The organism is Citroniella saccharovorans (assembly GCF_035481615.1).
GTDB classification, from domain to species: domain Bacteria; phylum Bacillota; class Clostridia; order Tissierellales; family Peptoniphilaceae; genus Citroniella; species Citroniella saccharovorans.
On sequence record NZ_JAYKOT010000003.1, the window covers coordinates 461,370 to 519,040 of the forward strand.

Annotated in this window: 47 protein-coding genes, 1 pseudogene and 1 riboswitch (2 of these 49 cut by a window edge); of the genes and pseudogenes, 41 read left to right on the forward strand and 7 right to left on the reverse strand. The window is 29.4% G+C overall.

The genetic code is table 11. The features are described 5' to 3' along the window. Nucleotides 1-391: the final stretch of a DUF2254 family protein gene (locus tag VLK81_RS04760; RefSeq protein ID WP_324619530.1), read on the forward strand. The gene continues 923 nt to the left of window position 1, outside the view; only the last 391 of its 1,314 coding nucleotides appear in the window; its start codon lies beyond the left edge, outside the window; the stop codon is at nt 389-391. A 695-nt stretch (nt 392-1,086) separates the two neighbouring features. On the opposite strand, the gene VLK81_RS04765 is transcribed toward VLK81_RS04760, so the two are convergent. Beyond that, on the reverse strand, nt 1,087-2,376 hold the full coding sequence (locus VLK81_RS04765; protein ID WP_324619531.1) for a metallopeptidase TldD-related protein: 1,290 nt from the start codon (nt 2,374-2,376) through the stop codon (nt 1,087-1,089). Then, nucleotides 2,376-3,791, reverse strand: coding sequence for a TldD/PmbA family protein (locus VLK81_RS04770; protein WP_324619532.1), 1,416 nt, complete (start codon nt 3,789-3,791; stop codon nt 2,376-2,378). Before VLK81_RS04770 ends, VLK81_RS04765 begins: the two co-directional genes overlap by 1 nt. A gap of 333 nt (nt 3,792-4,124) precedes the next feature. On the opposite strand from VLK81_RS04770, the gene VLK81_RS04775 reads away from it, so the two are divergent. The 11 genes from VLK81_RS04775 (at nt 4,125) to VLK81_RS04825 (ending at nt 22,900) form a co-directional block, all read left to right on the forward strand. Beyond that, nucleotides 4,125-5,576: an alpha-amylase gene (locus tag VLK81_RS04775; protein WP_324619533.1), complete on the forward strand. Its 1,452-nt coding sequence runs from the start codon at nt 4,125-4,127 to the stop codon at nt 5,574-5,576. 296 nt (nt 5,577-5,872) lie between these two features. Next, nucleotides 5,873-8,881 carry a cell wall-binding repeat-containing protein gene (locus tag VLK81_RS04780; protein ID WP_324619534.1) on the forward strand — a complete coding sequence of 1,003 codons (3,009 nt, stop codon included), beginning with the start codon at nt 5,873-5,875 and terminating at the stop codon, nt 8,879-8,881. 466 nt (nt 8,882-9,347) lie between these two features. After that, a complete protein-coding gene (locus VLK81_RS04785) occupies nt 9,348-13,580 on the forward strand; it encodes a leucine-rich repeat protein (RefSeq protein ID WP_324619535.1) in 4,233 nt (1,410 codons plus the stop codon). A gap of 176 nt (nt 13,581-13,756) precedes the next feature. Then, on the forward strand, nt 13,757-17,110 hold the full coding sequence (locus VLK81_RS04790) for a leucine-rich repeat protein (RefSeq protein WP_324619536.1): 3,354 nt from the start codon (nt 13,757-13,759) through the stop codon (nt 17,108-17,110). After that, the gene (locus tag VLK81_RS04795) at nt 17,091-17,870 is read left to right on the forward strand and encodes a cell wall-binding repeat-containing protein (protein ID WP_324620464.1); all 780 of its coding nucleotides are present in this window, start codon (nt 17,091-17,093) and stop codon (nt 17,868-17,870) included. The genes VLK81_RS04790 and VLK81_RS04795 overlap by 20 nt, the downstream gene beginning before the upstream one ends. Before the next feature lie 182 nt (nt 17,871-18,052). Beyond that, a complete protein-coding gene (locus VLK81_RS04800) occupies nt 18,053-18,472 on the forward strand; it encodes a hypothetical protein (protein WP_324619537.1) in 420 nt (139 codons plus the stop codon). Beyond that, the gene (locus VLK81_RS04805) at nt 18,465-19,037 is read left to right on the forward strand and encodes a TetR family transcriptional regulator (RefSeq protein WP_324619538.1); all 573 of its coding nucleotides are present in this window, start codon (nt 18,465-18,467) and stop codon (nt 19,035-19,037) included. Before VLK81_RS04800 ends, VLK81_RS04805 begins: the two co-directional genes overlap by 8 nt. After that, nucleotides 19,024-20,085: a DUF2871 domain-containing protein gene (locus VLK81_RS04810; protein WP_324619539.1), complete on the forward strand. Its 1,062-nt coding sequence runs from the start codon at nt 19,024-19,026 to the stop codon at nt 20,083-20,085. The genes VLK81_RS04805 and VLK81_RS04810 overlap by 14 nt, the downstream gene beginning before the upstream one ends. A 115-nt stretch (nt 20,086-20,200) precedes the next feature. Then, nucleotides 20,201-21,142: an alpha/beta hydrolase gene (locus VLK81_RS04815; protein ID WP_324619540.1), complete on the forward strand. Its 942-nt coding sequence runs from the start codon at nt 20,201-20,203 to the stop codon at nt 21,140-21,142. Nucleotides 21,143-21,467: 325 nt separating this feature from the next. Beyond that, nucleotides 21,468-22,433, forward strand: a complete 966-nt coding sequence (locus VLK81_RS04820; protein ID WP_324619541.1) for a 3-hydroxyacyl-CoA dehydrogenase — start codon at nt 21,468-21,470, stop codon at nt 22,431-22,433. Between the two features lie 188 nt (nt 22,434-22,621). Next, the gene (locus VLK81_RS04825) at nt 22,622-22,900 is read left to right on the forward strand and encodes a DUF1294 domain-containing protein (RefSeq protein ID WP_324619542.1); all 279 of its coding nucleotides are present in this window, start codon (nt 22,622-22,624) and stop codon (nt 22,898-22,900) included. 157 nt (nt 22,901-23,057) lie between these two features. Here VLK81_RS04825 and VLK81_RS04830 read toward each other — a convergent pair whose 3' ends face one another. Then, nucleotides 23,058-23,561: a dihydrofolate reductase gene (locus VLK81_RS04830; protein WP_324619543.1), complete on the reverse strand. Its 504-nt coding sequence runs from the start codon at nt 23,559-23,561 to the stop codon at nt 23,058-23,060. Between the two features lie 111 nt (nt 23,562-23,672). Between VLK81_RS04830 and aroB the strand changes: the two genes are divergently transcribed. The 15 genes and pseudogenes from aroB (at nt 23,673) to VLK81_RS04905 (ending at nt 37,040) form a co-directional block, all read left to right on the forward strand. Then, complete coding sequence (gene aroB / locus VLK81_RS04835; protein WP_324619544.1) at nt 23,673-24,707, forward strand: 3-dehydroquinate synthase; 1,035 nt, start codon at nt 23,673-23,675, stop codon at nt 24,705-24,707. Nucleotide 24,708: 1 nt separating this feature from the next. Then, nucleotides 24,709-25,548: a 3-phosphoshikimate 1-carboxyvinyltransferase gene (locus VLK81_RS04840; RefSeq protein WP_324619545.1), complete on the forward strand. Its 840-nt coding sequence runs from the start codon at nt 24,709-24,711 to the stop codon at nt 25,546-25,548. Between the two features lie 31 nt (nt 25,549-25,579). Further along, nucleotides 25,580-25,945: a 3-phosphoshikimate 1-carboxyvinyltransferase gene (locus VLK81_RS04845; RefSeq protein ID WP_324619546.1), complete on the forward strand. Its 366-nt coding sequence runs from the start codon at nt 25,580-25,582 to the stop codon at nt 25,943-25,945. After that, nucleotides 25,935-27,020 carry a chorismate synthase gene (gene aroC, locus VLK81_RS04850; protein ID WP_324619547.1) on the forward strand — a complete coding sequence of 362 codons (1,086 nt, stop codon included), beginning with the start codon at nt 25,935-25,937 and terminating at the stop codon, nt 27,018-27,020. Before VLK81_RS04845 ends, aroC begins: the two co-directional genes overlap by 11 nt. After that, complete coding sequence (locus tag VLK81_RS04855; protein WP_324619548.1) at nt 27,017-28,513, forward strand: shikimate kinase; 1,497 nt, start codon at nt 27,017-27,019, stop codon at nt 28,511-28,513. The genes aroC and VLK81_RS04855 overlap by 4 nt, the downstream gene beginning before the upstream one ends. Then, nucleotides 28,510-28,932, forward strand: a pseudogene (aroQ, locus tag VLK81_RS04860) (type II 3-dehydroquinate dehydratase); the annotation flags it as partial. The gene VLK81_RS04855 and the pseudogene aroQ, both read left to right, overlap by 4 nt. A 27-nt stretch (nt 28,933-28,959) precedes the next feature. Beyond that, entirely contained in the window at nt 28,960-30,957 is a 1,998-nt protein-coding gene (gene pabB, locus VLK81_RS04865) for an aminodeoxychorismate synthase component I (protein ID WP_324620466.1), read from the forward strand. A gap of 8 nt (nt 30,958-30,965) precedes the next feature. Beyond that, complete coding sequence (gene aroF, locus VLK81_RS04870) at nt 30,966-31,751, forward strand: 3-deoxy-7-phosphoheptulonate synthase (protein WP_324619549.1); 786 nt, start codon at nt 30,966-30,968, stop codon at nt 31,749-31,751. Further along, complete coding sequence (locus VLK81_RS04875; RefSeq protein ID WP_324619550.1) at nt 31,735-32,070, forward strand: aminotransferase class IV; 336 nt, start codon at nt 31,735-31,737, stop codon at nt 32,068-32,070. Before aroF ends, VLK81_RS04875 begins: the two co-directional genes overlap by 17 nt. A 22-nt stretch (nt 32,071-32,092) precedes the next feature. Beyond that, nucleotides 32,093-32,449, forward strand: a complete 357-nt coding sequence (locus VLK81_RS04880) for an aminotransferase class IV (RefSeq protein ID WP_324620467.1) — start codon at nt 32,093-32,095, stop codon at nt 32,447-32,449. A gap of 227 nt (nt 32,450-32,676) precedes the next feature. Next, nucleotides 32,677-33,150, forward strand: a complete 474-nt coding sequence (gene tnpA / locus VLK81_RS04885) for an IS200/IS605 family transposase (protein ID WP_324618628.1) — start codon at nt 32,677-32,679, stop codon at nt 33,148-33,150. Nucleotides 33,151-33,432: 282 nt separating this feature from the next. Further along, nucleotides 33,433-34,749 (forward strand): ABC transporter substrate-binding protein, encoded by a 1,317-nt coding sequence (locus tag VLK81_RS04890; protein WP_324619551.1) that lies wholly within the window; start codon nt 33,433-33,435, stop codon nt 34,747-34,749. Between the two features lie 125 nt (nt 34,750-34,874). Further along, nucleotides 34,875-35,618, forward strand: coding sequence for an ABC transporter permease (locus VLK81_RS04895; RefSeq protein WP_324619552.1), 744 nt, complete (start codon nt 34,875-34,877; stop codon nt 35,616-35,618). Then, the gene (locus VLK81_RS04900) at nt 35,611-36,381 is read left to right on the forward strand and encodes an ABC transporter permease (protein ID WP_324619553.1); all 771 of its coding nucleotides are present in this window, start codon (nt 35,611-35,613) and stop codon (nt 36,379-36,381) included. Before VLK81_RS04895 ends, VLK81_RS04900 begins: the two co-directional genes overlap by 8 nt. Continuing rightward, complete coding sequence (locus tag VLK81_RS04905; protein ID WP_324619554.1) at nt 36,381-37,040, forward strand: ABC transporter ATP-binding protein; 660 nt, start codon at nt 36,381-36,383, stop codon at nt 37,038-37,040. The genes VLK81_RS04900 and VLK81_RS04905 overlap by 1 nt, the downstream gene beginning before the upstream one ends. A gap of 114 nt (nt 37,041-37,154) precedes the next feature. Here VLK81_RS04905 and VLK81_RS04910 read toward each other — a convergent pair whose 3' ends face one another. Continuing rightward, nucleotides 37,155-37,745, reverse strand: a complete 591-nt coding sequence (locus VLK81_RS04910; RefSeq protein WP_324619555.1) for a phosphatase PAP2 family protein — start codon at nt 37,743-37,745, stop codon at nt 37,155-37,157. 268 nt (nt 37,746-38,013) lie between these two features. Between VLK81_RS04910 and VLK81_RS04915 the strand changes: the two genes are divergently transcribed. From VLK81_RS04915 to VLK81_RS04940, 6 genes are all read left to right on the forward strand, one after another. Then, the gene (locus VLK81_RS04915; protein WP_324619556.1) at nt 38,014-39,186 is read left to right on the forward strand and encodes an iron-containing alcohol dehydrogenase; all 1,173 of its coding nucleotides are present in this window, start codon (nt 38,014-38,016) and stop codon (nt 39,184-39,186) included. Nucleotides 39,187-39,682: 496 nt separating this feature from the next. After that, nucleotides 39,683-41,173 carry a hypothetical protein gene (locus VLK81_RS04920; protein WP_324619557.1) on the forward strand — a complete coding sequence of 497 codons (1,491 nt, stop codon included), beginning with the start codon at nt 39,683-39,685 and terminating at the stop codon, nt 41,171-41,173. Nucleotides 41,174-41,301: 128 nt separating this feature from the next. Beyond that, nucleotides 41,302-41,589, forward strand: coding sequence for a rhodanese-like domain-containing protein (locus tag VLK81_RS04925; protein WP_324619558.1), 288 nt, complete (start codon nt 41,302-41,304; stop codon nt 41,587-41,589). A 14-nt stretch (nt 41,590-41,603) separates the two neighbouring features. Further along, the gene (locus VLK81_RS04930) at nt 41,604-42,392 is read left to right on the forward strand and encodes an ADP-ribosylglycohydrolase family protein (protein WP_324619559.1); all 789 of its coding nucleotides are present in this window, start codon (nt 41,604-41,606) and stop codon (nt 42,390-42,392) included. Between the two features lie 81 nt (nt 42,393-42,473). Then, nucleotides 42,474-44,198: a cell wall-binding repeat-containing protein gene (locus tag VLK81_RS04935; RefSeq protein WP_324619560.1), complete on the forward strand. Its 1,725-nt coding sequence runs from the start codon at nt 42,474-42,476 to the stop codon at nt 44,196-44,198. A 63-nt stretch (nt 44,199-44,261) separates the two neighbouring features. Further along, nucleotides 44,262-44,333: riboswitch (Fluoride riboswitch) on the forward strand. 127 nt (nt 44,334-44,460) lie between these two features. Further along, nucleotides 44,461-45,552, forward strand: coding sequence for a cation:proton antiporter domain-containing protein (locus tag VLK81_RS04940; protein ID WP_324619561.1), 1,092 nt, complete (start codon nt 44,461-44,463; stop codon nt 45,550-45,552). Nucleotides 45,553-45,653: 101 nt separating this feature from the next. On the opposite strand, the gene hutH is transcribed toward VLK81_RS04940, so the two are convergent. After that, entirely contained in the window at nt 45,654-47,192 is a 1,539-nt protein-coding gene (gene hutH / locus VLK81_RS04945; protein WP_324619562.1) for a histidine ammonia-lyase, read from the reverse strand. A 63-nt stretch (nt 47,193-47,255) separates the two neighbouring features. After that, nucleotides 47,256-47,534: a Na+/H+ antiporter NhaC family protein gene (locus tag VLK81_RS04950; protein ID WP_324620468.1), complete on the reverse strand. Its 279-nt coding sequence runs from the start codon at nt 47,532-47,534 to the stop codon at nt 47,256-47,258. Between VLK81_RS04950 and VLK81_RS04955 the strand changes: the two genes are divergently transcribed. From VLK81_RS04955 to fusA, 8 genes are all read left to right on the forward strand, one after another. Next, entirely contained in the window at nt 47,457-48,503 is a 1,047-nt protein-coding gene (locus VLK81_RS04955) for a hypothetical protein (RefSeq protein ID WP_324619563.1), read from the forward strand. The two genes, VLK81_RS04950 and VLK81_RS04955, sit on opposite strands and share 78 nt — an antisense overlap. A gap of 13 nt (nt 48,504-48,516) precedes the next feature. Continuing rightward, nucleotides 48,517-49,023: a hypothetical protein gene (locus tag VLK81_RS04960; protein WP_324619564.1), complete on the forward strand. Its 507-nt coding sequence runs from the start codon at nt 48,517-48,519 to the stop codon at nt 49,021-49,023. Between the two features lie 262 nt (nt 49,024-49,285). Further along, nucleotides 49,286-49,996, forward strand: coding sequence for a C39 family peptidase (locus tag VLK81_RS04965; RefSeq protein WP_324619565.1), 711 nt, complete (start codon nt 49,286-49,288; stop codon nt 49,994-49,996). Nucleotides 49,997-50,083: 87 nt separating this feature from the next. Next, the gene (locus VLK81_RS04970; RefSeq protein ID WP_324619566.1) at nt 50,084-51,202 is read left to right on the forward strand and encodes a hypothetical protein; all 1,119 of its coding nucleotides are present in this window, start codon (nt 50,084-50,086) and stop codon (nt 51,200-51,202) included. A 14-nt stretch (nt 51,203-51,216) separates the two neighbouring features. After that, nucleotides 51,217-52,236 carry a C39 family peptidase gene (locus VLK81_RS04975; protein ID WP_324619567.1) on the forward strand — a complete coding sequence of 340 codons (1,020 nt, stop codon included), beginning with the start codon at nt 51,217-51,219 and terminating at the stop codon, nt 52,234-52,236. 287 nt (nt 52,237-52,523) lie between these two features. After that, a complete protein-coding gene (locus tag VLK81_RS04980; RefSeq protein ID WP_324619568.1) occupies nt 52,524-53,471 on the forward strand; it encodes an NAD-dependent epimerase/dehydratase family protein in 948 nt (315 codons plus the stop codon). A 21-nt stretch (nt 53,472-53,492) separates the two neighbouring features. Next, complete coding sequence (locus VLK81_RS04985; protein ID WP_324619569.1) at nt 53,493-54,677, forward strand: glycine C-acetyltransferase; 1,185 nt, start codon at nt 53,493-53,495, stop codon at nt 54,675-54,677. A 209-nt stretch (nt 54,678-54,886) separates the two neighbouring features. Beyond that, on the forward strand, nt 54,887-56,947 hold the full coding sequence (gene fusA, locus VLK81_RS04990; protein WP_324619570.1) for an elongation factor G: 2,061 nt from the start codon (nt 54,887-54,889) through the stop codon (nt 56,945-56,947). A 211-nt stretch (nt 56,948-57,158) separates the two neighbouring features. Here fusA and VLK81_RS04995 read toward each other — a convergent pair whose 3' ends face one another. Further along, on the reverse strand, nt 57,159-57,671 hold the final stretch of the coding sequence (locus tag VLK81_RS04995; RefSeq protein WP_324619571.1) for a nicotinate phosphoribosyltransferase. It continues 948 nt past the right edge of the window; 513 of the gene's 1,461 nt are visible here — the last part of the coding sequence; its start codon lies beyond the right edge, outside the window; the stop codon is at nt 57,159-57,161.

Genomic DNA, 57,671 nt, shown 5'->3' on the forward strand with positions numbered 1-57,671 from the left:
TACAGCAATTACTTGTATTAATAAAATTTCATCTCTATTAGGAAAATTACTTTCCACTGCAAATCAATTTATAGTTTTAAAAGAAGATGAGAGTGCAAAGATAATCTACGAGGCTTATTCTGTTGAAGATGAATTATATCTAGTATTTAGCCAAATCATTTCCTATTCATCAGGGGATCCAATGGTAACTAAAGCAATTTTACAAGGAATTTATATGATTTATATGATGGCTGGAATGAGTGCTAAAAAGGGCGTAAAAAACTATTTTAATTCAGCTTATGATATTTTGATGGAAAATTTTAGCCAAGAAATTTACTTAAGCAAATTTAGTAAAATTAGAGACGATATTGATAAACATCTTAGCTTAAAAGAGGAGAGTGAGCTTAATTAATTTTTAGCTAAAATTCAAATTATGAATATATATTTTTTTAATAAGTATATATTTAAATCAAATATTTAATAAGCTTTAAAAGCCAATAGCAAAAATTAAAAAATAAAGTATATCTAAAAATAGATATACTCAGAGTGTAGACAAAATCCAAAAACGCTTATCCAACTGCAGAAACCCCGAAATTCTAAATCTCATAATCCTGTAAATCGCAAACTCGCTAACGCTCAAACAGTGCGATTTACGGGCGGATTATTTCAATTTAAATTTCTTACAATTTCTTTCGTATGGAACGCTACATTTTGGATTTTGCTACTTTGTCAACAACCTGAGTACATATAAAAATAGATATACTTTTATTCTGATTGAAATATTTTTTAAAATACTAATCTATATTTTTGTATACTAATTTTTAAAATTTGAAGATTTAGCATTAAAAAGCTTTCTAATATAAAATAAATAACTTTTTCGCAAATAATAAAAGTAAAAAAAATTACTCATATTAAGGACTTTATTGATAAAAAAATTTATTAAATTTATTCAAAATAAAATAAATTTATAAATTAAGAATTAAATTTTAATAAAGTTCCCTTACTTTGATTTGAGTATTAAATAATAGTATGATCCTTGACCTTTACTCTCTTTACTATATTTTAAGGAAAGTAAAGGTCATTTTTAAAAGGAAAGCATACAATTTTTTATTTTTCTATTCCACCAACAGTTAGGTTTTTAAATATTACTGCTTTTGGTGCTTTTGATTTAAGCCTATTTTCTGTTTCTTTGCTTATATAAAAATCATTTCTTAAATTCATAATATTTTCAGATATAGATCCGCCAGTTACAAAAGAAACTTTTCCATCTTGAACTAGCTTTGCTAGTCTAAATTCTCCTCCAAAATCTCCTGTAAATGGATCTAGGTTAAAAGATGAGAAATGTAAAATTTCTAGGTAATCTCCCTTTTTGAAATCTTCTATAGGCTTTTCTCCACCGCCTACAGTAAATGTTTGTATATCTCCCGTAGCTTTGATATCTAAATAAGAAGCATATCTTTGAGTCGCTGAAAGATTAAGAATTTTTCCATTTTCCATTATATTAACTTCATTTAATAGAGTTCCATCGCTGTCTACTGGTCTTCTATAAGGTGAGTGACTTAGATTTGGATCCAATTTAATATTAAGTTTAGTTTTAGCATTGTCATCTAGCATCTTATCTCCGATTTTTACATCTGATAATTTTTCATATATTGATGAAGCGGATGTTTTTGTTAGGAAAAAGCTGAAAAAATCTTCTACATCATCGCCAGATAATATTACATCTATACCAGATATTTTATTATTTCTTACTGCTATAGCTCTTGCATCAGTTTCTTCAAGTTGATTTTTAGTTATCTCTTCTATTCTTTTTAGATCTATGTCTAAAATTTCATAACCTCTAAAAATTTCTACTGGTTCACTTCCAAGATTGTTTTCTGTTACTAGCTCAAAAACAAGTTTAGAAGAAGAATATTTTACATCAACTCCAGATTTATTTAAAACTCTATTATCCTTATTATATAAAAATATTTCTATAGAGTTAACTTTAGACTTTGTCTTGTAATCCTTGTAAATAACATCATAAATATCCCTAAAAGAATCTCTTAACTTTTTAAGCTCATTTTTAGGAAAAGTTTTTTGAACTGGGTCGAATGAGAAAGTATAGGCTTCATTTTTTACAAAATTTAAAGAATATATTAATTCATCTATCTTTTTTTCGATTTCTTCCTTGCTTTCAGATATACCTATTGTAACAGTTCCACTTGAAGTTGTTTTATTTCCATTATCTTCAAAATCTTTATATACATTTACTTCGAATTCATGGACATCGGTTATCCTAGAAAGATCAGTTTTATTTTTTATTAAAAAAACTTCTTCTGATTTAGAAATAGATTCATTTATTGTCCAAAAAGAAATATCTTTTTTATCTAAAATCTCTTTTATAGTATCTAGCATTAGCTTAACCTACCTTTCGCTTTAATATAAGAGCCTCCAGTCGATGTCTTAACCCATTCTTTCCAGCCCTTTCCACAGTATCCACTTCCTGAAAGTTTAAGTCCTTTTGAGATTTTACTAATTGAAGTTAAAAGATCTGGGACATAGCCAGTTAGGTAGACTGGACTGAAGATTTTTCCAGTTAATTTTCCATCTTTAATTTCTCTAGCTTTAGAGGCAACACATTGAATACCCCAGTTTTTAGGATCTTCCATACCTGAAGTAAAGCCTTCAATTAAAAAACCATAATCCATATCTGCCATCATTTCTTCTAGGCTAGAATCGCCCTCATCAAAGAAAGTGTTTGTCATTCTTGTATATGCTTTTCTTTTGTAAGATTCTCTTTTACCATTTCCAGTAGGTTTAACTCCAAGATTAAGTGATGATATTTCATCGGCCATTCCATTTTCTAAAAATCCATTGACTATAATATGTGTATCTGAACCTAGATTACCCTCATCATCAAATAGGTAAGAAGAAACTTCAGTATAGCTTTTAGCTCCATCTCTCATATTTAAAATATCAGATCCAACTCTTTTACCCATATATTCTTTGCCTTTTGCACGATCCTTTACAAACATATCCATCTCTGCTCCATGTCCAAAAGCTTCATGGGCGATAAGACCAGTAAAGTCAGGATCGCAAATAATATCATAGTCTCCTGGAATAATTTTTTCTGCTCCAAGTAGTTCAATTGCCTTTTCACAGGATACTTTACATTTATTGTCTAGGGATTCAATTATTTCTGATCCAGCAAGACCTGAAATTGCTGAAAACTCAGTTTTTACGGATTTTTCATCTTTTGCAACTGCAACAGCATAAGCAGTAGTGTAAGCATAGGACTGTTCAAGATCTCTATTAAAAGAGATAAAAACCTTATTTACTTCAGTAACAAAAAGATTTAAAATTATATTTATTATCTTATCATAGTCTTTTATATATTTTTTTACAATTGAATCCATATCTTTTAATATAGCTTCAGGATTATCATTTTCAGGTAAGTTTTTAACTTCTGAGAAAAATGATTCCTTAATTGGCTCATCTAATGGTTTTGATTTATAAGTCATTTTTTCAACTATATATTTTTCTCTATTTTTTACAAGTTCTTCATCAATTGTTTTTAAAACTTCTGCTTCATTTAGTTTGTTAAAAGAAAATTCTTGGAAAATCCCCTTATCAAAAATTCTAATTACGAAGCCTCTTTCTTCATCTGGTGAAGGTCCAAGATTTAATCCAGTAACTGTAGCCCTATATGATCTACCCTTAACATCAGTTCCTAAAATAGAAGCGTATTCATATTTTTCTTTAAGCTTTTCAATTATACTTTTCATTTCTTTTTTACTATCTCTTAAATAGTTTGATAGCTGCAATTTCATTTTATCACTTCCTTTACTTTTTTATTATACATGTTTAGGAAAAGATTTTCAAATATACATAGAGTAAAGAATAATTGAATGAAATTAACAATAATTATTTTGATTTTTAATTTTGACATTTTGAAAATATTTTAAAATAAAGGTTAAATTCCTGTTAAATACCTAAAATAGAAGATTTATTATTTGAAACTTGGACTAATAAAATATAAAATATATAGTGTGTAATAATTTTTTTATTATTTTAAAAATAGGATGTTAATTATTTTCAAAATAAAATAAATTTCTATTAATTCAAAAGATTTTAATAAATTTAAATTTTTATTGGAGGAGAATATGGGAAACGAGGTAATGTACCAATCATTTGAATGGTATTTAGAAGATGATGGAAAATTTTTTAGTAAATTAAAGGATGAGATTAAAGATTTAAAAAATTCTGGCATAGATGCAATATGGCTACCTCCTGTTTTTAAAGCTACATCCACTAATGATGTTGGTTATGGGGTTTATGATCTTTACGACCTCGGAGAATTTGACCAAAAAGGATCAGTTAGAAGCAAATATGGCAAGGTGAATGAACTCAAAAGCTTAATTGAGGAAATCCACAAAAATGGGATGAAAGTATATATGGATGTAGTTATGAACCATAAGGCTGGAGCAGATAAAACAGAAGTTTTTAGGGCAGTAGAAGTTGATAAAAATGATAGAAATAATATTATTTCAGAAGAACATGATATTAAAGCTTGGACTTATTTTGACTTTCCAGGAAGATGCGGTAAATATTCACAGTTTATATGGAATTTTCAGCATTTTACTGGTGTCGACTATGATGAAGAAACTGGTAAAAATGGAATTTTTAAAATATGCGGTGATGGAAAAAATTGGTCAGAAAATGTAGCTAGCGAAAATGGTAATTTTGATTATTTGATGTTTGCTGATATTGATTTAAATAATAGTGATGTAAGGGATGAACTTTTTAGATGGGCAGACTGGTTTACAGATTACCTACAAATAGATGGGATGAGATTTGATGCTTTAAAGCATATGGATGCAAGCTTTGTTAGAGATTTTATAAAACATTTATGCGAAAATGGAAAAGATCATTTATATTATTTTGGAGAATATTGGGAAAATAATTTAAATCATGATGATAGATTTCTCTTTGAAACAAAGTACAAGCTAGATATTTTTGATGTAACTTTACATTTTAACTTAAGTGAAGCTTCAAAAAAAGGTAAAGATTATGATTTAAGAAAAATATTTGATGGCAGTATTGTAAAAAATCATCCTCTTATGGCTGTTACCTTTGTCGATAATCATGACTCGGAGCCAGGCCAGTCACTTGAATCTTTTGTAGATCCTTGGTTTAAAAAAATTGCTTACGGTCTTATTCTTTTAAGAAAAGATGGTTATCCTTGCGTTTTTTATGGAGATTATAAAGGGATAAAGGCGAAGAATATTAGTGGACAAAAAGATATGATTGATAACCTAATAGATATTAGAAAAAAGTATGCCTATGGGGATGAAGATAACTATTTTGAAAGTCAAAACCTAATAGGATGGGTAAGAAGGGGGAGTGAAGATCACCCAGGAAGGCTAGCGGTTCTTATATCAAATGAAGATGCAGCTAGTTTAAGAATGTTTGTAGGCAAGGATCAGGAAGGCAAAAAATATGTAGAGCTTACTGGAGAAAATGATAGGGAGATAGAAATTGATAAAGATGGTTTCGGAGTTTTTGAAGTAGGGCCAGGTAGCCTTTGTGCTTGGGCTGATAAAGATTCTTTATAAATATAATCACTTTATGAACTGACCTTTAAAAGATAGACCTAAGAACTAGCTTTTATAGGTCAGTTTTTATATAAAAATAAAAGAGGACATTTAAATTTTCTGCATAAATTTGATTTTAATAAAAATTAAAACATAAAATTTTACTCGCAATTTACAAAAAAGAAAGCTATGTAAAATGTATGAAAAATGCTTTTAAAACTTAGGTTAAATGGCTTTAAATAGCCATTTAATTCTTTGCCTTTTAAAGCTAGGCTTGATAAAATGATTTTGAAATTAATATTTTATTGGAGGTAATTATGAACAAAATTTTTAAAAGATTTTTATCAGCTCTTTTAGTTCTATCTTTTATTTTTGGCCCAATTATTTCAGTAGAAAATGTATTTGCTGATAGCTTGGGATATGATGGATCAATAAGAGAAGTAAACGTAACTCCTGGAGAAGATGCAAGCTCTGAAGCTATAGTTTCATTTTCATCTAGAGAAAAATCAGTACAAGAAAACTCAGCTCTATCTTTTTATGGCGAAAATGCTGATGATGCGAAAATTAGTGAAGATGTAGTAAGAATTAGTGACGATTTCTATAATAATAACGACAGCAACAATGCCGATACTACAATTTATCACACTATATTTAATGTAAATGGTTTAAAAGAAAATACTAGATATAGCTACAAAATAACTTCTGGAGAAGAAATAGTTAGTGGATCATTTAAAACTGCTCCAAGTAAAGATCAAAAAGATTCAGTTATTAGATTTGGTTATATTGGCGATCCTCAAGTTCAAACATACGATAATGGAGAAGCAACTGGAGCCTTAATGAATCTAGCATCAAATATTTCTAAAGCAAAACCTCTTAATTTCTTTTATATTGCTGGAGACCATACCAATTGGAATGGAGTTTATGGACAATGGGATGACTTATTCCATAATGGTGGAAAATTTCCAAACTCAACACAAAAATTTCTTTTAAATAACTATTTAGTATCTACACCAGGGAACCATGATGATGGCGGTTTAGATAGTATAATAAATAATAAATCAATAGGAAATGGAGAATTTACTTCAGGTACATTTGCTAGAGATTTTGGATTATTAAAAGTAATAGTTTTAAATAATCAATCATATAATACTGATGACCTAGAAAACAATGAGGACTACCAAAAGATGATAAGCTTTTTAAAAGAAGAAGCTAAAAAAGCTAAAGAAAATGATCAGTGGGTAGCAGTAATGTTCCATAAGCCACTTTATACTGGCGCTAGTCATGTTGATGATGGAGATGTCATGGAATATAGAAAATCTCTAAATAAAGAACTAGCAGATCTTGATGTTGATATGGTTTTAGCAGGACATGATCACGTATTTTCAAGAGGATTCGTAAATGCAAATGGAGAAAAAGCGTCTGTTTTAAAAGAAGTAAGAAAAGAAAATATCTTAGGAAATGAAGTTCAAAATTATATTTATAATTCTTCAAAAAATGCTCCACTTCATATGGTTTCAGAGCATGGTGGATCACTAAAATGGTATAAGGCAGTAGATTATACTGTAAAAGAGGGAGATCCTATAACACCTAATTATGAATTTTTGGATAGAAATTCTGCCTTAGAAGATCCTAGTTCAAGCTACAAGAGAGAACAAACCTATGTAGAGGTAGAAGTTTCTAAAAACAAAGCTGTATTTACAACATATAAACAAAAATATGATTCAGCTAGTGATGAAATTATAACTAAGCCTTATGTATATGACAAGTTTACAATTGTAAAAAATGAAGAAGAGATCAATCAAAAAGATATAGAAGTAAGATTTGATCCAAATGGCGGAAGATTAGGTTCAGGTTTAGATTTTACTACAGTTATTACAATCTCTAAAGATGCTCATCCACAAGTTTTACCAGAAGATTCTTTCATAGAAGGAATAACTAGAGCAGAAAAAGAGGTTAATGGTAAAGATGTTAAGTTTTTAGGTTGGAAGATAGAAAATTCAAATACAATTCTTACAGAAGAAGAATTAAAATATTATGAATTCAAAGAAGATACTAATTTTATAGCTGTGTGGGATGAAGAAGCTAGCAAATATCCTCCAACTTCCCATGAAATAAATAAATATGTTGGAGAAAAAGTAAGTGAAAATGAAGTTTTGGATGCTGTAAGTGTTTTAGGATATCCTGAAGGAGATAAACAGCCTACAAAGAAACTTAAGTATGATGCTTCAAATTTACCAGATGGAAGTGAAGAGACTAATTTTATAGCTTATGTAATAGTAACATATCCTGATGGATCAAGTGCTGAAGCTAGAGTTATGATTAATATCTTGAAAAAAGGAGAAGATCCAACACCAGAAGATCCAACACCAGAAGATCCAACACCAGGAGAAGTACCAGGCACAGATCCAATCCCAGGAGAAAAACCAGGAACAAGACCAGATCCAAAACCTGAAGTTAAACCAGAACCAAAACCAGAAAAGAACATCTTTGAAGGAATCGAACTAGAAAGACAAGCTGGAGACAATAGATACAAGACAGCAGTAGAAATCTCAAAGAAAAACTTTGAAAGTGCAGAGACCGTAATCCTAGCAAATGGAGAAAAAGAAGCAGACGCACTAGCAGCAAGCGTACTAGCAAAAGAAAAGAACGCTCCAATCCTACTAATAAAGATAGACCAAGTTCCAGACGAAGTAGCGAAAGAAATAGAAAGACTAGGAGCCAAAAACATAATCCTAATAGGCGGCTTAAACTCAGTAACACAAAAAGCAGTAGAAAATCTAAAACTAAACATTACAAGAATAGCAGGAAAAGATAGATTTGAAACAGCAGTAGAAATAGCAAAAGCCGCAGGAAAAACAGAAAAACTAATCCTAGCAAACGGACAAAGCCTAGTAGATGCCCTAACAGCATCAAGCCTAGCACAAGTAGAAGACAGAGCAGTAATACTAGTAAACAAAGAAGAAATACCAAAAGTAGCAAAAGAACTAGTAGAAAAAGCCAAAGACATCCTAATAGTAGGCGGAGAAAACTCAGTAAAACTAGGAGTAAAAGCGGACAGAATCTCAGGAAAAGATAGATTCGAAACAGCAGTAAAAATAGCAGAAAGAGCATTTAAAGAACCAAAACAAATAGCTCTAGCAAATAGCACAGCTTATGCAGACGCACTAGTATTTGGAGGGGTAACAGGAAAAGTAGAAGCCCCAATATTACTAACAAATAAAGATAAATTACCACAAGTAGTAAAAGAATATCTAGAAAGAAACCAAATAGAAAAAATCTTTGTACTTGGAGGAGAAAATAGCGTAAGCGAAAATCTTTTCAAATAGAGATAAACTAAGAGAGTGGACATAAGTCCACTCTCTTTTTACATATTTTAAAAAATCATGACGAGCTGAACCTTAAAAACTTATCTTAGGTTGATATCATTTCAGCTAGTCTTTTAGCTTTTTATTATAATACTTTATAAATTTAAATTTTGGAAAATGAATTTTAATATTGAATAATTTGAAATTTATAGTTATTTATATCGTAAGAAAAAAATTAATATTGTTGAGAGTGTAAATAATAGTATTTTTTTAATTTTATCCATAAAGAAATCTTATCAATAATGAAAATCAATTAATATTTTTTATAATTATAGCGTAAATATTAAAACAGCTATATAATTGTATTGAAATAGTTTTTATATTTGTATCATAATAAAAATTATTTTATGAACTTTTTAAAAATATAATTGTATAGAAAATACAAATTTATAAGTAATTCTATACAACAAATCTTATGGAGGTAAAAATGAAGAATAAAAGAATATTGGCAATGCTTCTAGCATTTGTAATGGTATTTACTGCTCTTCCAACGACTCTTTTGGCAGCAGCAAATCCACCAACTTTAAATGAAGCACTTACAGCAGAAAGTGACTTTGTTTTCGATGAAGCAACTGGAACAATTAAGAAGTACAAGGGTACAGACTCAGAAGTAGTTATCCCAAGTGAAATTAAGGGAACAAAAGTAAGAGAAATAGGAAGACAAGCTTTTGGAAGGAAGAAACTAACTTCAGTTGTTATTCCAGAAGGCGTTGAAGTAATTGGAGACGGTGCATTCGGAGGTAATTTATTTACCGAATTAAAGCTTCCAGAAGGTTTGAAGAAAATAGGAAATCAAGCCTTTATGGCAAATGTAAACCTTAAAACTATTAATTTCCCAGATTCATTAAAGACTATTGGTCATAGTATTTTTATGAGTGATAAAGCCCTAGAAGGAGAGCTTACTTTAGGTTCAAACCTTGAATTACTTGATAGATACACCTTTGGTGATGGTGATGTTAAAAAATTAGGATCTCAAAACGTAAAGCTTAATATTGCACCAGGAAAGACAAAGCTTACTATCCTTAGAGGAACTTTTGGATCAGAACAAACTAATGTAGATATTCCTCAAGGAAGACCTTTATTAATTAAGGTAAATGCATTTAGAACTGAAGAACCTGTTACACTTGACTTTGGAACTATAGACATTAAAAAGGGAATCTCTAAAGAAGATCTAATTAAAAAATTACAAGAAAAAGTTCTATTAAATCTATATGTAACTGAGAACGACTATAAGAGCTTGACTGAAATAGGTAAAGGATATGAACTTCCAATTGATTGGAAATTAGATTCTATAGATACAAATTCAGAAGGCGAAGTGAGCGTAGAAAGTCTATTCTCTTTTGTAGATAATGACTTAAGAACTACACTAGAATTAAGTCCTGATGAAGAATTAACTGCTTTAAGTAATCGACTTACTGAAATTAAACTTGTAGGAAAGTTAAATTTTAAGGATGAAATAGAAGAACCTTCCGAACCAGAAGATCCTTCTGCATCTAAGTGGACACAAGAAGACTTCACTTATGGACCTTTCCCTTACAAGAATAGAATGGAAGAAGAAACATTTAAATTTGGAGTTACTGGTTTTTCAGAAAAAGGTAAGTCAAAAATTGCTAAAAATCATGACTTAGTTATACCAAAAGAAGTTACTATTGATGGCAGCGTTAAACAAATAGAAGGGATTGCAGCGCACGCTTTCAAAAATATAAAGATGAATAGCGTAACTTTCTCAAAGGTAGATAAGGGAATAGGTTTTGTAATCAAAGATTCTGCTTTTGAAAATACAGGACTAAATAAGGTTACTCTTCAAGAAGGTTTAATTTCTATTGAAACCCGTGTATTTATGAATGACAATTTAACTGAAATATCTATTCCAAGCACTGTTTGGAAGATAGGTAGTGAATCATTTTTAGGAAATAAAATAAGTAAACTAGATATTTCTGATGATGTAAATATGATTCAAATAGATAACTATAGCTTTGAGGGAAATAAGCTTTCTTTAGTAAAACTTCCTTATTCAATCTTTAAATTTAGAGATTTTGTATTTAGAGATAATCCAGGATATGAAAATAGTGGAGTTGTAAGACTAGAAACTAGAAATCCAGATCATCTATCTTCTACAACTTATATAATACCTGAAAATGAGTTTCATAAAGTAGTTTTAGTAACCAATGTAGATAGAAGCGAACTTTTCAAGGAATTGGGAAAAGTTAAAAAAATAGAAAGATCTGACTATAAAGAAGAAGATTTAGCTGAATTTGATAAAGTTTTAAATGAAGTAAAGAAGATTTTCAAAGATCAAGAGTCAACTCAAGATCAAATTGATAAGGCTTTAAACGATTTGATTGCAGCTGAAACTAAGTTAAGAAGTACTTCTCCAGACAGAACAAAACTTAGAGACTCTATAAATAGAGCAGAAGAACTTATAGAAGGAATGTTTACTCCTGATAGTTATAAAACTATGAAGGATGCCCTAAATGAAGCTAAGAGAGTTCTTAAAGATTTAAATGCAAGTTCTGAAGAAGTTAAAAATGCTCAAATTAATTTAGATAAAGCTATTGATAACTTAGTTATTAATGAAAAAGCCCTTTATACAAGCGAAGACTTCACTTATGAAGGAAAAACAATCACAGGATTTAGCGAAAGTGGAAAAGAAAAGTTTAAAGTAAATAAAAACTTAATTCTACCTGATACAAATCCTGAAGGAGAATATATAGAAGTAATTGGGAAGGGAGCATTTAGTTTAGAAAAAGATCCTGGAGTTAAATTTGGTACAGATACAGTAAGTTCAGCAAATGGTATGGTATCAGTTAAGTTACCAAAGTATCTAAAGAGAATTGAAGAAAGTGCTTTGAGACTTAATAATTTTAAAAATATCGAATTTCCGAATACTCTTGAATATATAGGAATAGCAGCACTTAATGGAAATAGACTTGAAAAAGTATATTTACCAGATTCAGTAAAAGAAGTTGAAGGTGGAGCATTTTCATTAAATCAAATAACTGAACTTAGACTTTCTCCAAACATGACTAAGGTTAGTGATGGTACTTTTGCAAGAAATATCTATCTTAAAAAACTTGTAATTCCAGAAGGTATTGAAGTTATTGAAGGTTCAGCTTTCCAAGGATGTCCTTTAACTAGTCTTTCAATTTCATCTACAGTAAAGGAAATTCAGCAAAGAGCTTTTACAGGACAACAACTAGAAGAGTTAACTATACCTGGAAGTGTAAAAAAGATTGGTAGAAATGCTTTTGCCCACAATATTAAGTGGAAGAGACTTAAGAAGTTAGTTCTTGAAGAAGGAATAGAAGAAATAGAAAGTAGCGCTTTTAGATATTCCTTACTTCTAGATACAAATTTACCAAAGAGCTTGAAAAAACTTTCAGATACAGCTTTCAGAGATGCGGAAACTATTGACAAAAAACCTGTTGTTGTTAAACTTTATACTCATAATCCAGATCATTTGAAATTTAACAATTCATCTTTCCACGAAATAATATTAATTGAAGGTTTAGATACAAATGAATTAGAGGATCTTGTAGAAGAAGCAAAAAAAATAGATTTAACAAATAAGACAGATGAAACTAAGAAAATATTAGAAGATGCAATTAAAGAAGCTGAATATATAATAAACTTTGCTAGATTACAAGAAGAAATAGATAAGGCAAAATTATCCCTACAAAAGGCAATAGACGGTTTAAAAGATAAAGAGCAAACACCAGGAGAAGTACCAGGCACAGATCCAATCCCAGGAGAAAAACCAGGAACAAGACCAGATCCAAAACCTGAAGTTAAACCAGAACCAAAACCAGAAAAGAACATCTTTGAAGGAATCGAACTAGAAAGACAAGCTGAAGACAATAGATACAAGACAGCAGTAGAAATCTCAAAGAAAAACTTTGAAAGTGCAGAGACCGTAATCCTAGTAAATGGAGAAAAAGAAGCAGACGCACTAGCAGCAAGCGTACTAGCAAAAGAAAAGAACGCTCCAATCCTACTAATAAAGAAAGACATGACTCCAGAAGAAGTAGCAAAAGAAATAGAAAGACTAGGAGCAAAAAACATAATCCTAATAGGCGGCTTAAACTCAATACAAGAAAAAGCAGTAGAAAATCTAAAACTAGACCTAACAAGAATAGCAGGAAAAGATAGATTTGAAACAGCAGTAGAAATAGCAAAAGCCGCAGGAAAAACAGAAAAACTAATCCTAGCAAATGGAATAAGCCTAGTAGATGCCCTAACAGCATCAAGCCTAGCACAAGTAGAAAATAGAGGAATAATACTAGTAAACAAAGAAGAAATACCAAAAGTAGCAAAAGAACTAGTAGAAAAAGCCAAAGACATCCTAATAGTAGGCGGAGAAAACTCAGTAAAACTAGGAGTAAAAGCGGACAGAATCTCAGGAAAAGATAGATTCGAAACAGCAGTAAAAATAGCAGAAAGAGCATTTACAGAACCGAAACAAATAGCTCTAGCAAATAGCACAGCTTATGCAGACGCACTAGTATTTGGAGGGGTAACAGGAAAAGTAGAAGCCCCAATATTACTAACAAATAAAGATAAATTACCACAAGTAGTAAAAGAATATCTAGAAAGAAACAAAATAGAAAAAATCTTTGTACTTGGAGGAGAAAATAGCATAAGTGAAAATCTTTTTAAATAACAAATTTTATATTATATGAGGGTAGTGATATCTACCCTCATATTCAAAATTTATAATTAGCTATCTTATAAAACAAAAGGATAATTAAGAAAAATTAATTTTTCAGAATTATTTTCAAGTGTTTTATTATTAAAGCTATTCATTTGATTAAATATAGAAAATTTTAGGAGGTCAGAATGAAAAATAAAAGAATATTGGCATTGCTTCTAGCATTTGTGATGGTATTTACAGCTCTGCCAACTTCACTTTTAGCAGCAGCAAATCCACCAACTTTAAATGAAGCACTTACAGCAGAAAGTGACTTTGAATTTGACGAAGCCACTGGAACTATTAAAAAATACAATGGCACAGATACAGATGTAGTTATTCCAAGTAAAATAGGTGGAGTAGATGTAAAAGAAATTGGAAAAAGTGCATTTAGTAAGAAAAACCTCACATCAGTTACTATACCAGAAGGTGTAGAAATAATTGACCAAGGCGCCTTTATAGGCAACTTAATAACTGAACTTTCTCTTCCATCAACAGTTAAAAGAATAGAGAAAGTGTCTTTTGCAACAAATACTAAACTAAGTAAGGTAGTTTTTAATGAAGGTTTAGAGTATATAGGACAAGGAGCTTTTGTTAATGATGCTGCATTAACCGGAGATATTACAATCCCTTCAACTGTTAAAACAGTTATGACAAGTGCATTTAACAAGTCAGGTGTAACAGGAATTATCTTAAAGGGAGATAAGGATTCAAGCCCAGTAAATTTACACTCTAAGTTAAATGGAAACAGCTTAGAGTATGTTAAGTCAGATGATCCATATAAAAGTATTAAAATAAACTTTAATACTTTAGGTACAAGTGAAGCTGATAAATATCTAGAACTTGGAGAAGTTAAGTTTAAAGCTGAAACAAAAGAAAAATTACAAGCTTGGTTAGATGAAAATATAAATGTTCAATTTGTAGCTAATTATGTAAATTTGAATGATCGAACAGGTGAGAGTGATAAAGAAATTACTCTTGAAAAAGTTTGGGATTTAGATAAATTTGACCTATCTAATAAATTTGAAGTAACTGCAAACGTGAACAAGGACTTGTATTCTGAAATTGAAGAAATTCCTGGATATAGTAAACCTTGCATTAGCTGTTCACATACAAATTTAATGATAAGACTTGTAATCAATCCAGTAGAAGAACCAGCAACAGAATATGTAGCAGAAGACTTCACTTATGATGGAGCAAGCATAACAGGATTCTCTGAAACTGGATTAAAGAAATTTGAAACACTAAAAGAAGTAAACCTACCAGAAAAGTCAGTAGATGGTGAAGTAATAACAGCAATAGGAAAATCAGCATTTAGAGAAAAAGGAATAGAAAAAGTAACAATTCCAGAAACAGTAACCCTAATAGATGACTTTGCATTCAATAGCAATAAACTAACAGAAATCAAATTACCATCAAAATTAGAAAAAGCTGGGATGTCAGCATTTGGAAACAACACCATAGCAGAAGTAACAATCCCAGGAACATTAAAAGAAATACCAAATGGAATGTTCTCAACAAATCTTTCAACAAAGATAGTAATAGAAGAAGGCGTTGAAACAATAGGAGCATCTGCATTTATAGGATGTAAAGTAGAAAGCTTAGAAATACCAGCTTCCGTAAAAGAAATAGGAAGAATGGCGTTTAAAGGTGGCTCAACAGCACAAAGTGGAACACTAAAAGAACTAATCCTACACGAAGGATTAGAAAAGATAGGTAAAGACGCATTCCAAAATGAAAGCCTAAAAGAAGTAAATATACCAAGATCTCTAAAAGAAATAGACAATACATCATTTAGAGGAAATGGACAAGTAGTACAGTTAAAGACATCAAACAAAGCACATTTAGATTTTAATAATGAAAAATCATTAAAAAATCAAGAGTTTATCTTGGTTGAAGAAGCAGTAACAGAATATGTAGCAGAAGACTTCACTTATGATGGAGCAAGCATAACAGGATTCTCTGAGACAGGATTAAAGAAATTTGCAACACTAAAAGAAGTAAACCTACCAGAAAAGTCAGTAGAAGGCGAAGTAATAACAGCAATAGGAAAATCAGCATTTAGAGGAAAAGGAATAGAAAAAGTAACAATTCCAGAAACAGTAACCCTAATAGATGACTTTGCATTCAATAGTAACAAACTAACAGAAATAAAATTACCATCAAAATTAGAAAAAGCTGGAATGTCAGCATTTGGACTTAATAGCATTGAAGAAGTAACAATCCCAGGAACATTAAAAGAAATACCAAATGGAATGTTCTCAACAAATCTTTCAACAAAGATAGTAATAGAAGAAGGCGTTGAAACAATAGGAGTATCCGCATTCACTGGATGCAAGATAGAAAGGTTAGAAATACCAGCATCAGTAAAGATAGTAGGAAAAACGGCATTTAGTGGAGGATCAACACCACAAAGTGGACCTCTAAAAGAACTAATCCTACACGAAGGCTTAGAAGTAATAGAAAAAGGAGCCTTCCAAAAAAACAACTTAAAAGAAGTAAAAATGCCATCTTCACTAAAAGAAATAGGGGACACAGCATTTTTTGGAAATGGCCAAGTAGTAATACTAAACACAGAAAATTACGAACATGTAAGATTTAACAATGACAAATCCCTAAAGAACCAAAAATTTGTATTTAAAGGAACAGTAGAACCAGGAACCATAGAAGAGATTCCAGAAATAAAGAAAGAAGACATTGAAAAAGAAGTAGTACAAAAGGGAGAAGAAATAGACCTAACAGATAACATTAAAAATCTACCAGCAGGTTCAACAGTAAAAGATATAACAGAGCCAATGATAGATACAAATGTAGTTGGGGACTACACAGGAAAAGTAGAAGTAACCTTCTCTAATGGAAGCAAGAGAATAGTAGAAGTAGCTATAGTAGTTATTGATAAAACAGAGCTTCAAAATCTAGTAGATAAAGCAAAGAAAATAGATTTATCAAATAAGACAGAAGAATCAAAGAAAGCATTAGAAGAAGCAATTAAAGAAGCAGAAGAAGTATTAGAAAATGCAACAAGCCAAGAAGAAATAGATAAGGCAAAAGAAGCCCTACAAAAAGCAATAGACGGCTTAGAAGAAAAGCCAGTAGAACTTAATAAAACAGAACTTCAAAAACTAGTAGATAGTGCAAAGAAAATAGATTTAACAAACAAAACAGAAGAATCTAAAAAAGCTTTAGAAGATGCAATCAAAAAAGCAGAAGAAGCTTTAGAAAATGCAACAAGCCAAGAAGAAATAGATAAGGCAAAAGAAGCCCTAGAAAAAGCAATAAAAGGCTTAAAAGAAAAACCACAAACACCAGGCGAAGTACCAGGCACAGATCCAATTCCAGGAGAAAAACCAGGAACAAAACCAGATCCAAAGCCTGAAGTTAAGCCAGAACCAAAGCCAGAAGTAAAACCAGAAAAGAACATCTTTGATGGAATAGAAAAAAGAAAGACAAGCTGGAGACAACAGATACAAGACAGCAGTAGAAATCTCAAAGAAAAACTTTGAAAGTGCAGAGACCGTAATCCTAGTAAATGGAGAAAAAGAAGCAGACGCATTAGCAGCAAGCGTACTAGCAAAAGAAAAGAACGCACCAATCCTACTAATAAAGAAAGACATGACTCCAGACGAAGTAGCGAAAGAAATAGAAAGACTAGGAGCCAAAAACATAATCCTAATAGGCGGCTTAAACTCAGTAACACAAAAAGCAGTAGAAAATCTAAAACTAGACCTAAATAGAATAGCAGGAAAAGATAGATTCGAAACAGCAGTAGAAATAGCAAAAGCCGCAGGAAAAACAGAAAAACTAATCCTAGCAAACGGACAAAGCCTAGTAGATGCCCTAACAGCATCAAGCCTAGCACAAGTAGAAAATAGAGGAATAATACTAGTAAACAAAGATAGCATACCAGAATGTGCAAAAGAACTAGTAGAAAAAGCCAAAGACATCCTAATAGTAGGCGGAGAAAACTCAGTAAAACTAGGAGTAAAAGCGGACAGAATCTCAGGAAAAGATAGATTCGAAACAGCAGTAAAAATAGCAGAAAGAGCATTTGTAAATCCAAAACAAATCGCTTTAGCTAATAGCACTGCATACGCAGACGCACTAGTATTTGGAGGGGTAACAGGAAAAGTAGAAGCCCCAATCTTACTAACAAATAAAGATAAATTACCACAAGTAGTAAAAGAATATCTAGAAAGAAACAAAATAGAAAAAATCTTTGTACTTGGAGGAGAAAATAGCGTAAGCGAAAATCTTTTCAAATAGAGATAAACTCTAGAGAGTGGACTTAAGTCCACTCTTTTTTTTTACATATAAACATGTTTAAAAAATATAAAATTAATTAAAAAATAAAAAATTAAGAAATCTAAAAAAAATACTTGCATAATGACACAGTGTCAGATATAATATATTGCAGGTGACACTATGTCATTTATATAGGAGGTCTTATGAAAAGAAAAAACTTAGTAATTTTAGCAGGTATAATTTGGATTTTTGCAGGTTTAAAAGTAAGCGCGATTGGAATAGATGATTTTTTTAATCTTGAAAATAAGGTTTTATTATTTATTCCTATAAGTGCAATCATATATTTTTTATTTTTTCTTAAAATCTTTTCACCTATGGTTGATAAAAATATCCAGAGGATTGAAAGTTTAAGTAAAGATAATATAAAATTGTGGAAATTCTTGGATAAGAAAAGCTATATTATTATGATTTTAATGATGAGTTTTGGTATTATTTTGAGAAAGTTTACACACCTACCACTTACTTTCTTTTTTGTGTTTTATAGTGGATTAGGTTTAGCTTTATTCTCTGCTGGAATAAAATATTTTTTTAAACTTATTAGAGGGGAGCTCTTAGATGCCTAAAGAAACTTTTTATAATTTGAATGAGGAAAAAAAACTTAAAATTATAGCTGTTTTAAAGAAAGTTTTTAGAGAAAAATCTATATTTGAAGCAAATGTTAAAGAAATTGTAGAAACACTTGGAATTGCAAGGGGAAGTTTTTATCAGTATTTTGAAAATCTTGAAGACGCTTATTTTATGATTTTAGATTTAGAAACCAAGGATATTCATAATTTATTCTTGGAAATTTTAAAAGAAAATGAATTTGATTTTTATAAATCTTTAAAACTTTATGGTTTAGAAATAGCAGACCTGCTTTTTGAAAGTGGCGATTATTTAATTTATAAGAACAAATATCTATATTGGACAGCTGAATTAGAAAACAAATGGAAGGTCTACAAGAAAAAAGAATCTAGTAATTCTGAATTTAACCACTTATCTGAACAGATGGAGTTTACAAAAGCTATCATTCACAATCTAATTAAAAGGACATTTATAAATGATTGGGATAGGGCTGAATTTTTAGAACATTTTAATATTTACCTAAATTGGTTAAAAGAAGGAGTTGATTATAATGGCATTAGGTGAATCAATTTTTGATGTAACATATTTAATTTTTATTTTGTTTTTGGGATTTAGACTTGTATTAGAAAAAGATAAAAATGCTAAACTCTTTGGAACTATGGCAATTTTACTTGGGCTTGGAGATGGTTTTCATCTTATTCCGAGAGTTATGGGTCACTTAAGTCCAGATGGATTTGAAGGTTTTTATTCACAGCTTTCTTGGGGGAAATTTATAACTGGAATTACAATGACTATTTTCTATCTATTATTTTATTTTTACTATAGGTCAGTAAGTGGAGATGGGGATAAAAATAAGAAAATATCTATTATAGTTCTTAGTATTGTGCGCATTTTACTAATATTACTTCCTCAAAACAATTGGGGTAGTATAGAAGAAAACTATACTATGGCGATTGTTAGAAATATTCCATTTTTAATAATGGGAATTTTATTAATAATTTGGACTTATAAAGAAAGAGATAAAGCTGGTTTAGAAAAAATGAGTTTACTTATATTATTGAGCTTTGCTTTTTATATTCCAGTTGTACTTTGGGCAAATAAATTTCCTATGATTGGTTTACTGATGATGCCGAAAACAGTAGTTTATGTTTTGATAGTAGTTTTTGGATTTAAGCATTTTGTAAAAGACTTTACTAGAAGAAATCTACTCAATAGCTCTTTAAGTTATCTTATTTTAGGATTAAGTTTAGGTGTATTTTATAGAGAGTTTACTAAAGCATTTAATTTTTATGAAGAAAATCATCTTTCAAAGCTTCATCCACATACTTTAGTTTTAGGCTTTATTTTAACTATTACACTTTATTTACTTGTAAAAGATATAGAAAAAAGCAAGATAAAAGTTCTAAAAAAAACATTTAAAATTTATAATTTTGGTTTATTATTAACTATTTCAGCTATGGCTCTATACGGGATATATGACGTAGTTGGGATAGAAAAAGAGGCATTTATGGTAAGTAGCCTATCTGGAATTTCTGGATTAGGACATATTTTTCTAGGCACTAGTCTAGTAATGCTCTTTTTGAAAGCCAGATCTTTAGTAGAAAAAAATTAATATCATAATCAATTTAGCAAGCTTAAATTCAAAGGCTTGCTTTTTTATTCTTAATCTCTTTTTAATATTTCCTTAATAAAACTATGTTTTAATAGAATAAGGATAGGAGGTAAATATGAAAAAAAAGACTAAAAAGATTTTAATTATACTATTATTTACAATATTATTTTTAAGTGCTTCTTTTATTATTTTTATTGGGAAAAATGTATTTGATGGTTTTTCTAATATTGTCACTAGGGAAGAAACAATAAAAAATAGAAATACCTATTATGAAAAATCCTATAAGGAATTTAAAAAATTAAATGATGTAAAAGAGATTAAAATTGAATCTAGTAAATTTAATCATCATATACCGGCTATTTTAGTTAGAAAAGAAAACAATCAAGACCTAGCAATATTAATACATGGCTTGGGTGGAACTAAGGAATCTATGACCCATCAAGCTAAGGTGTTTTTAGATTTAGGCTTCGATGTATTAATTCCAGACCAAAGAAATTCTGGAGATAATATCTCTAAATATAATACTTTCGGAGTTTTAGAATCTTTTGATATTTTAGATTGCTTAAATTATGCAAAATCTATTTATGATGGTAAGATTTTACTTTTTGGAGAATCGGCAGGAGGTGCTGGTGCGCTAATAGCTGCATCAAGAGATGACTCTTTAATTAGTTATCTTATTTTAGACTGTCCTGTTTCAGATGCTAATAAGATGATGGAAAAAGAGCTTAAGAAAATTGAAGAAAAAGAAGGAGTCCCAGTTAGTTTTATGAGATTTTCTGGAGATATTTATACTAGAATTAAATTAGGATATAGCTTTTCTGATTTTGATACTACTAAATGGATCAAAGAATCTAATTTTCGTAAGCCAACTCTTTTTATTAACTCTCAAATAGATAAGGTTACCCCATATCAAATGGCTGTAGATATTTTTGATAGTTTACCAGGTGATAAAAAAGAGTTAAAGACAATTAAAGATTATGGGCATGCTGAACTTGCTAGAGAAGATAGTAAAGTTTTCAAAAAAATAATTAGTGGTTTTTTAGAAAAGTATAAATAATTAAATAATACAATATTTATTAGAATTAAAATATAACTCTATAGTTAAATAGCATACAATTACAATAATCTCTTGTAATTATTAGAAAGTTGACATAGGTATATTGATTTAATAATAAAACCTTAAAATGTACAGATTTTAAAGTATAATTTTTAGACTTATTATGAAGATAATTTTTAAATTTTTATATTAGACTAAAAATAAAAAATGAAGAATTACTTATAAACTGGGTATATATAATATAGCACCTAGTCACAGCATAAAAACAATAATAGCTAAATTTTTAAAAAATTTATTTTAGAAAGATTATTGTAAGGAGGAAAAAATGAAATTTAATAAAGTTGTATTACTTGGTGGCGGAGTTTTAGGAACTCAAATCGCACTTATTTCTGCTTATACAGGACACGATACTACAATTTGGCTAAGAAGTGAAGATTCAATTACTAGAACTGAACCCAAAATAAAAAACTATAGAGAAATGATGCTAAATGATATAGAATTATCTAAGGAATTAATTAAAAATCCTTTAGGTCACTTACTTTATCCAAAGGGATTATTTAAAAGCTGGGATGGCATAACAGAAGAAAAGATAGAAGAAATATTAAAAGAAGCTAAAATCAATCTTGAAAAAAATATTCATATTGAACTTGATTTAAGAAAAGCTTTAAAAGATGCTGATATTGTTATTGAAGCTATGGCTGAAAATGTAGATGCTAAAATTGAAATGTATAAACTTTGTTCAGATAAAATGGATGAAAAAACAATTCTATGTACAAATACATCAACTCTCCTTCCTTCAACATTTGCAAATTATACAGGAAGGGCTGAAAAATATATGGCACTACACTTTGCGAATGAAGTGTGGAGAAATAATACAGCTGAATGTATGGGACATGCTGGTACAGACGAGGAAATTTATAACAGGGTTGTAGAGTTTGCCGAAGAAATTAATATGATACCTATTAAGCTACACAAAGAACAGCCAGGTTATATTTTAAATTCTTTACTTGTTCCTCTATTAGATGCAGGACTTGATTTATGGGTTAAGGGAGTAGCTGATCCAGAAATGATAGATTTGACTTGGAAGCTTGCTACTCACTCTCCAAAAGGACCATTTGAGATTATGGATATTGTTGGCTTAAAAACTGTATATAATATTTCTTGCATGAAAGAGGAAGCCAAAACTACAGGTTCCCTTATTCAAAAGCGTGTAGCTATGCTAAAAGAAAAGATAGATAAAAACGAGCTTGGAGTAAACTCTGGTAAAGGCTTTTATAATTACAAAAAGTAGAATTTAAATATTATTTTATTATAATTTTATATAAAGCTATTAACAATTTAAGTTTCTAAAAAGTATCTAATTATTAAAAATAATTGATGTATTTATAAGGAAGATTCTTCATAATAACAATTTTATTTACCTTTATTTCTTGCCTTTAGCATATAAAGATGTTACTCTTGAAGTAAAGGGAGGATATTATGAATGATTTTGAATATTTGTTAAATTCAGAAATTGGTCTAGTTTTATTTGCTATAAATATAATGTTATTTTTAGTATATGGCTATGACAAGTTTAAATCTAAGATAAATGGCTGGAGAGTATCTGAAAAATTTCTTTTGAGTCTTGGACTTTTTGGAGGTGGATTTGGAGGAATTTTGGGAATGTTAGCTTTTAGACATAAAACTAAAAAAACTTATTTCTATATTGTAAATTTTATAGGAATAGGAATATTTTTCTGGATTTTAAATAACTTATAATATAAAAATTTACTTTTAATTTATTTTATATTTGCTATTTAGTAAAAATAGTTTTGAAAAAATTATTAAATGTATTTAAACTAAATTAAATATAATATTGTTAAACAAAAAATAGGAGATAATAAATATTTTATATCTCCTATTTTTTATGAAATTACTATTTTTTCTTTACACTATGATTTTTATATCTAGTAAAATAATATTTTATTCCTTCCCACTCATGAATTTCACTTTTTTCTACCATTTCCCAATTTTCTTTTTGGTCTAAATTTGGGAAGTAAACATGAACATCTGAAAATGACTTTTCAATTTTAGTTACTATACATTCACTTGAATAATCTAATAATTTTTTATATATTGAAGCTCCTCCTATTACCATTAATTCATCACTTGGATATTTTTTAACTTCTTCTAAAAGCTCATCAATACTTCTAACAATTATTAAATCATCTCTATCTTCTAAACTTGAAGATATTACAATATTTCTTCTATTTTTTAGAGGCTTTGCACCAGGAAGTGAAAAAAGTGTATTTTTCCCCATGATTACAGTTTTTCCTCTAGTTTGTTCTACAAAAAATTTCATATCATCTGGAATAGAAATTAACATATCATTATCTCTACCTATTCCCCAATTTAAATCTACTGCGACTATTTGTTTCATAAAGTCCCCCTTTTAATAATCTACTTTATATATACCCTATATTCTTTTTAAAGTTTATCTAAAAAATAATATATGATAAAATAAATATATGTTAATAATTAGAGGTTAGACATGAGGATTAATATTTTAAAAAATAATTATTATATAGATATTGTAAATAATGAGGATAATAAACTAAGGTCTTATCTTGCTTCTTTTCCCAAGTCAAGATTTCTACTATTAAGTGACGATAATGTTTATAGAATTTATAAAGATAGAATTAGAAAAATTTTAGATGGACTAGGATTTGAAGTATTTATTATAGAGCAGGGAGAGCATTCAAAGTCAATAGAAAATTACACTAAGATAAATAAATTTTTACTTGAAAAAAATTTCACTAGGTCAGATAAAATTATTGCTTTTGGTGGAGGAGTAGTTGGAGATTTGGGAGGATTTGTAGCATCAACCTACCTTAGAGGAATTGATCTTATTTCTATTCCAACAAGTCTTCTTGCTATGGTTGATTCTTCTGTAGGCGGGAAAAATGGAGTTAATTTTTTAGGCCTTAAAAATCAAATTGGCACATTTTATTTTCCAAAAATAGTTTATATTGACACAAGCTTTTTAGATACTTTGGATGAAAGAAATATGAGAAATGGTTTTACTGAAATATTTAAAGCAAGTCTTTTATCTGATAAAGAATTTTATTATTATTTAAAGAATACCAATGATTTAGATTTTGAAAAAGTTATAAAAAGGGCAATCGAAATTAAGTTAAGCTTTGTAGAAAATGATGAATTTGATAATGGAAAAAGGCAAATGTTAAATCTAGGACATACCTTGGGACATGCTTTAGAAGCTCTATCCAAAGGAGAATTAAATCATGGTGAGAGTGTTGCTATTGGAATGGCTTATATGACGAAGCTAGCAAATTGTTTGGGTTTAGGTAAAAAAGATTTGGAAGATGAACTAATAGAAACTTTTTCAAAATATAAAATACCTACAAATTATAAATTTTCTTCTAGTCAAGTTATAGATTTAATTAGACATGACAAAAAAATTAAAGATAATATGATAAATTTAATTATTCCAATTGAAGTTGGTAGGGCAGTTCAAAAAAAAGTTTCGATTGAAGAATTAGAGAAATTACTAAATATGGTAAGTTAATATGGATAGGATTATTTATAATAGTAAATTAAATGGAAGTATAAGGGCGATTACATCAAAGTCTTTTGCCCATAGAGCAATATTTTGTGCACTTCTTGCTAAGGAAGAGTCAAGATTAATAATAAATGATTTATCCCAGGATATTGAAAGTTCTCTTAATGCTATAGAAAAATTGGGTGCGAAAATTATTGTAAATGGAAATAATTATAGAATAATTCCACCCAAATCTTACAAGGACAATATTAAGATAAATGTTTCTGAAAGTGGAACAAGTTTAAGATTTTTAATCCCTATAATTGCTATTTTAGGTCTAAATGCAAAAATAATTAGGAAGGGAACTTTAATTTCTAGAAGTAACTCAGTTTACTTTGATTTGCTTCCGAGGCACGGGGTTAGTATTAAAGAAAATGGCGATTCAATTTTGCTTTCAGGAAAATTAAGGGGTTTTGATTTTTCAGTTAGAGGGGATATTTCCTCTCAATTTATTTCTGGACTACTTATTGCATGTGGATTTACTGAGGATCCTATTAAAATTAATTTACTAACTCACTTAGAATCTAAACCCTATGTAGATATGACTATAGATGTGATGGAAAAGTTTGGAGTAAAAGTTTTATTTAAAGAAAATTCTTATTTTTCAAAGGGAAGTTTTAAAAAAGCTTTTTTAGAAGTTGAAGGTGATTGGAGCAATAGTTTGTTCTTTCTAGGGACAGGCGTAGAAGTTTTAGGACTTAACAAAGATTCAGTTCAGGGAGATAAGATGGCTTTAAATTATCTAAAAACTCTTAGCTATGAAAATGTATCGAGTAGAGGCTACAAATTAGAAAAAAATTGGCAATGAAGAAAAGGCAAGAATATTAGATGCTAAAGATATGCCAGATACAGTTCCAATTTTAGCAGTTTTTTCAGCTCTATCAAAAAGTCATACAAAAGTTATCAATATAAAAAGACTAGCTTTAAAAGAAAGTAATAGGATAAAATCCACTATTGAAATGCTAGAAAGATTTGGTGTTAAGGTTATAGAAGATGAAAATTCATTTTCTTTTTACGGGATTGAGACTTTAAAAGGATGTGAAATAAATTCTTATAATGATCATAGAATAGCTATGGCTGCTGCTATAGGTGCTACTTTTGCTGATGGACCTGTTATAATAAAAAATAGTCAGTCTGTGGAAAAATCGTATAAAAATTTTTTTGAAGACTTTAAAAGTTTAGGAGGTAGGGCTGATGTCATTTAGTTTTGGTAAAAATTTTAGGATTAGCATATTTGGTCAGTCACATTCAAAGGAGATAGGAGTTGTAATAGATGGACTTAAGGCTGGCTACAGAATAAACTATTCTTTAATAAAAGAAAATTTAATGAGAAGAAGACCAGGAAAAAATTCTATATCAAGCCCAAGAAAAGAAAATGATGAATTTGAAATTGTTTCTGGAGAAGTCGATGGAATAAGCTGCGAAGCTCCTCTTTGTATTAAAATTAAAAATAAAGATCAAAAAAGCTCTGACTATGATAATATTATTGACAGGCCAAGGCCATCCCATGCTGATTATCCTGCATTTATTAAATATAATTCTCATAATGATATTAGAGGTGGTGGAAGTTTTTCTGGAAGAATGACTGCTCCTCTTGTAATTGCTGGCTCTATTGCTGAGGACATTTTAAGAGAAAAAAATATAAGAATATTTAGTAGAATAAAAAGCATAAAGGATATAGAGGATAAAAAATTAGAATATAAGGACTTAGAATTAGAATCTTTAGAATATTTAAAGAAAAAAGATTTTCCAGTAATAGATGATGATGCTGGAGATGAAATGATAAAGTTAATTGAAGAGTATAGGGAGAAGAAAGATTCACTTGGAGGACTTGTAGAAGTTTTTGTACTGGGAATGCCAGTTGGTGTTGGTGAGCCTTTTTTTGATTCTCTTGAGTCTGTTATTGCTAAGGGAGTTTTTTCCATACCTTCAGTTAAGGGACTTGAATTTGGAGAGGGCTTTAATTCTGCAAAAATGACTGGTTCTACTCACAATGACCCTTATATAGTTAAGAATGGAAGGGTTATTACTAAGACTAATCATCATGGAGGAATTATTGGAGGACTTTCTACTTCCATGCCTATTTATTATACAGTAGCTATCAAACCAACAAGCTCTATAGGAATAATTCAGGACACAATTTCACTTAAAAATTTATCCAATGAGAAATTATTGATTGAAGGAAGGCATGATCCATGTATAGTTCCTAGAGCTCTAGTTGCAATTGAGATGATAAGTGCTATTTGTATATTAGATTTATTAATGGAGTTTGAAAAATGAGAAAACTTGATGAGTTAAGAAATGAACTTGATAGGATAGATGATAATATAGCTAAACTAATAAATTCTAGAATGGAGATTGTAGAAGAAGTTTCTAGATATAAATTAGAAAATAACACTAATACATCTGATTCGAAAAGGAAATTAGACATTATAAAAAGACTTAAATGTAATTCTAAAGAAGAGTACAAGACCATAATTGAAGAAATATACAAGGAGATTTTTAGAGAGAGCGAGAAATTTATAGAAAATTATAAAAATAATCATTTTTTATATGGATTAATAGGAGAAAATCTTGGCCATAGCTGGTCTAAAGAAATTCATAGTGAAATAGCTAGCTACAAATACTACTTAAAAAATATAAATAAAAATGATTTATTAGACTTCTTTAAAGAGAGAAAATTTAAGGGAATAAATGTAACTATGCCATATAAGATTGATTGCATAAAATATTTAGACAAAATAGATATAGATGCAGAAAATATAGGTGCTGTAAATACTATCGTAAATGAAGAGGGAGTCTTAACTGGATATAATACTGATCTTTATGGATTTGAGGATAGCCTAAAATATTTTTCATATAGTCTAAAGAATAAAAAAGTATTAATCTTGGGCTCTGGTGGTGCAAGTAAAATGGTTAGCGAGGCTCTAAAAAGAGCTGGCGTAAGTAAATTTCAGGTAATTAGTAGATTTTCATGGCCAAGCTACGAAGATTTAGATAATTTTTTAGATTACAATGTAATTATAAATACCTCGCCAGTTGGTATGTACCCAAACAATATGGAAAGCTTAATTGACCTATCAAAATTTTCTAACTTAGATTTTGTCTACGATTTAATTTATAATCCATATAAGACAAAGCTTATTTTAGATGCTGAAAAAATAGGAGTGAAAGCAGTTTCAGGTCTATATATGCTAGTAGCTCAAGCTTATTATGCTAGTGAACTTTTTTTAAATAAAAAAATTGAAAAAAATAAAATATCTGAATGCTACAAGAAAATTCTTCTAAGTAAAAGAAATATTTGCTTAGTTGGTATGCCAGGATCTGGAAAATCTACTATGGGGAAAATATTAGCAGAGACTTTAAATAGAAGCCTTTATGATATTGATATTATGATAGAGGAAAAAGAGGGTATTTCTATTTCAGAGATTTTTGAAAAATTTGGAGAAGAATACTTTAGAAAAGCTGAAACTGAAATTCTTAGAGAAATATCAAAGGAAAGTGGAGCTATTATTGCTAGCGGAGGAGGCTCTATATTAAAAGAAGTCAATAGGGACTTAATTAGGCAAAATTCATTTGTAATTTTTTTAGATAGGCCCTTAGAAAAATTAGAAAGAGTAGGTAGACCACTTTCAAAAGAGCCTAAGTCTTTAGAGAAACTTTTTTCTGAAAGATATTTAATATATAAAGAAATTTCTGATTTAAGAGTTTCTGTAGTTGAAAATAAGGAAGAATGTTTGAAAAAAATATTGGAAGGATTAAAAATAGATTGAAAATTTTAGTAATTAATGGACCAAATATAAATATGCTTGGTATTAGGGAGAAAAGCATTTATGGAGAAGAAAGTTTTGAAGACCTTCTATCTCTATTAAAAAAATTGGAACTTGAATATAATATTGAAATTGATCAATTTCAATCGAATTTTGAGGGAGAAATAATAGAAAAAATACAAAGTGCATATAAAAAATATGATGGTTTAGTTATAAATCCTGCTGGTTTTACTCATACAAGCATAGCTATTTTAGATGCACTTAAAGCAGTAGAGATTCCTACAGTTGAAGTTCATATATCTGATCTTTCTAAAAGAGAAGATTTTAGAAAAAAATCTTTTATAAGTAAGTATGCTATAAAGACTATTACTGGACATGGGATAGATGGTTATAGAGAAGCGATTCTATTTTTAAAAGATAATAAAATAAAAAGAAAGTTAAAAGGACTTATCGTAGACAATTATGACTCATATACTTATAATCTCTACCAATTGGTAGCTGAAGTAAGTGGCAATAAGCCTTTAGTTGTAAAAAACGATGAGATTAGCTATGAAGAAGTTAAAGAGCTTGATCCAGATTATATTATTATATCCCCTGGTCCAGGTAGTCCAGAAAATGAAAAAGATTTTGGGGTTTGTAGGGAGATTATAGAAAAGAGTGACAAAGCGATTCTTGGAATTTGTTTGGGACATCAGGGAATTTATCTATTAAATGGTGGCAAAATTTCAAGGGCAAATGAGCCTATGCATGGTAGACTAAGCAAAGTTTATCATAATAAGAAAGGATTATTTAAGGGAATAGAAGATGGATTTAAGGTAACAAGATATCATTCTCTGGTTTGTGAAAATAAAGAATTAGAAAATATTAGAATTGATGCTCTAAGTGAGGATGGGGTTGTTATGGCAATATCTCATAAGTATAAACCAATTTACGGTCTTCAATTTCATCCAGAGTCTATAGCGAGTGAATTTGGAGAAAAATTAATTCAAAATTTTTTATCTATTTGTAATGAACATTATAAAAAAGATTCTTTAGAATATAGAATAATTGATTCATCTTTTGATACAGCTACTCTTTACCAAAAATTAAAAAAAATAGATGATAAAATTCTATGGCTTGATTCTTCAAGATTAGAAGATAATCAGTCTAATTTTTCAATCTTTGGAATAGTTGGAGAAAAAAGAGGACATATTTTAAAATATGATGTAGATAAAAGAGAAGTTACAAAAATCTATAAGGACAAAAGAGATAAAGAAACATTTCACACCGATATATTTACCTATCTAAAGGAAAATAGGATAAGGTGGGAGAATAAAAAAGAGTTACCATTTGATTTTCAGCTGGGATATATTGGATATTTTGCTTATGAATTAAAAAAAGATACTGAAAATGTGATAAACACAAAATCTTTTCCCTACCCAGATGCCTACTTATCATATGTAGATAGGGCTATTGTTTATGATCACAAAAATAAAAAATTATATATTCTATATTACAAGGATGATTTAGAATTTTTTGTTTTAGTTAAGGATGCTTTAAATTCACGGGTTGATGAAAAAAAACCCAAAGAAAAGAGAAATTTTCCAAAATTAAATTTTGTAAAAAATAGAAAAGAATATATTGATGATATAGAAATTATCAAAGAAGAGATTAGAAAGGGCGAAACTTACGAAGTTTGTCTAACTAATAGGCTAGATATACATGATAGTATAGATGGACTTTCTTATTATCTTGAACTTAGGGATAAATCTCCAGGACAATATAGTGCATATTTGCCACTAGATGAATTTAAGATTGCATCCTCTTCAATGGAAAGATTTATTAAACTTGATAGGAATAATATTGTAAGTACAAAACCAATTAAGGGTACTATAAGAAGGGGAATTAGTCCAGAAGAAGATAAAAAATTAATTGAAAAACTAAGGACAGATGAAAAAACTAGATCAGAAAATCTTATGATAGTTGATTTACTAAGAAATGATTTGGGTAAATTTTGCGTGGTAGGGTCTGTTAAGGTTGAGAAGCTTATGGATGTTGAAAGTTATAAAACTCTTCATCAGCTAGTAACTACAATTTCTGGAAAACTTATGACAGAGATGGACTCAATTGATGTATTAGAAAAAACTTTTCCAGGTGGGTCTATGACAGGAAGTCCTAAAAAGAGGACTTTAGAGATTATTGATAAGTTAGAAAATATACCTAGAGGCGTTTATTCTGGAACGATCGGATATATTTCAAATAATTCCTCCATGGATTTTAATATAGTTATTAGGACTACAATCATTGAAAAAGACCTTGCAACAATTGGTCTAGGTGGAGCTATAATTTTACTATCAGATGATGAGGATGAATTTGATGAGGTAGTTTTAAAGGCTAAAGGTTCTCTTTTAGCTTTGAAAGCATATTATAACAATGATGATAATATTTTTATAGAGGGAAGTAATTAAGAGTAGATATGAGTACAAATATTGAAAAAAAAGTTGTAAATATTGGAGACCTTCAAATCGGAGGAGACAAAAAAATAATTATAGCTGGTCCTTGCTCCATTGAATCCAGAGACCATATTATTGATGAAGCAGTAGAACTAAAAAAAATTGGAGTAGATATTTTAAGAGGTGGGGCATTTAAACCTAGAACATCTCCTTATGATTTTCAAGGACTTGGTTTTGAAGCAGTAAACTACCTAAAAGAAGCTAAAGATAAAACAGGGTTAATCATTGCAACTGAAGTTCTTAGTGAAAGTGACGTAGACAAGATGAAAGATCTTATAGATATTTTTCAAATAGGATCAAGAAATATGTATAACTATGCTCTTTTAAAAAAGGTGGCTAGGACTGGAAAACCAATAATTTTAAAAAGAGGATTTTCAGCAACTCTTAATGAATGGGAAATGGCAGGAAAATATATAGAGCTTGAAGGCAATTCTAATATTATTTTCTGCGAAAGAGGAATAAGAACATTTGAAAGAGAAACTAGAAATACTTTAGACCTAGCTGGAGCTTATCTTCTTAAGAAAAAAACTTCATATCCAGTTATAGTTGACCCAAGTCATGGAACAGGAAGGAGAGATTTAATAGAGCCTCTTGTAAGAGCAAGTCTTGCCATGGGCCTTGACGGAATTATGGTTGAAGTTCATAAGTGTCCAGACAATGCAAAAAGTGACGCTAAGCAAACTATTGACTACGAAACTTATAAAAAAATTAGCGAATATGTAGGTAAGTTTAATGAAAATAGAGCTTGATGATGGTTATTTTTTTGGAAAAGGAGCTTTTGAAACTATAAAAGTGGTAGAGAAAAAACCAGTTTTCTTAGAAAGACATTTAAAAAGGCTATATGGGACATTAGAATTTTTAGGAATTGATAAAAAGATTGTACTTGGAGACCTAGATAAATTTATAAGTGAAACCAAGGAAAGAAATTTTATTCTTAAAATAGTTGTTTCAGAAAAAAATATTATTTTTTCTAAAAGAGTGGATCCTTATATAAATAATTATAGTAGCTATCGACTAACTATATCCGATTCGAAAAAAATCATCAAGTTCAAAATTACTCTATCATAAAACTTTAGCCTACTATGAAAATATTTTAGACCATAAAGTAGCTTTAGATAAGGGCTTTGATTCAGCTTTATTTTTAAATGAAAGAGATGAAATTACAGAAACTTCTTTTGCCAATATCTTTTTTGTAAGAAATGAAAAAATATATACACCTAAAGTATCTTCTGGACTTTTAAGGGGAACTATGAGAGATTATCTATTAGAAAATTTTTCAGTAGTAGAAGATACTATTAGAGTCGGTGACCTAAAAGAATTTGACGAGGCTTTTATTTCAAACTCTATAATGGGCGTAAGACCAGTAAAATCAATAAATAGCCTAGTTTTTTCAAGCTTTCAAGTTTTAGAAAAAATATTAAATAAGCTAAAGAAATATGGATTTTAAAAAGTTTTAAAAAATAACCTTATTCTGCTATGCTTTTTATAAAAGATATATTAACTATTAAACCTTAAGTTTTTTCTTAAGGTTTTTTTATTGTGCGCTTTAGCATGAATAAACCACCAGCTATGCTGGTGGTAGAAAAATAAGCTTTAGCTTCAAGCAAAAAACCTCCCATGATAAACTATTTATGTTACTGGCAGTAGCATAGACAGAAAAGGGAGGTATCCTAAATGGATAATAATAGTTTATCACATACATCATGGAATTGTAAGTATCATATAGTATTTGCTCCAAAATATAGAAGACAAGTAATATATGGAAGGTTAAAACAAGATATAGGAAAAATATTAAGGGACTTATGTGATAGAAAAGGAATAAGCATAATAGAAGCAGAATGTTGTCCAGACCATATTCATATGTTGTTAGAAATTCCACCGAAATACAGCATATCTCAAACAATGGGCTATTTAAAAGGAAAAAGTAGTTTGATAATATTTGATAGACATGCAAACTTAAAATACAAATACGGAAATAGACATTTTTGGTGCAGAGGATATTATGTAGATACAGCAGGAAAAAATGCGAAAAAAATACAAGAATATATAAAAAATCAATTAAAAGAAGATTACATGGCAGACCAAATAAGCATTAAAGAATTTGTAGACCCGTTTACGGGAGAGCAAGTAAACAAAAGCAAAAAGTAAGGTGCTTTAGCACCAGCTGTGAAAATTGGTGCACGAGAAAGAAAGTTCGAAGCATGAAATGCTGCCGGTAACAGCCCCTTATAGGGGCAAAACAAACCACCGGCTTAGCCGGTGGTTATGATTCCTAAAAGTTTAAAATATAAAATAAAAATATAATAGTTAAAAGTGTAAAATAAAAATTTATAAAATTTATAATAATTAACAATCTTCTATATATTATCTTGATTATTACATAGTTATATATTAATATAATTAAGGAGTTAATATTTAAAGGAGGAATTTATGAAAAAACGTATTTTAGTTTTATTTTTATTATTTGTCCTAGCATTTACTGCTTGTACAAATGACAAAAAGACTATAGAAGAAGGAAGTTCAACTATTTCAACAGAGTTTGATATTAAGGAGAAATCTGACGGGAATAAAGAAGATAAAAAAGATAATTCTAATAAAGACATAAGCTCAATGTCTTTTGAGGAAATAAAAGAAAAAGCTAAGGGTACTACTGTAAACTTTTATGGTTATGGTGGAGATGTTCTTAGAAATGATTTTATAGATAAGACTTTTATCCCTTATGTTAAAGAAAATTATGATGTTACAGTTAATAGAGTTCCTATGGATATTGACGCTATTAATAACCTACTTCTAAATGAAAAGCAAGCCGGAAAAGATTCAGTAATAGATGTAGTTTGGATTAATGGAGAAAATTTTTATTCAAATAAAGAGGCAGGTTTACTTTTTGGACCTTTTACAGATAAATTAGATAATTTCAAAAAATATGTAGACGAAAAATCTGATGATGTAAACTATGACTTTGCTTATCCAATTGAAGGATATGAAGCACCCTATGGTAAGGCACAACATGTATTAATTTATGATTCAGAAAAAGTTCCTAATCCACCAAAGAGCATGGAAGAATTAAAAGCTTGGGTGAAGGAAAACCCAGGAAAATTCACTTATCCACAAATGCCAGATTTCACGGCTTCAGCATTTTTTAGAAATGTAATTTCTGAAATTGTTGGCTATGAACAATTTATGGATTTTGATAAGGAATATAAAAAAGAAGATGTTTTAAAAGAAATTGATCCGGCGATAGCATATTTAAACGAGATTGAACCATATCTTTGGAATGAAGGAAAAACTTATCCTAAGGACCTTGGAACACTTAATAATATGTTTAAGGACGGAGAAGTTTGGATGACTATGAGTTACAATCCTTCTGCAGCTGACGTTGAAATAGCAAAAGGAGCATACAAAGATTCAGTTAGAACTTTTGTATTTAATAGTGGAAACATAGGAAATACTCACTTCCTTGCAATTCCTTTAGGTTCAACAAATAAGGAAGGAGCAATAATGATGATTGATGCAATGCTTTCTTTTGAAATGCAGCTAGAAAAATCTAAGCCTAAGGTACTTGGAGATATGCCAGTATTTGATATAAATAAACTTTCAGATGAAGAAAAGAAAGAACTTGAAGCTATAGATAATGGAGTAGCAACTCTTCCAGCAAAGGAATTATTATCTAAAAGAATTCCAGAAATGCCAGCAAAACTAGTACCATTATTTGAAGAACTTTGGAATGAGAATGTTTTAAATAAGTAAGATGAGAAAAAAAAAGGTTAGCCTATTTATATGTAGCACCACTAACAGCCTTTATTTTACTAATAGTTTTTTTATCGATATCTGAGTCTATCAAACAGTCTTTCGGAATTTTTGAAGCTATAGGGATGAATGAATTTACTTTAAAATACTATAAAGAAGTACTTTCTGGTGAGGAGTTTAAAAATTCATTCATCTTTTGCCTCAGATATTCTTTAATTTCAAGTGCTATTTCAGTAATTTTGGGGACAGTCATTGCTATATATATAAAAAGAAATAATGATAACTTTTCTTATAGCGTTTTAAGATTATCCATAATAATTCCCCACATGGTTGTAGGTTTTATTATTTTTGGCATGCTAAGCAAGACAGGTTTAATTTCTAGAATTTTATATAGCCTTGGCTTAATTAATTCTATGGATCAATTTCCAAATTTGATTTATGACAGGGATGGAATTTCTCTAATAATTTCTTTTGTATATAAAGAGTTTTGCTTTATTGCCTTTACACTTGTTGCTGTTCTAAAGAGAATTAAGGATGAATATAGGGATCAGTCTTATGTACTTGGTGCAAATAAGATAAAGACATTTTTTTATGTAACACTACCTATGATTTTACCAAATATACTTTATTCATTTATAGTAATATTTTCTTTCTCATTCTCTTCCTATGAACTTTCCAATATTTTAGGACCATCAACTCCTAAATCACTTGCAACTATTGCTTATAACTACTACACAAGCCCACTTCTTACAGATAGGCCCTATGCGATGGTTTATAATTCAATCTTATTACTAGTTGGACTTGTTGCTTTTATAATATTTGTTCTAGTTTATAGGAAGGTGGTTATTAAGGAGGCAACTTATGAGTAAAAAACTTTTAAGACTTTTCTTAATTATTTTTATATTATTTCCCCTTCTATTTACTCTAATTTGGGCATTTACTGAAAATTGGGAGTATGGTAAATTATTTCCTCAAGCTTTTTCTATTAGGGCTTGGAAATCTCTTTTTTTAAACAAAAATAATATTAAGATAATTTTAAATAGTTTGTATATTTCATTTATTGCTTCTATAATTTCAATTATTATTAGTTATCCAGCAGCAAAAGCTATTGCCCTATATGATTTTAAGGGGAAAAGTTTGTTTAGATTAATTGTTTTTCTACCTATCGTTATACCAGTAACCTCGGTTGCAATCGGCTTGCATTTAAATTTGTTAAGATTAGGCCTAGCTAATACAAAAGCTGGAGTTGTTTTAGTTCATGCCTTTCCAGCCATACCTTATGCCTTTATGATTTTAGAACCTATTTTTTCATCTATAGGTGAAAATTACGAAAATCAAGCAATATTATTAGGAGCAAGTGGCCTAAAAAAATTTCTTTATGTAAATTTGCCTATGATGTTACCAGGACTTAGAAGTAGCTTTTTTATGAGCTTTGTTGTTTCATTCAGTCAATATTTTTTAACATTTTTAATCGGTGGAGGGCTTGTAAAAACTTATTCAACTATTGTTTTTCCAGTTATAAGCAATAAGGATAGACACGAAGCTTCAGTTTTTTCAATAGTTTTTATTTTAATATTATTACTTGTTGGTTTTATTACATTTAGACTTGGAAATAGGAAGGAGGATGACTAATGACCTCTATATTGGAATTAAAAGAAATTGAATTTTGCTATGATAGTTCAATTAAAATATTAGATAAAGTTAATTTAAAGGTTGATGAAGGAGAAGTTATAACTATTTTTGGTAAATCAGGTATTGGAAAGTCTACGCTCTTAAAAATAATTTGCGGATTATTAGAGGCTAAATCTGGAAAAGTTTATTTAGATGGAAAAGATATTACTAATATACCTGCAAACAAAAGAAACATAGTTATGACGCTGCAAGATTCTTACCTATTTCCACACATGACAGTTGAAGATAATATAGGATTTAGTATGAAGATGCATGGCAAGAATAAGACTGAAATTAAGGAAAGAGTAAATGAGCTTCTAAATATGATTGGTCTTTCTGGATATGAAAAGAAAAAGCCTAAGGAATTATCAGGTGGAGAGAAAAAAAGAGTAGCTCTTGCTAGAGCAATTGCTGATTATCCTAGACTAATTTTACTAGATGAACCTTTTACTGGACTTGATGAGGAAATTAAAAATCAAATCTTGGAAATAGTTAAGCTTTTGAATAAAAAATATAATACTAGCTTAATTTTAATAACACATGATATTCATGAAGCTAAGACCCTTTCTGATCGAATTATTAAATTAGAGGATGGAAAATTTAAAGATTTTATTTTTTAAATTTAGTTAGTATTTTTATCAAGTAATATTTAATATAAAAATATAATAAAAGTAGAAAAATATTTTAAGCCCTTTTCAAAAATGAAAAAGGGCTTTTATCTTTCCTTAAAAATATTATAGAAAATAAAATAAGAAAAATAGACCTGCGCCTAATAGTACACCTGTTATAAGGTCTATAATAACATGCTGTTTAGTGAAGATAGTTGAAACAATTATACCAACTGAAACTAAAATATAAACAGACATTAATACTGGTGATAAAGAAAAGTTTAAAATTGCTGCAAGTAGAACTAGTGTTGATATAGAGCAGTGCATACTTGGCATACAATTTACGCCTTTGTAGCTATATTTATATACATATTTAAGCATCCATCCATATTTAATTTCGCTTAAGTTTTTAGGCCTTTCAAAAGTTGTAGGATAGGCCATATAGATTATTATGCTAATTATTATGTCTAAAATCCATGCCTTTATATACACTTTATAATAAGCCTGTGAAATAAGAAAAAGATTTATAGGAAAGATTGCTATAAGCGGAAACCAAAGTATATATATAAGTGTAAAGAGTGGTAGAACTGGAATTTTCTTATCAAATTCTGTAGCGATATTTTTAGGTTTTTTTTGAAAATATTCACATCCGAAATATAAAATTACCTGCAGACTAAGTATTATTATTTGATTTATTATAACTCTTTTAAGATCCATATAATTCTCCTAAATTTTAATTCAGATATAGGATAGCAGTATTTATTATAATTTGCAAATAAGAAATTTTTAAACAAACAACTGCTTTTTTGATAAATATATATTTTAATATTAAATGGATATATAAGATCAAAGGAATATAAATCTATAAAAACATATAAAATCAAAATAGATAGAATATGGGTATATTAAAAATGTTAAAAGAAGTGTATAGAGTAAGTTAAATACATTTTATTTATTAATTTTTAGAAAAAAGAAAGGGGAAGTTATGAAAGACTTTACATTTAATATTCCAACTAAAATTTATTTTGGAAAGGATAATTTAGATAAATTACCTGAAGAGATTAAAAAATATGGAAAAAAAGTACTTTTAGTTTATGGAAAAAATAGCATAAAGAAAATTGGCTTATATGATGAAATAGTTGAATTATTTAAAAAAAATGATATTAAATATTGGGAGGTGTCTGGTGTTGTTCCTAATCCAAGAATTGATAAAGTTCGAAAGGGTGTAGAAATTGTAAAAAAAGAAAAGATTGATTTTATTCTTGCAGTGGGAGGAGGATCTACAATTGATACTGCAAAGCTAATTGCTGTTGCTTCTCCAATCGAGGAAGATCCATGGGATATTGTAATTAGAAAAGTAACTCCTAAAAAAGGACTTCCAATTGGGACAATTTTAACTCTTTCAGCAACTGGAAGTGAGACGAATACATCTAGCGTAATTACTAACGAAGAAACAGGTCAAAAACTTGGATGGGCTAGTGAATATGCAATGCCAAAATTTTCTTTTATGAATCCAGAATATACTACTTTTGTAAATAGCTACCATACAGCTGCTGGAACATCTGACATAATGAGTCATACTATGGAAAATTATTTTTCTCTAAATGATGGTGCATATTTACAAGATAGAATGGCTGAAGCTATTTTAAAAACTTGTATTTATTATGGCCCAATAGCCATGAAAGACCCAGACAATTATGAAGCTAGAGCTAATCTTATGTGGGCAGGAACATGGGCAATAAATGGTTTATTAGATTCAGGAAAAGACACAGCCTGGTCTGTGCATCCTATGGAACATGAGCTTTCAGCAAAAAGAGATATAACACATGGAGTTGGCCTTGCCATACTCACTCCTTATTGGTTAGAATATTCTCTAAGTGAAAAAACAGAAGAAAAAATAGCAGACTTTGGCTACAATGTTTTTGATATAGAAAAGGGTAACTCCAAAAGGGAGGATGCTGAAGAAGCAATAAAGGCTTTAAGAGAATTTTTTATATCACTTGGCATACCAAAAAGACTAAGAGATGTAGACTTTAAGGAAGATGAACTTAGAGATATGGCTAAAAATTGTGTGGAAAATAGAATAAAACCAGAGATAAATGGCTTTATTCACTTAGAAGAAGAGGACGTTTATCAAATATATAAAATGGCTTTTTAATATATTAAATTAGCCTCTAAAGATTCCGATATAAAGTATTTCGGGATCTTTTTTTTAGAGAAAAATTTTTAAATTAACTGATTTAAAAAGAAGATGTATAAAAATTTATAAGCATTATAGAAATTTTTTACAAACAAATATTACTAGTATACTTTTTATTAAATAACTGTCTTTTAGAAGAAATATATATTAATTATATAAACTTAAATATATTGAATATTACACTCTAATTTGATATACTAAAAATAAGAGATAATATCGATAAAATATAAGTTAAATAATAATTGTAGAGAATTTGCCTTTAGCGAAAAATCAAACATATTCTAAATATGAAGCCTATACCTTATCAAGAAAATGTATAATTAGCAGAAAGTGCTTGATAAACAAAAAAGAACAGGAAATAGTTAGTGATTTAAAGATTATTTATTAACCTAAATACAAAAATATGACTTTAATATATAGGTCTTAACCTACTTATTAGAAATGAGGGATACTAATGAAAAATAAATTTTTTAAAACGATTAACTTAGCATTTATTTTATCTCTTGCATTTTTTTCATCTTGTAATTTAGATAATAAAAACCTAGATGATAGAGATAAAGAGAGTAAAAAAGAAAATATAAATTTAACAGATTCAATTAATCCTAATGAAGATAAGAATGAAGAAAAAACTGATAATATTTCAAAAAATGATAGGAAAGATAAAAAATTTACAGAAAATTTAGTTGTTGATAGAGAGATTTGGAAGGAAATATCAAATCAGGAGATAAAAGAAAAAGCTAGTCTTCAAATAAGTGGTATCCATCTACCTAAAATACTTTTACACTCTGAAGATGCTAAAAAGGCTAATGAAGAGATAGATGATTTAGCTGAAAAGGTAAAAGATGCTTATGAAGATTCTATAGAAAATGCTTCTGATTTAGCTGAAGATTTAAATAAATTTGTAAGCTCAACATATTCTTTTTATCAAGATGATAAGATTCTTAGCATTTTTATAGATATGACCAAAGATCCATTTGATGAAAATGAAAAATATAAAATATATAATTTTTCACTACCTGAAGGAGATTTAATTAAAGATACAGAAGTTCTTAAAAAACTTGGGTTTAATGATGATCAAATATTATTAGCAATGGAGAATACTATTGCAAATGATTTTTATTTTAAAAAGACGTTTGAGATATTTTATATGGGAAATGTAGATTTTATTAATGAAAGTCAATTTATAGAAGGTAGCAGCTTAATAAACTTTTGGAAAAGTTATAGTGATAATAAAAGTAGCATATACTTAGATGAAGCTGGCAAACCTTATTTTGTATATGATCAGTATTCATCAGCTTTAGATAAGAAGCTTGTGAAGGTTTCAAAGCTAGACTCTATTCCATATATAAATAGTGAATTTTCATCTAATTATTTTAAAATAGCTAATAAGCTTGGTATAAAAGATGAAAAAAATAAGGGCTTTATTATTTATATGGGGGAAGCAAATGATGAAGGTAGCCTAATTAAAATGGCAAAAAAACTTTTCTTGTGGCAAATAATTTACAATGACTATAAAGATCCAAATCTACTATTAGATTTAAGAGAAAATCCTGACAATAAAAATTTAGATTTAATAGGTAGCGAGTTTTACTTATTTATTCCTAAATATGAAAATTCCGTGGTGAGCTTAAAAGAACTTCAACTTGATAGTAGTGGTCAGCCTAAAGAAACTGAAAATGATATATTAGATAAAATGGCAGTTAGAGGGCCAGTCCTAATTTGTCAAAGCCCAAGTGAAACTGCACCTAGTGCTAAGATTAAGCTTCAATATAGGGATGATTTTTTTGAGTTTTCACCAAGTATTAGCGGAAAAGATGGATCATTAATTTTACCAGATGAAATTATAGATGCTGAGAAAATTATAGATTGGGATAGGCTAATTGAATCTGAAACTTACTCTTATGTGCTTTATGAAAAAATAATGAAATTTATGCATAAAGGCTAGATTTAATAAACTAAGGAAGCTATGGAATTTTTTTGATATAGCCTTCCTTTTTTATTTTAAAAAAGTAATTTGAGGAATAAATTAGCAATATTGGGTATAATATAAATATGTAAAAGGTAGGTAGTTTAATGATTAATGATATTTTAAATAACTTTAAAAACGAGAATTATTTACTTATTGATGTAAGATACGATTTTGAATATGAAATGGGCCACATTCCTGGTGCTATTAATTTGCCTTTAAATAATATTATAGAGCTTGAAAATCTAGAGCCTTCAAAAGATAGAACTATTCTTCTTTACTGTGCAAGTGGCAACAGATCTGAAAAAGCACTAGCTATACTTAGAGCAAATGGTTATATAAATGCTATAAATATTGGAGGGGTAGGCTCATACAAGGGACAATTAGAAAAATAAAAGGAGTTGGAAATATGTTAGGTGCTATAGTTGGAGACGTTGTAGGTTCAAGGTTTGAATGGAACAATATAAAGACTAAAGATTTTGAACTATTCACTGACAAATGCGATTTTACAGATGATAGTGTAATGACTTTAGCAATCGCAAAAGCTCTGACTGAGTCTAAAGATAATTTTATGGACTTAGAAGAAAAAACTATATATTATATGCAAAAACTTGGCAGAAAATATCCTGATAGGGGTTATGGTAATCATTTTTTAGAATGGATTTATGATGATAATCCAAAAGCATATAATAGTTTTGGAAATGGTTCAGCTATGAGAGTTTCCCCTGTTGCTTATGTTGGGAAAACTTTAGATGAGGTTAAAAAGCTATCTAGAGTTGTAACCTCAGTTAGCCACAACCACCCCGAAGGAATAAAAGGCGCTGAATGTACAGCAGTAGCAATTTTTTTAGCAAAAAATGGTAGTAGTAAGCAGGAAATAAAAGATCTAGTATCTTCAGAATATTATGATATAGATTTCACTTTAGACCAAGTAAGAGAAGCTTATCAATATGATGTAACTTGTATGGGAAGTCTGCCTATTTCTATAGTTTCATTTCTTGAAGCTAATAGTTTTGAAGATGGTATAAGAAATGTGATTTCTGTTGGGGGAGATTCAGATACACTTGCTGCAATAGCTGGTCCAATACTTGAAGCTTATTATGGGATTCCAGAAGAGATAAAGGAAAAATCTTTATACTTTTTAAATCCAGAACTAATTAAAATATATGATGATTTTTTTGATAAATTTCCTAAGTAGAATATATAGATTAAATTAGGTTTATTTATAATATTAATTATGAAAAAATAAATATTTTTTTAAAAGAAAGGAAGGATTATTTTGAAAAGAAAGGTAGTTTTATTCGCAGCTATTATTACTATGCTAATATCAAGTTTAAGCTTAGCTGATAATGCAGCAAAATCACAAATTTATTATGGAAATGATCGTTTTGAAACAAACGAGAAAGTACTTGAAAAGTACAAAAACCTATATGACAATCCAGAAAAAACAGCTGTTGTTACATCTGGACTTGTGTTTGCAGATGCATTAACATCAGGTAATTTAACTTATAAATATAAGTTGCCACTAGTTCTTGAAGATGGTAAGCTATTAAGTAAGTTGGAAGCTCTTGGAGTTGAGAAGGTAATTATTATTGGAGGTAAGCACTCAGTTGTTAAATCCAAAGACCTAGAAGATTCTCTTAAAAGTAAGTTTGAAGTCGAAAGAATAGCTGGCTCTGACAGATATGAAACAAATAGGGAAATTATTAATTATATTGAAAAGAAAGAAAATAAAACTTTTGACAAAGTTGGTGTAAAGGGAACTGACTTTCCAGATGCACTATCTGCAATTCCTTATACTATAAAAAATGACTGCCTTTTAGAACTTTCAAATGATAACAGCAGGGTATTTAAAACCATAATCGGTGGCGGAGTTAAAGGTTCTTCAAATAATAAAATTGCAGGAGCCAATAGATATGAAACATCAAAAATGGTTATTGATGAGTTAAGTTCTGATCCGCTAATTATAGCTTCTGGAGAAAACTTTCCAGATGCACTATCTGCAATTTCACTAGCAAGTCTTAAGAGTGGAAATATCTTGGTTATCCCAAGTAAGAATATAAATTCTAAAACATTAGATTTTATAAAATCTAAGGATTCTGTTGATATAATAGGTGGAAGCTTTACTAAGCTTAATGATTATTTAAATGAAAAGAAAGAAGAACCTAAGCCAGAAGAAAATACAGAGCAGCCAGATTATTCAAAAATTGGGGAAGCTATCCTAAGTGCTATAAATAGTGAAAGGGCAAAATTAAATCTACCAAAGCTAACAATGGATGAAAATTTAAATAAAATTAGTAATATAAGGGCCAAAGAGCTACAAAAAAATTTTTCACACACTAGGCCAAGTGGAGATAGCTGGGATAGTGTGTTTGATGAAAATTCTTGGTCTTACTTTGGAGAATACTATGACTTTGTAGAAAATCTTGATATGGAAAGCTTAAACCCTATGCTTAAAGATCAGGAAATGATTGAAGAAGTATTTTCTAAAGCAGAATATACTCATTTTGGTATAGGTTTTTATAAAGCTGATAATGGATATTATTATACATTCCACTTAGCAGGAAATGAATCTGTAGATACCAAACCTGAAGAAAAACCCGAGGAAAAACCAAACCCAAAGCTAACTATTGAAGAAGCCAAAAAACAAATTTTAGAAATAGTTAACAAAGAAAGAGCAAAAAATGGAGCAGGTGAACTTAAGTTTGATGATAGTCTACTCTCAGCTTCAAACGTTAGAGCAGAGGAAATTTCAAGGATATTTTCACATACAAGACCAGACGGCAGTTCTTGTTTTACAATTTATACAGGATCTTGGTCTATGAAAGGTGAAAATATAGCTATGACACCTACTTTAGATCCAGTTATGGTAATGGATTTATGGATGAATTCTCCTGGACATAGGGCAAATATTTTAAATAGTGATTATGAAGAATTTGGTATAGGAATATATGAAAAAAATGGATATTTCTATTATGTTCAGCTTTTTGGAACATATTTCTAATTCATTTTAATACACTTTTGATTTAATAATTAAAATAATTGACAACTTATAATTTAATTATTATAATTTAGTGGGAATGAAGTTCTCCCTAAGTTTAACTTAAACCGCAATTTTGCTGATGACTTCTACGTTTATTTTGCGTAGATTCATCAGCTTTTTTTTATGGAGGTAATTATGTTAGAAGGTTTTGGAATAATACTTTTTTTCTGGACTTATTTTTGGATTTATATCAAAAAAGTTTAAACTACCAGCTTTATTTGGAATGATTATAGCTGGTATAATAATAGGGCCCTATAGTCTAAATCTACTTGATTCAAAAGTACTTGATATTTCAAATGAGTTAAGAAGAATAGCTTTAATTATTATAATAATTAGAGCAGGTTTAAAACTAGATTTAAATAACTTAAGAAAGGTTGGAAAAGAAGCCTTATTAATGTCTTTTCTTCCAGCGAGTTTTGAAATTCTTGCATTCTTTATTTTTGGTCCAATACTACTTGGCTTTTCAAGAATTGATTCTCTTATACTAGGTTCAATTATAGCTGCAGTATCACCAGCAGTAGTTGTACCAAGAATGATTATTTTAATTGATGAAAAACTTGGAACTGATAAGCAAATTCCAGAGATGATTTTATCGGGTGCTTCCCTAGATGACGTATTTGTAATTGTACTTTTTTCAAGTTTTATATCTTTAGGTATGGGGGAGAATATTTCAATTTATAAATTTATAGAAATTCCAATTTCTATTATTTTAGCACTAATTGTAGGTCTTGTCGTAGGATATTTTCTTTCCACTTTATTTAATAATATTAAACTCAGTCTAACTAATAAAACAATTATTATATTTGTTGCAGCATTTTTTCTAAATTTTATAGAATTTGGACAAGAATTTATACCTTTTGCCTCACTAATAGGAATCATGGCTATGGGCATAATAATAAGACTAAAAAGCCTTGATGATGCAATAAATCTTTCCCTAGTTTTTGATAAGCTTTGGCTAGCGGCTGAAATGTTTTTGTTTGTCCTAGTAGGCTCTTCTGTTCAAATAGGATCCTTAAAAGAATTTGGATTAACTGGTCTTATCATAATATTCATTGGACTTATTTTTAGAAGTTTGGGAGTTTTTACATTACTGATCGGATCAAAATTAAATTTAAAAGAAAAATTATTTACAATTATGGCATATATTCCTAAAGCGACAGTTCAAGCAGCTATAGGATCAGTTCCTCTTGCTATGGGACTTAAGAATGGAAAAATTATGCTTACAATTTCAGTTTTAGCTATTTTAACTACAGCTCCACTTGGGGCATTTCTTATAGATCATTTTAAGTATAAATTATTAAATAAGGAAGGCTAGGAATTAGGATTATAAATTATAAAGTATTCTAAAAAAAGCTAATTAGAAATAATTTAAAATAAAAAAAGAGCAGGCGAGGGGCCTGCTCAAAAATATTTATCTTAGTTAAGCTTAGTTACGCTTTCAACTTCTTCTAAGAAATCTCCATAAACTACTAGTTCAGTAATATCTTCTAATACATTGAAAAGTTCAAAGTTTTTATCATCATCAATAAATGGAATAGATTCTCTTACAAGATCATATGCCTTTTGAGTTCCTTTTCCTAATTTTAAATCTGGATTCATTTCTTTTCTAAAGTCAATTGCTTGACAAGCAGCTAATATTTCTGTAGCGATAACACGAGTAGAGTTACTTACAATTTGTTTAGCATGTCTAGCTGCTATAGTTCCCATTGATACAAAGTCTTCTTGATTTTCACAAGATGTAATTGAGTCAACAGATGCAGGATGAGCTAAAACTTTATTTTCAGAAACTAAAGCTGCACAGCTATATTGAGTGATCATAAATCCTGAGTTTAATCCAGGTTTCTTAACTAGGAATGAAGGGAAATCACTTAGCTGTGAATTAACTAATCTTTCAACTCTTCTTTCTGATATATTTCCAAGTTCAGCAGCGCCAATACCTAGGAAATCGAATGGTTGTGCCATTGGTTCTCCATGGAAGTTTCCTCCAGATATAACTTGTCCATCTGAAAATACTATTGGGTTATCAGTAGCTGAATTAATTTCTATATCAACTTTACTTCTAACATAATTTAAAGTATCTTTGCAAGTTCCATGAACTTGTGGAATACATCTTAGAGTATAAGCATCTTGTACTCTAATTTCAGCTGTATGAGATGTTAGTGTTGAACCTTCTGTTAAATTTCTAATATTTTCAGCAGTTTTTAGATTTCCAGTGTGAGGTCTTATAGAGTGAAGTTTTTCATAGAAAGCATCGATAATTCCTCTATGAGCTTCTAGAGATAATGCACCAGCTATATCTGCAAGTTTGCTTAATCTCATAGCATCGTAAGTTGCAAGTGCTCCAATTGCTGTTAAACAAGTAGTACCATTATTTAAAGCAAGACCTTCTTTTGCCGCAAGTTTTATAGTTGCAATTCCAGCTCTTTCCATAGCATCTTTACCATCAAGAAGTTCTCCTTCATAGAAAGCATATCCTAAACCAAGCATTGGTAGAACCATGTGGCTTAATGGACAAAGGTCTCCAGATGCTCCAATTGATCCTTTTTCAGGAATATAAGGAACTACACCCTTATTTAACATTTCAAGTAAAGTTTCTATAGTTTCCTTTCTAATAGCAGAAACTCCCTTTATAAGTGAATTTACTCTTATTAAGATCATTGCTCTAACTTCATCTTCTTCAAGTGGATCACCATATCCTACAGCATGTGATCTGATAAGGTTTTCTTGAAGTTGAGCGGTATCTTCCTTACTAATTGAAACTTTTGCAAGTGAACCAAAACCAGTGTTAAGGCCATATACAACTCTTTCACTTTCGATAATATCTTCAGCTACTTTTCTTGAAGCTACAACTTTTTCTAAAGATTCTGGGCTAATTTCCACAGGTGTGTTAAATCTAGCTACACTTACAACTTCTTCTAAAGTTAAGTCTTCTCCAGTTAAAATTACTTTTTCCATTATTTTATTCATTTCCTCCATTTTATAAAAAAATTTGTGAATCTAGTTATATTATAAACTAAATTATCCTAAAATTAAAGCACCTATAACTCCACCAATTAATAAAGGTATGTTAAAAGCAATAAATGTAGGAACGCAGGTATCCCAAATATGATCGTGTTGTCCATCTGCATTTAATCCAGATGTAGGTCCAAGAGTTGAATCTGAAGCAGGAGAACCGGCATCTCCAAGGGCTCCAGCTACTGAGATTAATAAAATTATTGCTTGAGGACCAAAACCGATTTTGATATTGGTCTTTTTACAATTAATAATAATTTTAATATAGATAAATTTATTAAGGATACAGAAAACTTAATTTTTAAGTTGAGAAATAAAAATTTAGCTGTAATATATGATTTGCAGCTTGAATTTAATTTTTTAAAAGCTAGTTATCTACTTAGGGGAAATAGTGATTTAGGGATTAAACTTATAAAAAATGTAATTTTAGAAAGCAAATTAAACTCTAAAGAAAACTTGGAGTTACTATCCAATTTGGAATTTAGTTTACACTTATTAAAAGAAAATGATACAGAACTTGCAGAAAGCCTACTTGAAAAATCAAAAAATCTCTCAAGAAAATTAGATAGTTATGAGAATATCGGACATCTAATACTTCTTTTATCAATTTCCAAATTTAGAAATGGTAAACTTGATGATGCCTTAGATCTTGCTTTTGAATGTAATAATATGTACAAGTCCTATTTAGAATTAGATAAAAAGAATATGCTTTACTACATCCATACACTAATTTTACTTGGAGAAATTAATCTTGCTAAAAATAAACTTTTAGAAAGTAGAGAGTATTTTTCTCAAGCTATTAGTAATATAGAAAATATAGAAAAAGAAGAAAGATATGAAATAGATAATTTATTTATCTTTAAAATATATATTCAATTTAATTTATCCAGAACTTTTCTATTGGAAGGTAAATTTAATAAAAGCAAAGAAATATTAGATAAGATTTTAGCTAACTTTGAAAATGTAAAATCAGCAAAAATACCATGCGAGATAATATATTTATTAAGTATAATAAATTCAATAGAAGAAAATCATAAGAAAGCTTACGAGTATTTTAGTCTAGCTAAAAAAGACATATTTTTCAAACAAAATGATATAGCAGAGGGATTTTACTTTTTATCTAAGCTGAAATTATATCAGGAGAAACTTATTGAGAAGGCTTTAAATAATAAGGAAGGTGAAAATTATCAAAAGAAATTAGCTTTATCTAAACTTAATGAATTCACAAACAAGCCAGAGCTAAAAATTATTTAACTAGGAGAAAAAAATGGGAGAGATTATATTTGTTATACTTGCACTTATTTTTATAAGTGCAGCCTTATTAAATCTAAAACAAGGTAGGGATATTGAGGTATTTATGGTTCCTGATATTAAAATGAAAGTTGCTTTTTTTATTTTGGGAATTGTACTTATATTAGTTGGAATAAGATTAAATGTTGGATTAATTAGGTGGGTATTTATATTTTCTTTTGTATTTCTAACATTTACACTTATTATTAATCAGGGATTTACAAAAAAAGATTTTATCTATTTTAATGGATTAAATATATTTCTTTCAAATAAAAATATAAAGAAATTATATTATATCAGCACTATTAGCAAAAGTAGAGATAATCTTTTAAAGATATTAGTTAGAGGAAATCTATTAAAGAAAGAATATTATATTAAGCAAGCTACTGAAAATACACTAAATAAGATACTTAAATTAAATAAGACTGACTATTTTCCTATTGGAACAAAAGCAAAAGATGTTAAAGAATACAAAAATAAATAAATTTTAAGCTTAAAAAGGATTAGTTTCTAAAATATCTAGAAATTAATCCTTTTTAAATTACAAGCAAATTATTGTGATAAAAAATATAATATTAATATGTAAGATATATTATTTTAAATTGTAACGAAATTGTAATGAAACTGTTATGAAATTGTAATATAAAGACTAATAATTCGTGGTATAATATTAATAAGATAAAGATGATAATATTTGATTATAATAAGGGTTATAAAAGTGGAGGTAAATATGAAAAAAATATAAAATGCTAACATTTTTAGTTGTTTTTATTTCAATATTTTCTTTTAATTCATTTGTATTTGGATCAGAAAATGAGATAAAAGGAGATATAACACCAGATGAAGGTTTTTTAGGTAATCCAATTGATTTTTATAGTAAAGACAAAGAATTAGACGCCTCAGAACTTATAGAACAAAACAACAATGAGATAAGACCAACTTATGTTCCAGAAACTTTTAATAAAGTTATTGAAGTTCCGATGTATATGCAAAAGACGAATTATTGGTGTGGTCCAGCTTGCGTTGAGATGATTATTGATAAATATAGAGGATCTGTATATAATCAAGAAACCTATGCTTCATTTATGGGGACAACAACTGATGGAACAGATATTACTCAAATTGCTAGAGCTCTAAATAATTATCAAGGTGTATATCATTATGATATTAGAAGAGTTGATAACTTTCAAGCGATGATTGACAAAGCTTATTATAGTATCAGAAATGATGCACCCTTTATTGCCAATATTAATACAGCATCTCTATATAATAGTGGACAATGGGCATACTCCACACAAGGTCATTATATAGTAGTAAGGAGCATTTATTATGATAATAACTCTGAAAGATTTACTGGACATGTCAATGATCCTTGGAAGGTAGGTAAAACTTTAAAAACTTATCAAGTACTTTATAAAGCAGTAAGTGATCACTGGAACAGTTCCATTGTTCACTAAAGTAATTAAAGTACACAATAATTAATTAATAGATAACCCCTTATTATTATATATTAATTATACTAAACATTATAGAAAGGTGATTTTATGAAAAAAATATATCTAGCACTTGCTATAATTTCTATACTTACATCTTGCAACAAGAGGACGATGCCGCTTGATAGTTCAAAAGGAGAAAGTCACGTAATTCAGCACAATGATACTAGTGAAAAAACAGATTTATCAATGGAAAAGACACTAGAAAATATGAAGGGAGAAAAGGATGAAATTTTAAATTTTTTCAAGTCTTTTGATATCAACTATTCAGCTATGTCTGAGACTTTAGGACTTTTAGTAAAAAATGATAAAAATAAAAGCGTTAATCTATCTCATACCTTTTTTGAAGAAATACCATCATATTCTAAAGAATTATTCTATTATAATGATAAATTATATTTAATATATACTGATAACAGTAAAGATGATAGCAATAGATGTGACCTTATCCTAAGAGAAATAGATAAAAATAAGAATATCAATGAAGAGACACTTGTTAAAAATATTATGTTTATAGAACCATTTTCTTCTTGTATAGGTAGTAGACTTTATTTTTCAACTATAAGCTTAGATGGCAAATCTATATTTTCTTATTATAATTTAGATAGTGGAGAAGTTACAAGTATTAAAGAATCAGATTTTAATGTATCAGATAAGGGCGTTTGTAGCGGAGAGTATGTTACATTTATTTCAGAATATCAAGCTAAACCAATTTATCAAATTTCAACCTATGAAAATCAAAGCTTAACTACAGATAAACCAAAGAAAAATGAACTAGTTTTTTTAGATGAAAATTTAAAAGATTCAAATAGTTTTGATATTGATCCTATTGACAGTTTTTATACTATAGATGACATGATATTTACTCATGATAGGATGTATGACGATAATAAGACTACAATTAGACTATATGATAAAAATTTTAAGGAATTCTACAAAAGTGATGATATTTTTATTAATAGAGTTATCGGAGTGAAAAAACTAAAAAGAAAAGATAAGGATTATATATTACTAAAAGAAGAGGGTGAAAATTTAATATTATTGGACTACAAAGATAATTCTATATATTATCTAGCAAAATATATTGGGGATACTTTCAGTTATATCAATATCATTGGTGAAGATTTAGTCTTTGATGCTGGGGATGGAAAATATATAAAAATAGAGTAAGGAGGAATTTAGATATGAAAAAAATATTAAGTTTATTAGTTGCAATACTGCTCATATTAAATGTGGTAAATTCTAAAGCTACTGAAGAAGTAAATGGAGATATATCTCCTGATGAAGGATTTGCAGGTAATCCTAGCGATTTCTATAGTAGAGACAAAGAATATGACTTTTGGCATGAGTATGATGAATATGGAAATATGGTAGATAAAGATGGAAATATTTTAGATGAAAAGGGAAATATTATACAAAGAGCCGATGAAGAAGTGAATGGAGATATATCTCCTGATGAAGGATTTGCAGGTAATCCTAGCGATTTCTATAGTAGAGACAAAGAATATCACTTTTGGCATGAGATTGATGAATATGGAAATATGGTAGATAAAGATGGAAATATTTTAGATGAAAAGGGAAATATTATACAAAGAGCTGATGAAGAAGTAAATGGAGATATATCTCCTGATGAAGGATTTGCTGGTAATGGTCCAGATTTTTATAAGCATGACAAGATGATTTATGTAGCTGAAGGATATGTAGGATATAACAAACAGCTTGACCTTCCTGTATATATGCAAAAGACTATTGATTTTGGTGGACCAGCAAGTATTGAGATGGTTATTGATTATTTTTTAGGTCCAGTAAATAATCAAGAAACCTACGCTAAATTTATGAAAACTGACTCAAATGGAACGAACTTAGAAGAAATGGAAAAAGCTATAAACCACTATCAAAACAAGGCAAAGTATGAACTTGTTTCCTTAGATTCTCTATATCACTTTATGGAAAATGTAATGGGAGCACTAGATGAAAAGAAACCAATAATAGCAGATATTTCTACTAGTGAAGCCTTTTTAAAAGGTAATTGGGCTTACTCAATGAAAGGGCACTATCTAGTTATATCTGGTTGTAGGGTAGATGAAGATGAAAACACTTATTTAACTATCCTTGACCCTTATGTTATTGGTAAAAAAGAAGTAAGAGCCGAATCATTTTATTCAATGATAGAAAATCATCACGCAAGATCTATTTTAAGATAGTTAAATTTAATTAATCTCCAGGTTTTTTTACCTGGAGATTTTTTATTTTTTTATTAAAAGAAAATTTATTTATTATTTAATTATGAAAATTAAACTCCATACTAGTAGAATAAAGTATTAGGTGATATTTTGCTATTTATTTCAAAAATATGTTTGCATAATTTTTATAATTTATTTAATAATAATTGATATTCTAATGATTTTAGCAAATCAATAATTTGTAAAAAGTTTTTTCTTATTGTATAATAAAATTGTAAAGATTAAACATTTAGAGAAAGGAAGATTCTATGAAAAGGATTTTAATGACAGGGGCCCTTGGCCAAATCGGAACAGAACTTGCTCTTTACCTAGGCGATATTTATGGTAGAGAAAATATTCTAGCTACAAATAGATCAGAAAAAAACATTGAAGCAATTGAAGATATTCGTTTTGAAAAACTTGATGTTACTGATGGAGATAGAATGTATGAGCTAGTTAAAGAGTTTAAGCCTGATACAATAGTAAATTTAGCAGCTATTCTTTCAGCAAGAGGAGAACAAATTCCACAAACAACTTGGAAGATAAATGTTGATGGGGTTATAAATACTCTTGAAATAGCGAGACAAGAAAATCTAAAGGTTTTCGTTCCATCATCTATAGCAGCTTTTGGAGAAGGAACACCACTAGATAATACTCCACAAACTACAATTCAAAGACCATCTACAATGTATGGGGTTACAAAAGTTTCTGGAGAAATTCTTTGCGATTATTACTTTAAAAGATTCGGAGTAGATACTAGAGGAGTTAGATATCCAGGTATTATTTCATATAAAACTCTACCAGGAAATGGAACAACAGACTATGCTGTACACATTTACTACGAAGCTATAAAACACAAGGCTTATGCTTCTTATATTGCCGAAGGAACTCAAATGGATATGCTTTATATGCCAGATGCATTAAAAGCTGTTGTAGATATTATGGAAGCTGATCCAAGTAAACTAATTCATAGAAATGCTTTCAATATTACAGCTATGAGCTTAACTCCAGAACTATTAGATGAGTCTATTAAGAAATATATGCCTGATTTTAAACTTTCCTATGATATTGATCCAGTAAGACAAGCTATAGCTGAAAGCTGGCCAAACTCTCTTGATGATTCATGCGCTAGAGAAGAATGGGGTTGGAAGCCAGAATATGATTTAGATAAAATGACTAAAGATATGTTAGAAAACTTAGAAAAGAAATTAAAATAAAATTTAGAAAGGAAGATAAAAATGAGTATTCATGATTTAGATTTTTTAAAGGAAAAAGTTGAAGGATTAAAGGAAGCTGGAGTTTATCGTAAACTTCCTGTACTTAATGGAAGAAATTCATCTACCATTATTCTTGATGGCAAGGAAATGGTAAATCTTTCTTCTAACAACTACTTAGGACTAGCTAATGATCCTGACCTTAAAGAAGCAGCTAAAAAAGCAATTGATAAATACGGCGTTGGAGCAGGAGCTGTTAGAACAATTATAGGTAATATGGATCTTCACGAAGAACTTGAAAAAAAACTTGCAGAATTTAAAAAATCTCCAAGAGCTTTTATATTCCAATCAGGATATGATTGTAATGTAGGAACTATTCAAGCAATTACAGAAAAGGGCGATTTAATTATTTCAGATGAATTAAATCACGCATCAATAATCGACGGAATTAGAATGACTAAGGCTGACAAGGCTATTTTCAAACATAGTGATATGGAAGATCTTGAAAGAGTTCTTAAAGAAAATGAGGGTAAATATAAAAACACATTAATTATCACAGATGGTGTATTCTCTATGGACGGTGACCTTGCAAAACTTCCTGAAATAGTTGAACTTGCTGAAAAATATAATGCTTTAACTTATGTTGATGACGCTCACGGTTCAGGAGTTATGGGTTCTCATGGTAGGGGAACAGTTGACCATTATGGACTACATGGCAGAGTTGACTTTGTTATTGGTACTTTATCAAAAGCAATTGGAGTTAAGGGTGGATATGTTGCTTGTAATGAAGCTGCTTATGAATGGTTAAATCATAGAGCTAGACCAGTTCTATTCTCAACTACTCTTTCTCCTGCTGATACTGCTGCTTGTATAGCATCAGTTGAAAAACTTATAAAGACAGATGAACTTCAAGTTAAACTTTGGGACAATGCAAAATATTTCAAAGAAAAATTAGGTAAACTTGGATTTAACACAGGTCACTCTGAAACTCCTATCACTCCTGTTATTATTGGGGATGAAGCTAAGAGTATGGAATTCTCTAGAAAATTAAGAGAATATGGAGTATTTGGATCTGCAATAGTATTCCCAACTGTACCAAGAGGAACAGGTAGAGTAAGATGTATGATTTCCGCTGCTCACACAAAAGAAGAACTTGACAAAGCTGTAGACGCTTTTGAAAAAGCTGGAAAAGATTTAGGAATAATCTAATAAAAATTGATTTAACTTGGATGGATTTTATTTTGAAATCCATCCTTTTTTATTTTAAGATATCGTTTTTACAATTTACTTGAAAGTTAGTTTAAATTTATGTATAATATAATTATTAAATAAGATGTGAAAAAATATGTTCATTTAGCAAGGTGTATTTTTTATACTATATATGAAAATGATTTCACACAAAAAAGGAGGCTGTAACCTTGGAGAAATATTTGACTGATAAAATTAGAAACTTAGCTTTAGTAGGACACAGTGGAGTTGGGAAGACGCAACTTGTAGAAGCTCTATTATATGAAACTGGAGCTATTAAAAGACGTGGTAAGGTTGAAGACGGAAACACTATGTCAGACTTTAAAAATGAAGAAATTTTAAAAAAGATGTCCATGTCTACATCCGTTATTCCAATTGAACATGATGGACTTAAGATAAATTTAATTGATACACCAGGTTATTTTGACTATTGTGGTGAGATTTATGGAGCATTAAGAGCAAGTGAAGCTGCTTTAATAGTTATTGATGCTCAAAATGGTCTAGAAGTAGGAACAGAAAAAGTTTGGAATTATTGTGAAAGAATCTCCCTACCTAGAATTATTTTCCTAAATAAGATGGAAAAAGAAAATGTAAACTTTAACAAGGTAGTTTCAGATCTTCATATAGACTACGGTAAAAAAGTTATTCCATTTACTATAACTCTTGGAGAAGGAGAGTCATTTAAGGGAATTATTGATGTATTAAATAAAAAAGCTTACGAATATGACGGATTTGAGAAAAAAGAAGTTCCTATTCCAGAAAATAGATTAGAAGAAGTTGAGGTTGTATATAACGAAATTGCAGAAGTTGTTGCCGAAACTGACGACGAATTCATGGAAAAATTCTTTAATGGAGAAAATTTCACCCATGAGGAATTTATGAAGGGAGTTACATCTGCTCTACTTGAAGGTACAGCAGTTCCACTTATTGCGGGATCAAGTGAAACAGGAGCAGGTCTTGATATATTACTTGAAACAATATGTTCATATATGCCAAGTCCAAATGACGAAAGAGCCCATAATGGTTTTAGAAGAGAAGATGGTGAACAGGCTAGTGTAGATCCAAACGAACCATTCTCAGCTGTTGTATTCAAAACAATTGTTGACCCATTTGTTGGCAAAATTTCAATATTTAAGGTAGTAAGTGGAAAGCTTAAAAAAGATGATACTCTATATAATTCATCAAAAGGCATAAGTGAGAAATTTGGCTCTCTATTCTTCCTTAGAGGAAAAAATCAAATTGAAACTGATGAAATTGTTGCTGGAGATATAGGTGCAGTTTCTAAACTAGTTGAAACTGAAACCTCAGACACACTAACAACTGCTAAGAATAACATTGTTTATAAGAGAATAAAACTTCCAAAGCCAACTTTAACTTATGCTATTAAGCCAGTAAGCAAGAATGATGATGATAAAATTGGACCTGCACTTCAAAAAATATCTCAAGAAGATCCAAGTTTTATGTCCTCAAGAAATCCAGAAACAAAACAGTTAACAATAAGTGGTCAAGGTAATGTTCAGCTTGATGCTGCTATAGAAGAACTTAAAAATGACTACGGGGTTAGCGTTGAAAAGATTCCTCTAAGAATTGCCTTTAGAGAAACTATAAAAGGAAAGAGTGACGTACAAGGAAAGCACAAAAAACAATCAGGTGGAGCAGGTCAATATGGCGATGTTCATATTAGATTTGAACCATCTACTGAAGAATTTGAATTTGCAGAAGAAGTATTCGGTGGTTCAGTTCCAAAGAACTATTTCCCAGCAGTTGAAAAGGGAATAAGAGAAGCACTTGAAGAAGGACCTCTTGCAGGATACCCTGTAGTTAATTTAAAAGCAACTCTTTATGATGGATCATACCATCCTGTTGACTCGAATGAAATGGCATTTAAAATTGCTGCTTCATTAGCATTTAAAAAAGGCTTCCAAGAAGCGAGTCCTATTCTTTTAGAGCCTATTATGAGGGTTGAAGTTACAATTCCTGACGAATATATGGGAGATGTAATGGGAGATATGAACAAGAGAAGAGGCAAAATTCTTGGCATGGAACAGCTAGAAACTGGCGAACAAAAAGTAATTGCAGAAGCTCCACACATGGAACTTTTCGAATACTCAATTGACTTAAGGTCTATGACAGCTGCTAGAGGAAGTTTCACCATGGAATTTGAAAGATATGAAGAAGCACCTGAATTTGTTGCTCAAAAAGTTATAGAAGAAGCAAATAAGGAAGCTTAAAACAAATTAAAATAGTTAGAAAAATAACCTCTTTACTGGATAAACCAGTAAGGAGGTTTTATATTAGATATAGATTTTATTTTTCAAAATACTAAAAGAATTTTATTATAATAATTTTTAGCGTTATTAATAAATTATTTCTCCGCAAAAAACTACAAAAAAATTAGAGCCTTACATAAATAATGTTAGGCTCCATTTTTTTAAAAATATATTAATATTTTTTCTTATAATTTCTTTCATTTAGCATCTTAGTCTTTTCATCCCAAACACTTTGACTAAGGTCTACTATATATTGGTGAGGAAACTCAAATCTTTTAACTTCTTCCCACATACTATCCAATTCACTTTCAGTATATTTTTTAACTTCTTCAAGACTAGGCAACTTGTAAACTAAATTCCCCTTATCAAATATTTTTACCATCATTTCTCTAGCTGTAAAATTTGATATGGTTTTTCTTTTCCAAGTGTGAATTGGGTGAAATATTTCAAGATCCTTACTATCGTCTATTTTTTCATCTTTAAAGGTTATTAAATCAGCTTCAGCCTTTCCTGTATTTTTGTCGTATAGTCTATAAAAAGTTTTAAAACCAGGTGTAGTTATTTTTTCTACATTTTCAGAAATTTTTATCTTATTTTCAATTTTACCATCTTCTTCTGTTGCTACAAGCTTATAAACACCTCCAAAGACTGGTGAACTTTTAGATGTGATTAGTCTTTCTCCAAC

Coding starts and splice junctions, on each gene's coding strand:
- VLK81_RS04830 (WP_324619543.1), bottom strand. CDS start 23,561: ATGAAACAAATAGTCGCAGTAGATTTAAATTGGGGAATAGGTAGAGAT.
- VLK81_RS04980 (WP_324619568.1), top strand. CDS start 52,524: ATGAAAAGGATTTTAATGACAGGGGCCCTTGGCCAAATCGGAACAGAA.
- VLK81_RS04800 (WP_324619537.1), top strand. CDS start 18,053: ATGAAAAGAAAAAACTTAGTAATTTTAGCAGGTATAATTTGGATTTTT.
- VLK81_RS04845 (WP_324619546.1), top strand. CDS start 25,580: ATGCCAGATACAGTTCCAATTTTAGCAGTTTTTTCAGCTCTATCAAAA.
- VLK81_RS04985 (WP_324619569.1), top strand. CDS start 53,493: ATGAGTATTCATGATTTAGATTTTTTAAAGGAAAAAGTTGAAGGATTA.
- VLK81_RS04925 (WP_324619558.1), top strand. CDS start 41,302: ATGATTAATGATATTTTAAATAACTTTAAAAACGAGAATTATTTACTT.
- VLK81_RS04820 (WP_324619541.1), top strand. CDS start 21,468: ATGAAATTTAATAAAGTTGTATTACTTGGTGGCGGAGTTTTAGGAACT.
- VLK81_RS04930 (WP_324619559.1), top strand. CDS start 41,604: ATGTTAGGTGCTATAGTTGGAGACGTTGTAGGTTCAAGGTTTGAATGG.
- VLK81_RS04815 (WP_324619540.1), top strand. CDS start 20,201: ATGAAAAAAAAGACTAAAAAGATTTTAATTATACTATTATTTACAATA.
- VLK81_RS04960 (WP_324619564.1), top strand. CDS start 48,517: ATGGGAGAGATTATATTTGTTATACTTGCACTTATTTTTATAAGTGCA.
- aroC (WP_324619547.1), top strand. CDS start 25,935: ATGTCATTTAGTTTTGGTAAAAATTTTAGGATTAGCATATTTGGTCAG.
- VLK81_RS04855 (WP_324619548.1), top strand. CDS start 27,017: ATGAGAAAACTTGATGAGTTAAGAAATGAACTTGATAGGATAGATGAT.
- tnpA (WP_324618628.1), top strand. CDS start 32,677: ATGGATAATAATAGTTTATCACATACATCATGGAATTGTAAGTATCAT.
- VLK81_RS04780 (WP_324619534.1), top strand. CDS start 5,873: ATGAACAAAATTTTTAAAAGATTTTTATCAGCTCTTTTAGTTCTATCT.
- aroF (WP_324619549.1), top strand. CDS start 30,966: ATGAGTACAAATATTGAAAAAAAAGTTGTAAATATTGGAGACCTTCAA.
- VLK81_RS04875 (WP_324619550.1), top strand. CDS start 31,735: ATGAAAATAGAGCTTGATGATGGTTATTTTTTTGGAAAAGGAGCTTTT.
- VLK81_RS04895 (WP_324619552.1), top strand. CDS start 34,875: ATGAATGAATTTACTTTAAAATACTATAAAGAAGTACTTTCTGGTGAG.
- VLK81_RS04825 (WP_324619542.1), top strand. CDS start 22,622: ATGAATGATTTTGAATATTTGTTAAATTCAGAAATTGGTCTAGTTTTA.
- VLK81_RS04775 (WP_324619533.1), top strand. CDS start 4,125: ATGGGAAACGAGGTAATGTACCAATCATTTGAATGGTATTTAGAAGAT.
- VLK81_RS04805 (WP_324619538.1), top strand. CDS start 18,465: ATGCCTAAAGAAACTTTTTATAATTTGAATGAGGAAAAAAAACTTAAA.
- hutH (WP_324619562.1), bottom strand. CDS start 47,192: ATGGAAAAAGTAATTTTAACTGGAGAAGACTTAACTTTAGAAGAAGTT.
- VLK81_RS04965 (WP_324619565.1), top strand. CDS start 49,286: ATGCTAACATTTTTAGTTGTTTTTATTTCAATATTTTCTTTTAATTCA.
- VLK81_RS04915 (WP_324619556.1), top strand. CDS start 38,014: ATGAAAGACTTTACATTTAATATTCCAACTAAAATTTATTTTGGAAAG.
- VLK81_RS04785 (WP_324619535.1), top strand. CDS start 9,348: ATGAAGAATAAAAGAATATTGGCAATGCTTCTAGCATTTGTAATGGTA.
- VLK81_RS04905 (WP_324619554.1), top strand. CDS start 36,381: ATGACCTCTATATTGGAATTAAAAGAAATTGAATTTTGCTATGATAGT.
- VLK81_RS04970 (WP_324619566.1), top strand. CDS start 50,084: ATGAAAAAAATATATCTAGCACTTGCTATAATTTCTATACTTACATCT.
- VLK81_RS04910 (WP_324619555.1), bottom strand. CDS start 37,745: ATGGATCTTAAAAGAGTTATAATAAATCAAATAATAATACTTAGTCTG.
- aroB (WP_324619544.1), top strand. CDS start 23,673: ATGAGGATTAATATTTTAAAAAATAATTATTATATAGATATTGTAAAT.
- VLK81_RS04900 (WP_324619553.1), top strand. CDS start 35,611: ATGAGTAAAAAACTTTTAAGACTTTTCTTAATTATTTTTATATTATTT.
- VLK81_RS04890 (WP_324619551.1), top strand. CDS start 33,433: ATGAAAAAACGTATTTTAGTTTTATTTTTATTATTTGTCCTAGCATTT.
- VLK81_RS04790 (WP_324619536.1), top strand. CDS start 13,757: ATGAAAAATAAAAGAATATTGGCATTGCTTCTAGCATTTGTGATGGTA.
- VLK81_RS04765 (WP_324619531.1), bottom strand. CDS start 2,376: ATGCTAGATACTATAAAAGAGATTTTAGATAAAAAAGATATTTCTTTT.
- VLK81_RS04770 (WP_324619532.1), bottom strand. CDS start 3,791: ATGAAATTGCAGCTATCAAACTATTTAAGAGATAGTAAAAAAGAAATG.
- VLK81_RS04840 (WP_324619545.1), top strand. CDS start 24,709: ATGGATAGGATTATTTATAATAGTAAATTAAATGGAAGTATAAGGGCG.
- VLK81_RS04810 (WP_324619539.1), top strand. CDS start 19,024: ATGGCATTAGGTGAATCAATTTTTGATGTAACATATTTAATTTTTATT.
- VLK81_RS04975 (WP_324619567.1), top strand. CDS start 51,217: ATGAAAAAAATATTAAGTTTATTAGTTGCAATACTGCTCATATTAAAT.
- VLK81_RS04920 (WP_324619557.1), top strand. CDS start 39,683: ATGAAAAATAAATTTTTTAAAACGATTAACTTAGCATTTATTTTATCT.
- VLK81_RS04940 (WP_324619561.1), top strand. CDS start 44,461: ATGATTATAGCTGGTATAATAATAGGGCCCTATAGTCTAAATCTACTT.